The sequence below is a fragment of the Bacillus sp. MUM 116 genome, assembly GCF_001866655.1.
In the GTDB taxonomy this organism is placed as follows: domain Bacteria; phylum Bacillota; class Bacilli; order Bacillales; family Cytobacillaceae; genus Neobacillus.
Map to the genome: position 1 here is coordinate 1 of NZ_MLYR01000074.1, position 57,671 is coordinate 57,671.

Below are 57,671 nucleotides of genomic sequence, written 5' to 3' on the forward strand. Positions count from 1 at the left end.
CTAGGAAAAAAGCAGTTCATTTTTTCCCTCGAGGGGCAGGACGCTTGCGCTAGACAATTCTAAAAGACGAAATTTTTTCTTTACTTTTAAGAAAAATACCGCCAAAACTGGCGGTATTTTTTAATAAATGGATGTTGTAGATCTCGAAGTATTTTCTAGTATTTCTTTTACTCTTTGTAAGAAACGGCCACAAATAAGACCGTCTAAGACTCTATGGTCAAGAGACATACATACATTCACCATATCACGTACGGCAATCATCCCATTATTCATAACGACCGGACGCTTCACAATCGATTCAACCTGCAGAATCGCTGCCTGCGGATAATTAATGATTCCCATTGATTGAACCGAGCCAAATGAACCGGTATTGTTCACGGTAAATGTACCGCCCTGCATATCCTCAGACTTCAGCTTTCCTGCTCTTACTTTTACAGCAAGTTCGGAGATTTCACGGGCAATCCCTTTAATCGTTTTTTCATCGGCCTGCTTAATAACCGGAACGTAGAGAGCATCATCCGTTGCAACCGCAATCGAAATATTAATATCCTTTTTTTGAATAATCTTATCCCCTGCCCACATCGAATTGATCTGCGGGAATTCCTTTAGTGCTTGAGCAACTGCTTTTACAAAGAAAGCAAAGAAAGTTAAATTGAAGCCTTCCTTTTTCTTAAACTCGTCTTTAATAGAGTTACGATACTCTACCAAATTAGTCGCATCAACCTCTATCATCGTCCAGGCATGAGGGGCTTCGTGCTTGCTGCGCAGCATGTTGGCGGCAATTGCTTTGCGTACACCTGTAACCGGAATTTCAATGTCCCCAGTCTCAACCGGCACATTTACAGACGGTGCAGCTGTTTTTAGTGCAACTGTCTGCTGACTTGCTACAGGCTGTTCGGTTTTCTTTACATCTGAAGGCTGAATAACAGACTGTTTGGCTGGTTCAGTTTTCGTTCCAGCTACTGGAATATTCCCGGACTCAATCAACTTTAGCAAATCTTTTCTTGTAATTCTTCCACCTGCACCTGTTCCCTGCACTTTAGCCAAGTCAATTCCGTGCTCTTGTGAGAGTTTTAAAACTGCTGGGGAATATCTGCCAATATTTCCATTTGATGCAGCTGGAATGACTGTATCTGTTGCTTTACCTTGTATAGGAGCTGCTTCTGTTGTTGCACCTTCATTTTCGCCGCCCTCTATCTCAATCATACAAATGATTTCGCCCACAGCTAATGTATCCCCTTCTGCGGCAATCAGTTCTTTTATTACTCCTGTAAATGAAGACGGAACCTCTGCATTTACCTTATCCGTCATGACCTCTGCAAGCGGGTCATATTTATTTACCTTATCCCCAACAGAAACTAGCCATTTACTAATGGTACCCTCTGTAACGCTTTCCCCTAGTTGAGGCATTTTTATTTGTTCAAATACCAAAGCATGAAACCTCCTTTAGTGCATTTACTACCGCGGATTATTTTTCATCCCTAGCTCACCTTTAAAAATCTGCTAATTCACGCATTGCTTTTTCAACTTTGTCCGGGTTTACCATAAAATATTTTTCCATTGTAGGTGCATACGGCATAGCCGGTACATCTGGTCCTGCTAAACGTTTAATTGGCGCATCCAATTCAAATAAACAATTTTCGGCAATTATCGCAGATACTTCACTCATGATACTGCCTTCTTTATTGTCCTCCGTAACGAGCAGTACCTTCCCAGTTTTAGAAGCAGCTTCAATAATTGCTTCTTTATCCAACGGGTAAACAGTTCTTAAATCAAGAATATGGGTTGAAATTCCGTCCTTAGCTAATTTTTCAGCTGCTTGAAGGGCAAAATGAACACATAGACCATAAGTAATGACCGTAATGTCATCACCTTCACGTTTCACGTCAGCTTTACCAATTGGGAGAGTGTAATCATCAGTCGGAACTTCCCCTTTAATCAACCGATAGGCTCGTTTATGTTCAAAGAAGAGAACTGGATCATTGTCGCGAATCGCTGCTTTTAATAATCCTTTCACATCATAAGGAGTTGATGGCATAACGATTTTTAAACCTGGTTGATTCGCAAACACTGCTTCAACCGATTGGGAATGGTACAGAGCCCCATGTACACCACCGCCATATGGCGCCCGGATGACAATCGGGCAATTCCAATCATTATTTGAACGGTAGCGAATTTTCGCTGCTTCTGAAATAATTTGGTTTACAGCAGGCATGATAAAATCAGCAAACTGCATTTCTGCAATCGGCCGCATCCCATACATGGCTGCACCGATTCCTACACCAGCAATGGCTGATTCAGCAAGCGGTGTATCAATCACCCGCTCTTCTCCAAATTGTTCATATAATCCTTGTGTGGCCTTAAATACGCCACCCTTTTTCCCTACATCTTCCCCAAGAACAAATACCTTAGGGTCTCTTTCCATTTCTTCACGAATGGCCATTGTTACCGCGTCGATATAAGAAATTACCGCCATGTTACGTCCCCCTTACATATCCCCATAAACGAATTTCATTGCATCTTCAGGTGCAGCATACGGGGCATTTTCCGCATAGTCAGTTGCCTCATTCACTAAATTCATTACTCGATCATTGATTTCTTTTTCCAAGTCATCATTCAGGACACCTGTTTCCTTAAGGTAAGCACCAAATGTAATAATCGGATCCTCGGTTTTTGCTTTTGCCACTTCATCTTGTGCACGATAAGATCGATCATCATCATCAGAAGAGTGTGGTGTCAAACGGTAAGAAACCGTTTCAATTAAAGTCGGACCCTCGCCACGACGGCCGCGGTCAGCAGCCTCTTTCACAACTTTATAAACTTCTAACGGGTCATTCCCATTCACTGTGAATCCAGGCATTCCATAGCCTATTGCACGATCTGAAACCTTCTCGCACGCTAATTGTTTTTCAATTGGTACGGAAATGGCATACTTATTATTTTCACACATAAAAATGACAGGAAGCTTGTGGACACCGGCAAAATTTGCCCCTTCATGGAAATCACCTTGATTGGAAGACCCTTCCCCAAATGTCACAAACGTTACTAAATCCTTTCCTTCCATTTTTCCGGCCAATGCAACACCTACTGCATGTGGGACCTGAGTTGTTACGGGTGAAGAACCTGTTACAATACGATTTTTCTTTTGGCCAAAGTGTCCTGGCATTTGCCTTCCGCCTGAATTAGGATCTTCGGCTTTTGCAAATCCCGAAAGCATTAGATCCTTTGTCGTCATTCCAAATGTTAAAACAACTCCCATATCCCGGTAATACGGGAGTACATAGTCTTTTTCCAGATCAAGTGCAAATGCCGCTCCGACTTGAGCTGCTTCCTGGCCCTGGCATGAAACAACAAATGGGATTTTCCCTGCGCGGTTTAATAACCACATCCGCTCATCAATACGGCGGGCTAAGACCATTGTTTCATACATTTCTAATACTTTTTCATCACTTAAACCTAATGCATCATGTCGCTTTTCAGCCATTAATTTATTCCTCCCTTTTGATTCGCTTAAAAAATGTAAATGGAGTAAGTTTATCCGTGTAATGCTCTGCCATCTACAGCTAGTGCAGCTTCCCCAATTGCTTCTGATAGAGTAGGGTGAGGATGGATGGTGTGAGCCACTTCCCAAGGTGTTGCATTTAATACCATTGCAAGCCCAGCTTCTGAAATCATATCGGTTACATGGGGACCAATCATGTGTACCCCTAAAATATCATTGGATTCTTCATCGGCAATAATTTTCACAAATCCATCCGATTCACCAAAAACGAGCGCTTTACCGATGGCACGGAATGAAAATTTGCCCACTTTTACTTTATGCCCAGAATTAAGCGCTTGCTCCTCAGTAATACCGACACTAGAAACCTCAGGATTACTATAAATACATTTTGAGATTAATTTATAATCTACTGGTAAAGGATCTCCTCCCGCTATATGCTCAACTGCAACGATACCTTCATGTGATGCAACATGCGCAAGCTGCATTCCGCCAATCACATCTCCGATTGCATAGATATGGGATTCCTTTGTTTGATAAAATTCATTTGTGACAATATTCCCTTTTTCAAGCTGTATTTCGGTATTATCAAGTCCTATTCCTTCGGTATTCGTTTGACGCCCGACGGAAACAAGGAGCTTTTCAGCCTTAAATTCTTTTAAACTGCCTTTTACTTCTGCAGAGATTGCCACTTCTTCACCTTTTAAAATAGTTTCCGGAAGGACCTTTGCACCCGTTACAATCTTTATCCCTTTTTTCTTCATTAACCGTTGCATTTCTTTTGAAATATCTCTATCTTCTGTAGGGATGACACGGTCTGCATACTCAATTACCGTAACGTCAACCCCAAAATCAGATAGCATTGAGGCCCATTCAATACCAATTACTCCCCCGCCAACAATGATGATGGAAGATGGTAAGTTTTCCAGCTCTAACGCTTCATCCGATGATATTACTTGGTTTCCATCAATCTCAAGTCCTGGAAGGGTTTTTGGTCTTGAACCGGTCGCAATTATTACATTTTTGGGGATGAGCATTTCATTTTCTTCACCGTTATTCATTTCCACAGAGATGGTACCAGGCATTGGCGAAAAGATGGAAGGACCTAAAATTCGGCCCAATCCCTCATATACATCGATTTTCCCTTGTTTCATCAAATGCTGTACTCCTTTATGAAGAGTATCGATGATTTTTGTTTTTCTTTCTTGAACTTTAGTAAAATTAAAAGTTACTTCGCCTGTGATTACACCAAAATCTTCACTATGTTTTGAAGTAGCATAGACCTCCGCACTTCTAAGCAGGGCTTTGCTTGGAATACAGCCTTTATGTAAGCATGTGCCACCTAGTTTTCCTTTTTCAACAATTGCTGTTTTTAAACCAAGCTGTGAGGCACGGATTGCAGCAACATAGCCGCCTGTTCCTCCTCCAAGAATGACCAAATCATACTCTTGTGCCATTATATTTCCTCCCCAAACTAATAAATTTTGCTACTTTACAAGAATCAGGATATATTTTTACCTCTTCTTCGCCACGCAAGACACGAAGGGCTCCTTCAGCCAACGCTTGAAGTTCATTTTCTCCAGGATGGACGATACAATCTGCAATCCAATTCACTCGATTAATAATGGATTGGACAAAATCCTTTCCATAAGCAAGACCGCCTGTTAAAACAATGGCATCCACTTTTCCAAATAGAACAGCACTTGCAGCACCAATTTCTTTTGCCACCTGATAAGCCATTGCATCATATACAAGCTTTGCGTCTTGATTTCCTGCTTCAATCATTTCTTCAACCTTAACTGCGTTATTTGTTCCAAGATACCCGACAAGACCTCCTTGGCCCACCAGCATTTTCATAATTTCTTCCCGGTAGTATTCTCCCGAAAACGCAAGGGCAATTAAATCTCCGGCCGGAACGGTTCCAGCACGTTCCGGGCTAAAAGGCCCGTCACCGTGAAGACCATTATTGACATCTACAACCTTTCCTTGGTTATGGACCCCAACGGTAATTCCACCACCCATATGGGTAACAATTAAATTTAAGTCTGAGTATTTTTTCCCCAGTTCTTTTGCCACTCTTCTTGCAACGGCCTTTTGGTTCAATGCATGAAAAATACTTTTTCGTTCAATTAACGAGAAACCGGATATTCTAGCAATTGGGTCGAGCTCATCGACAACAACTGGGTCCACAATATAGGACGGGATATTAAGACCAGATGCTATTTCATATGCTATTATACCACCTAAATTCGATGCGTGTTGCCCTGAATATCCATTTCGTAAATCTAACAACATTTTGTCATTAACTGCATAGGTTCCGCCTTCTACCGGACGCAGCAATCCTCCGCGTCCGCAAACCGCGGACAATTTGGAAATATTAATTCCTTCATGTTCTAATGTTTCCAGGATAGTGTTTTTTCTAAATTCGTATTGATCAATAATATTTAGGTAAGAATTAATCAAATCAGCGTCATGTCGAATCGTTTTTTCAAAAATGGAAGTTTCATTATCGAAAACCCCTATCTTGGTAGAAGTTGAGCCAGGGTTAATGATGAGTAATCGATATTTTTTATCTTTCACGGTTTGACCCCCAATTTGTGATCGATAGATTAAGACGCAAAGAAAATATATTTTCCGTCTATTTAGTGTGTATTTTTTCAATCGGTAATGTTTTACATTTGAGTGGTCACTAATAAAGTAATTTCTATAAATAGCAAATTTTAAACAGAGCGAAGTTTGTCTCTACCAAGGAAAGCGCTGAATTTTCATTCAGCGCTCTATTGTCGGGTATTATTTACTGTTTTTTATTTTCTGCGGCTTAAAATATGATGTCCGTTTTGGAGGAATTGACTGCGTGAATTGCGCATTCTTTCAATCCGTTCCTCTACCAGGCGATCTGCTGCAACGTATGTTGGGATACAATCCCGCTTTGAAATTTCAATAATTTTTTCAATACTCGTGTATAGCTGTTCAACCTTTTTCAAGGCACGATCGTGATTATATCCGTAAAGCTCGTCGGCTACATTGATTACTCCACCGGCATTGATTACATAATCAGGTGCGTAAACAATTCCCATTTCATGGATAACATCACCATGACGAGTATCTTTTAATTGATTGTTAGCTGATCCAGCAATTACTTTTGCTTTTAACTGAGGGATTGTATCATCGTTAATCGTAGCTCCAAGGGCACACGGAGCATAAATATCACATTCCACACCATATATATCATTAGGGTCTACGGGACGTGCCCCAAAGTCTTCTACAGCACGCAATACTGCTTCCTTGTTAATATCGGTAACAATCAATTGTGCTCCTTCTTCATGAAGGTGTTTGCAAAGTGTATAAGCAACATTACCAACGCCCTGAACAGCTACTACTTTTCCTTCGAGGGAATCTGTTCCAAAGGCTTCCTTGGCTGCAGCTTTCATGCCTAGGTAAACACCATAAGCCGTTACTGGTGAAGGATTTCCTGAGGACCCGAAAGCAGGGGAAATTCCAGTAACATAGTCAGTTTCTTCATGGATTAAATCCATATCGGCAACAGTTGTACCTACATCTTCAGCTGTAATATATCTGCCGTTTAAACCTTGAATGTAACGACCAAAAGCCCTGAACATTTCTTCGTTTTTATCTTTACGAGGGTCACCAATGATGACCGTTTTACCACCGCCAAGATTTAATCCGGCGGCTGCATTTTTATAGGTCATTCCTCTAGCCAATCTTAGTGCATCCTCAATTGCAGCTTCTTCTGATTCATATGTCCACATTCGAGTACCACCCAATGCCGGACCTAGTGTTGTATCATGGATTGCTATAATTGCTTTTAAACCTGAAGATTTATCCTGACAGAATACCAATTGTTCGTAATCGTATTTTTCTAAATATTTGAAAATTTCCATATTAAAATTCCTCCTCATTATTGAAAAAACTAGTTTGCCACAGAGCATATGGCTAGGGCAAGAGAATATAACTTGCTTTCAGCGGAGTCAGCCCTTGAGGTTAACACGATAGGCGCTTTTGCACCGGCAATCACAGCTCCTACTTTTGCATTTGCAAAATAAACCAATGATTTATATAATACGTTTCCAACCTCAATGGCAGGTACGACCAATATATCTGCATTGCCTGCTACTTCACTACTAATTGCTTTATGTTCCGCCGCTAAAACTGAAACGGCAATATCCAATGCCAACGGACCATCAATAATACATCCGGTAATTTGCTCACGCCTATTCATCACAGTTAATGCAGCAGCATCAACAGTTGCCTGCATGGAGGGATTTACCGTTTCAACAGCAGCAATTAAAGCTACTTTTGGTGTTTCAATTCCAATCCCATTTGCAATGGCAACTGCATTTTTAATGATTTGTGCCTTGTGTGTCAAATCCGGAGAAATGTTCATTGCAGAGTCCGTAACAATTGTAAAACGGTCATAATGTGGGATTTGAAAAACAGCAACATGTGAAAGGATATTGCCGGTCCTTAAACCATAATCCTTATTCAACACTGCCTTTAGGATAATATTGGTCGATATATTCCCTTTCATTAACACATCTGCTTCTTTATTTGAAACTGCTTTAACCGCTAATCCAGCAGCTTGTTCATTTGTGCCTGCATGAACAATCCGTATACTTTTATCTGACTTTATTTTGAGTTGCTTAGCCTCAATCATCTGATTAATTTTTTCCTGATTACCAAATAAAATAAAATTGGCAAGATTTCGTTCAACTGCATCCATTACCGCTTCAATAACGACGAAATCCTCTGCAACAGCCACTGCAACAGTATTTTTTTTTAGTTGGGTTGCTCTGTCAATTAATGAATCCAGCAACAAGTTGTCATCAACCCTTCCACTACAAAATCAATTCCAATTAAACAAATTGCAAGAATCATGCCAACCCAAAATATTGAAAGCGCTTTATTTATTTAACCTTTCAAATGCAATTTTCTTCATACTATGAAATTTATTGCATGCTATTATTTTCAAGTTTAAATTTATCAAGTTTGTAATATAAGTTTCGGACAGATAATCCAAGCGTTTTAGCTGTTAAGGTTTTATTTCCATTTAATCGGTTTAACGTGTCACGAATAATCCTTGCTTCATACTCCTCAACCATTGCTGATAAGGGCCGGTCCTGATCATCAGGATTTTGCAATATCCCTGATTCTCTATGAAAAGGGGGGATATTTTTAAGTTCAGGCAGGTGTTTTACGTCAATATAGGATTCATTAAATTTCATAAAAATAATAGCCCGCCCGAGAATATTTTCAAGTTCTCGGACATTTCCCGGCCAATCATACCCCAATAATACCGCCATGGCAGCATGAGTAACCCCTTCAACATTACGTCCATAGTCACGATTAATTTTTTGAATAAGCCGATCACATAATAAAGGAATTTCCTCTTTTCTCCTTTTTAGCGAGGGAATATGTATGGGCATTCGATTTAAACGATAGTATAAGTCTTCCCTAAAAGTACCCTTGGCAATTCCTTTTTCAAGGTTCACATTAGTTGCGGCAATGACTCGGACATTAATCGCTACTGGTTTTGTTCCACCAACACGGATAATTTCATTTTCCTGTAAAACCCGTAAAAGTTTTGCTTGAGTGTTTGCAGGAAGTTCACCAATTTCGTCAAGAAAAATACTCCCATTGTTCGCTTCCTCGAAAAGCCCGGTTTTTCCGCCTCTTCTCGCTCCGGAAAAAGCTCCCTCTTCATAACCGAACAATTCACTTTCCAACAATGATTCCGAAATTGCCGCACAATTGACACGAACAAATTTGTTATATTTTCTATCACTTGCATTATGAATCGCATGAGCAAAAAGTTCTTTTCCAGTTCCGGATTCGCCTCGAAGCAGGACGGTAGCAGGAGTTTTTGCACCAAGCTTCGCCTGTTCAATGGCCAACAGCATTTCCCCGGATTTTCCGATAATGTCTTCAAAGGTGTATTTTGCTTCAAGCGTTCGAATGATTTGTCGTGCTCGATGCAATTCCCTGCTCAACGATTTGATTTCTGACATATCATGGATAACTCCCACACTGCCATTTAGTTTTCCATTTACAATAATCGGTGCAACATTAACAATCACTTCTTTCTTGCTTGGCCCCACCCTCATTGCGACGCCTCGAACGGCTTTTCTTGTCTGTAAAACCTTCATATGCATACTTTCGCCTTCGGATATATCAGCCGTTGCAGGCTGCCCGATTACTTGTTCCTCTGTAAGCCCGGTTAAGCGGGTATAAGCCCGATTAATTAGGATTCCCCGGCCGTCTTCATCAACAACGGAAATAGCTTCATCGCTGGATTGGATAATGGCTTGCAGCATCGTTTGGATTTCTTTTAAATCAGTTATTTCTTCAGCCAAATCGACAATCTCTGTAATATCTTTAAAAACGGCAAAGGCCCCGATAAGTGTACCGTTTTCTTCAATAATCGGAATTCTTGTTGTTATGATTTTTCGGCCATTGCTCAAAATCATTTCTTGGTTTGCTTCAATTCTTCTCGTCTCTAATATATGAGGAAGCCTGCTTTCTGGTATCACTTCACAGACATAATTACCAATTGCATCCTCTTTTTTTACTCCCATCATTTCTTCTGCCCGGCGATTAAAAAGAATGATTATCCCACTTTTATCTATAACTGCCATTCCGTCATTCGTGGAATTAAAAATTAATTCCTGTTGGTATGACTCATGCTGATGCCTTTTGATAAGTTCTTCCTTTTCCTCCATCAATTTCGATATAAGGAATGCAACACTTCCGGGAATTAATATGGTTTTACTTGGTTTATTCCTTCTTATTTCCTGAAATATTTTCTCATCTCCAGTAACCTCGATAATGATGTCGATGTTTTCATATAAAAAGGAATGCCAGTCCACACCAGTTTTGATGCCTTCTTTTTGTGCCAACAAAATTCCAGGTGCATCTGTATTACGGTCTACCACTGCATAAACATCTAATACTTCTGTTTCTTTTAAAATTTTTAATATCGCTGTTCCACCTTTTCCGGCCCCGACAATCATTACATTTTGCATTTTGTAGCCTCCATTCATTAAAACAGGAAACTTTTTTCATAATAAGCAGCAAAATTCATGCAATTTTTTTCATATTTATTGTATATCGAAAGGTTTAGCTTGACAAATATATTCGTTGTACTATTATTTTCGTGAGAAGCTTTTTCTTAATATTAGAATTTATAAATTGCCTTGAGAATGGTCCAGCTCCCGCCTAGCCCCTCGATGTCACAAGCCAAACCGTCCAAAAGGTTAAAGAACATCCTTTCGGCCCGCTTGTTTTGTGCTATGCCTGAGGCTGACCAAGGCGCCTGCGCTTTTCTTATTTTAATTAATATCTGGAAGGAATTTTTTATGCAGCGAATTATTGCACTGATTATATTATTGATACCGGGTTTCTTGGCTGCATTTGGCATTAAATTAATGCGTGATATGACCTTTGGAATTCTGCAGCCGCCCATTCCCTATTTAACCCTTCAATTTCTAATTGGACTCATACTCTTTCTTGGCGGCTTAGGATTTGTTGCAGGATTTATTTTACATCGTGATCGAAAAAGAAACAAAGTTCAAGCGCGCTTTAGAAGTCAAGGAAATCCACGTTCTAACAGGAATCAAAAATAATAAAAAAACTCCAGCATCCGTTTCTTGGGGCTGGAGATTGTGATAAAAGAGGGCTATCACCTCTTTTCAAACTGTTTTCTTATTCGCAATGCCTTTACTGGGTCATCTGTAATAACGGAAGTACAGTTAATTTTAAATAGCCGATGAAGATCAATATCATTATTAACCGTATAAGGCCTTACGGCAATTTCATTTTCCATTGTTCTGATAATGATATCGTCGCTGACTGTTGAATACTTCGGATGGATTCCTTTTGCTCTAATCGATTGGGCGTAGACCCATGGCATAAATAATCCTTCTAAAAATAGCGGGGCTGTTTCAATTTCCGGCGCCAGCCTGTAACAATGAACAATACTATAATGATTAAAAGAGGAAATAATGATTCTGTCTGATAAACCGTAATTTCGGACAAGTTCGATTACTTTTTCCTCCATACCTTCATAAGCGAGAAGCCCATTTTTTAATTCAATATTACATAGCAACGTATTTGTCTTCAACCAATCAAAAACTTCGATTAGGGATGGGATTGTCTCTTTTTTTATGCCCTTTATATTGGCATTCAGTTTGCGAATATCTTTAAATAAAAAATCTTTTACAAACCCGCTTCCACTTGTGGTTCTGTTCACCTTTTCATCATGGATTACAACGATTTCGCCATCTTTTGTCAATTGTACATCCAGTTCTAATCCATCAGCTCCAGCCTTTTCCGCTTCATGAAAGGCACTCATGGTATTTTCAGCAAATAAAGAGGAATAACCACGGTGAGCAAAAATTTCTGTCATGCCTTCACTTCCTAACTACTTATTTAATTGGAGGAATTTTAATGAAACCTTTACAAATTACGCCTGAAACAGCGATGAAATTATCGGAAAAAATAAACCTTCCCATCGAGCAAATTATGCATATGCCACAGCATATTTTAATTCAAAAATTAATGGAACTGGAAAAGGACCAAAAAAAGTAATTTTAATCTACAGTCCTATCATATGCATCAAAATTTTTAGTAACCACAGAATAGGAACGAAAAAAGCCCTCATTTTCATAAAATGAAGGCTCTTTATTATTGTTTTGATTCATTTCATGAAGCCATATGTTCTAATCTCAACTTATCTGCAACCATAGCGATAAATTCAGAATTGGTCGGCTTAGCTTTTGACATGCTCACAGTATAACCAAATAGTGATGATATGGAGTCTATATTTCCACGGCTCCAAGCCACTTCAATGGCATGGCGAATCGCACGCTCAACACGGCTGGCAGTTGTGTTATATTTTTTCGCTATATCAGGATACAATACCTTTGTAATCGATCCTAATAGTTCAATATCATTATAAACCATGGAAATAGCCTCACGTAAATACAAATACCCTTTAATATGGGCTGGAACTCCTATTTCATGGATGATGCTTGTAATACTGGCATCCAGGTTTTTTGGCTTCTGTTCTGCTGCCGATACACGGTAAGCTTGAGCAGCAGGTGCTTTTCTTGTTATTGCAGCACTTCTGCCGCTGACCTGACGAATATGATTCCCCAGGTTTTCCATATCAAATGGCTTTAAAATAAAATAAGATGCCCCCAGTTCTACAGCCTTTTTGGTAACATCCTCCTGACCGAATGCAGTTAACATAATTACGTTTGGCAAGGTGCCTTTCTTCAAATTGCGAAGGCGTTCCAACACAGCTAATCCATCCAAATGGGGCATAATAATATCTAATACAAGGACATCAGGATCTGTTGATGCAAGTAAATCTAAACATTCTTGACCATTATGTGCAATCCCTGCAACTTCCATATCTTCTTGGGATGAAATATATTCCTCTAATAAGCCTACTAATTCCCTATTATCATCAACGACGCACACCTTTATTTTCTTCAACACCGAATTCCTCCTCAAATCCAATTGGTTAAGTTCCATCTGTATTCTCTATTTTCTATTGTAAATAAGAAATTCGACAATGCAACTAAAATTCCTTTCATTTTTTTAACATTTCTTAAAATAGTGATAAAATCTTAGTTTATCTTTACTTTTCTCTTATTTTCGACGTTTTTCGCTTTTTTTGTCGAAAAATCTTTAAATTCAGTAAAAAACAAATAGGCTTAAACCGCCTATTTGTTTTGATAAATTTTTAACTAGCCTTGTCCTGCGGTGTATCATATATGTTAATTCCTGCTTCATCCAGCATCCATTCAATATGCACTCCGTAGCCAGATGTAGGGTCATTCACAAAAACATGGGTTACAGCACCGACAAGCTTACCGTTTTGAATGATTGGACTTCCGCTCATTCCTTGAACAATACCGCCTGTTTTTTCGAGAAGCTTGGGATCGGTTACTTTGATGACCATGCCTTTTGTTGCCGGAAACTTTTGCGGAATGGTGTTCACAATTTTAATATCAAATTCTTCCACCTGATCGTTGTTTACCACCGTCAATATTTTAGCTGGCCCTTCTTTTACTTGATTGGATAAAGCTATCGGTAACGGCTTATCCATTATACCATTTTTCAATGGTTTGTTTAACTTACCAAAAATTCCAAACGGACTATTTTTTTGTATATTCCCTACAATTTCATGATCGGAAGAAAAACGCGCAAGCTTTTCACCTGGGTCTCCATTGCTTCCTTTTTCAATTGCTGTAACCGTAGACCGGACAATTTGGCCATCTTCTACCACAATTGGTTTTTTCGTATCCATATCTGAAATTACATGTCCTAATGCACCATATTTTTTTGAATCAGGATGAACAAATGTCATTGTTCCAATTCCTGCAGCTGAATCCCTAATATATAATCCCAATTTATAACTGTTCTCCCCCGTGTCCTTTAAAGGAGTAAGTTTCGTTGTGAATTTACCGCTTTCACGGCTAATTACAATAGTTAAAGACTTACCGTTTTCTCCTGCTTCCCGAACAAATGGTGCAACATCTGTCATTTTTTCAATTTTGGTTCCATTTATTTTTGTAATAATATCTCCAACTTTAATTCCTGCCATTTCACCAGGTGATTTTTTTCCATTTAACGTATTGACTAAATGGTGCCCGACCACTAAAACACCGACTGTATTTAGTTTCACGCCGATGGACTGACCTCCCGGAATTACTCGAAAATCTTTTAAAACTCTAACATCGACCTTTTTAATGGGGATTCCTGCAAATTCTAAAAGCATTTCATTACTGCCTTTTTCTTTTGCCTTTAAAGAGACTGAATGTTTATCCTGTGCAAGTGTAATACTTGAATTGTGAGAAATCAAAGCGGCTGACACCGGAGCAGCCTTTTGAAAGTTATAATTTTGTCCTTCAAAGACAGTGATTGTCTTTGGTATTTCGAGGTATTGTTTAAGTGGTTGATTAAACATAAAGCTGATTAATGAAACAAGGAGAATTCCACCAATGATTTTTCTAATTATTTCTAATTTCAAACTTTTCACTCTCCTCGCTTCTTTTCCACTTCGAAATGGCTACATCTATAATTTTGCCTCGTTGACAAGCATTTATAACCGTCCTTCAATATAAAAAAGCTCCCCCTATTGGGAAGCTTTTCAATTTTTCTTATTTTCTGCAGCCATTAACAATAATTCCTCAGCATGCTTCTTTGTAAGATCAGTAATTTCAACACCAGAAATCATTCTGCCAATTTCTTTTATTTTTTCTTCTGCCTTTAGAGGTGTAACGGATGTTTTGGTTCTCCCACCTTTGGTAACCTTCGAAATAAACAAATGAGTGTCAGCCATGGCAGCGACCTGCGGAAGATGGGAGATACATAATACCTGAGACGAATGAGCCACTTTATAAATTTTTTCAGCAATTGATTGGGCAACTCTCCCGCTTACTCCTGTATCGACTTCATCAAAGATAATCGATGTAACTCCTTGATGTTTCGAAAAAATGCTTTTTAAAGCAAGCATAATTCTTGATAGTTCTCCCCCTGAAGCGATTTTCGATAAAGGTTTAAGCGGTTCTCCAGGATTGGTTGAAAGGTAAAACTCGATATGGTCGACTCCGTTTTTTGCGAAATGGGTTATATCTTTTTCAAAGCGGATTTCAAAAATCGTTTTAGCCATATATAAATCCTTTAATTCTTTATGTATAAGCTTTGTTAGCTTATCGGCATATTTTTTACGAAGTTCTGTTAATTGCTTTGCTTCAAGAAGTAAATCTTTTTGGATTGAGACTAATTCTTTTTCTAACTGGTTAATATGTGTTTCCTTATTTTGCAGTGTTTCAATTTCTTCTTCAATTTTCGCCGCATATTCTAAAATTTCTTGAATCGTTTTTCCATACTTTCGTTTTAACTGATTGATTTCATTCAGCCTGTCTTCAATTTCGTTTAATCGCTGCGGATCATATTCTAGTACATCCAATTCATTTCTTAGTGTACTTGCCGCATCCTCCAGTTGATAAAAGCTGTTCGAAACCGCTTCAAATAAATCCTTATATTCTTCGTCAAGCCCTGCCGCATCTTCCAAATGTCCCATTACCATACTAATCCAATCCAAGCCCTTTTGTTCACCACTTAAGGCTGCATAACTCGATTGAATCGCTTCAAAAACTCGTTCAAAATTTCCGAACTTCCTTTTTTCCTCGAATAGCTCATCATCTTCATTGAGCTTTAAATTGGCATTTTGAATTTCGTTAAATTGAAATTGAATTAAATCGAGGCGATGAGCGGCCTGCTGTTCATTTTCACTTAACGCTTTTAACCTTTGCAATGTATGTTCATAACGATGGAAAACTACCTGATATTCTCTTAGTGAAGATGATATTTCTTCACCGCCGAATTGATCAAGTAAGGAAAGATGTTTTGTTTCATCCATTAATTCTTGATGCTCATGCTGACCATGAATATCAATCAATGTCGAACCTATTTCCCTTAACGTGGAAATAGTCACAAGTTTCCCATTAATCCGGCAAACACTTTTCCCGGATCGGGAAATATCTCGTCGTAAAATGATCATCCCTTCTTCAATATCAATCCCGAATTCCAATGCCTTTAAGAAGCATGGATGCCTTTCATGATCCAATTGAAAAAGCCCTTCAATCTCAGCCTTTTCTTCACCATGCCGTACGAATTCAGCAGAGCCTCTCCCGCCAACCAATAGATGAATCGCATCAATAATGATGGATTTGCCTGCTCCTGTCTCACCAGTTAACACCGTCAAGCCTTTTTCAAAAGAAATAGATAGGCCTTCGATAATGGCGAAGTTTTTTATCGATAATTCAGATAGCAAGGAACATTCCCCCAATTAAAGCATATCAAGAAACCGGTTTGTAATGATTTCAGTCTGTTCCGGTGTTCGGCAAATAATTAGAATCGTATCATCTCCACAAATGGTCCCCAGGACCTCATCCCAATCAAGATTATCTAAAAGTGCTCCGATTGCCATGGCATTTCCAGGCAAGCATTTCATTACAAGCAAATGGCCCGCTGAATCAATCCGGATAAATGCATCCATTAAGGATCTTTTTAATTTTTGCAACGGATTAAAACGTTGATCCGCAGGGAGGCTATATTTATAACGGCCATCGAGCAAAGGGACCTTTACAAGATGTAACTCTTTTATATCACGCGAAACAGTTGCCTGTGTCACATTGACACCTGCATTTCTTAGTTCATCAACCAAATCATCTTGGGTTTCAATATCGTTATTGGCAATAATTTCTCTTATTTTAATATGGCGCTGACCTTTATTCATAATTTTTCACCCCATGAACAGTAAAAACCATTTAAATATTATGTTCAAATATGTCGCTTCTACCCTTATGTTAGCCGATTTTGCGAGACTTGTCATTTATTTTCCCAAAACAGAAGGATAAGCCCAGAGCCTATCCTTCATTAGTTTGTTTCATATGGAATTCCTGATGTGCACTTTTTACAACTTCTAACGGGTCTACTACAGGTAAAAGATTTGTACCTTTGTTTTCTCCTTCCGGCCAAGAAAGGTGAAGCAAGAATTCAATGTTCCCGTCTCCACCGGTAATCGGTGAGAAGGATAGATTATTCACTTGATATCCTTGCCCAAGTGAAAAATCAATTATTTTTTTTACAACCTGCAAATGGACCTTTTCATCACGAACAATTCCTTTTTTGCCGACTTGCTCCCGGCCAGCCTCAAATTGTGGTTTAACAAGTGCAACAATATCACTTTCGGGTATTAAAAGCGTTTTTAATACCGGCAAGATTAAGGTTAAGGAAATAAATGATACATCAATTGTTGCAAAATTCGGCATTCCTGATATTAAATCTGCAGGGGTTACATAACGGAAATTTGTCCTCTCCATTACAACTACACGTTCATCCTGGCGGAGCTTCCAAGCCAGCTGGTTGTAGCCGACATCCAAGGCATAGGACATTTTTGCTCCATTTTGTAAGGCACAATCGGTAAACCCACCTGTTGATGCACCAATATCTAATACAATCTTATCTGCGACCGACACATCAAATACCTTCAGGGCTTTTTCAAGCTTTAATCCTCCACGGCTGACATAAGGAATGACGTTCCCTTTTACCGTAAGAGGAATGTCAGTTTTTACTTTTTCCCCGGGTTTATCCAATCGTTCTTCATTTGTATAAACAAGTCCGGCCATAATCGCTCTTTTGGCTTTTTCGCGTGTCTCAATAAGTCCTCTTTCGACGAGTAAAATATCTATTCGTTCTTTATTTTTCATGATTTAAGCCCTTTGTTGTTTTTTTCGTGCAAGAATCGTTAATCTTTTTACGACTTCCTTAGTAGTCATACCAATTTCTTCTAATAGTGAACTAACATCACCATGTTCAATAAATTGATCTGGAATTCCAATCCTGTCAATTACTTGATTGTAATAGCCATGATCATGCGCAAATTCAAGTACGGCACTGCCAAAGCCTCCTTGAAGGATTGCTTCTTCTATTGTCAACAAGGGAATATTTTGATCTAATAAACCCGTCAGCATTTTTTCATCCAGTGGTTTGATAAATCTTGCATTTACCACTTTAACTGAAATCCCCTGTTTATTGAGAATTTCTGCTGCCTCCATCGCCATAGGGATTGTCGTGCCAAAAGTTAAAATGGCAGCATCATCGCCTCTCCTTAGGACCTCCCAGGTTCCAATCGGGATATTCTTTAATTGTTCGTCCATCGGTACACCGAGTCCATTTCCACGCGGGAACCTCATGGCTATTGGCCCATTATCATAGTTTAGTGCTGTATATACCATGTGCTGGCCTTCATTTTCATCCTTCGGCATCATTAAAACTATATTTGGAACATGTCTTAAAAAGGCTATATCAAAAACACCTTGATGAGTTTCCCCATCTGCGCCTACAAGCCCGGCACGGTCAATTCCGATAAAAACATTTAAGTTTTGGCGGCAAATATCATGGACCACCTGATCATAAGCACGTTGCAAAAAGGTCGAATAAATGGCCAAAAATGGTTTCATATTTTGAGTGGCCAATCCAGCAGCAACCGTGGCCGCGTGCTGCTCAGCAATTCCCACATCAAACATCCGATCCGGGAATTCACTTGCAAAGCCTTCAAGTTTGGACCCGACTGGCATGGCCGGAGTAATGGCAACAATTCTTTTATCTTCGCGGGCAAGTTTGCGGACCGTTTCACTTACCAGGCTGCTCCAAGCCGGTGGTGCTTTCTCGGGTTTAACAAACGCTCCCGTATCCATTTTATATGGACCGGTTCCATGCCAAGTTCCTTTTGTATCGCGTTCTGCCGGGGTATAGCCCTTCCCTTTTTTAGTGATAACATGAAGAAGGACAGGTCCCTCAGTTTTTTTTGCATAACTTAAATTTTCAAATAAGCCTTCGAAGCTATGGCCATCCACCGGACCCAGATAGGTAAAACCAAGCTCCTCAAAAAACATTCCGGATACTAGTAAATATTTTAAACTGTCTTTAATCCTTTCAGCAGTTGCCGCAAGAACACCGCCAACAGCAGGAATTTTTTTCAATAAACCTTCAAGCTCATCTTTGGCCCATTGATATTTTCCCGCGGTCCGTAATTGTCCAAGAATATTGTGAAGCGCACCAACGTTCGGAGCAATGGACATTTCATTATCATTTAAAATAACAATCATGTCTTTCTTTTCATGACCAATATGATTTAACGCCTCTAACGCCATTCCGCCTGTTAAAGCACCATCTCCTATCACTGGTACTACAAACGATTTTTCCTTATTTAAATCACGTGCAATGGCCATACCCATGGCAGCAGAAAGAGAAGTCGAACTGTGCCCTGTTTCCCAAACATCGTGTTCACTTTCGATCCGCTTTGGGAATCCGCATAATCCTTTAAATTGTCTTAATGAATCAAAATCACATGCCCTGCCGGTTAAAATTTTATGGACATAGGACTGATGTCCGACGTCCCAAATAATTTTATCCTTCGGACTATTGAAGCATTTGTGTAAAGCAATCGTTAATTCAACTACACCTAAATTCGGTCCAATATGGCCTCCCGTAACAGACAGCTTTTCAATCAAGAATTGGCGAATTTCTTGACTTAAAACCTCCAATTCTTTATTTGACATCCCTTTTAAAAAGGAAGGGTCTTTAATTGATAACAGATCCATTTGGGACCACTCACTTTCATCCTTTTTCTATTTAGAAAAGCGCAAGCGCCTTGGTCAGCCTCAGGCATAGCATAAGACAAGCCGGCGAGAAGGCTGTTCTTTAACCTTCTTGACGGATTGGCTGTAGACCATCGAGGGGCAGGACGCTTACGCTGGACAATTCTCAAAGTCCTTATTTAAAAATAGCCGCTAACACACAAGTGATAACGGCATTGTCAACGTTTTCTCATTAAAAAACATTATATCATAACAAAATGAATGCCTCAAATGCCTTTAACGACTCACAATGTTAATCTTGCACCAACCTTATTAATGGTCTCTTGACGCCACTAAATCAGTTAATTCCAAAAGAAGAGTTGTACTCAAGCCTGTTCTTTCCAAGTAATGCTTCGACTCATCAATATGATGTTGTAATGCTTTTTTAGCCCCATCCATTGTAAGTAATTGCGGATAGGTGCATTTATGATTAGAGGTATCACTTCCAACTGGTTTTCCTAATAATTCCGGGTTCCCCACTAAGTCAAGAATATCGTCCTGGATTTGAAACGCCAAACCAAGGTGATGCGCAAACCCTCGTAAATCCTCCAATTGCTGCTCATTAGCCCCGGAAATGATTGCACCAGCTTGAACGCTGAATCCTAAAAGCTTGCCTGTTTTATGAATATGTATATACTCAAGTTCTTCAAGAGAAAGTTCTTTATTTTCCCCTTCCATATCAGCCACTTGTCCGCCTACCATGCCTTCCGCCCCTGCTGCTTTGGCAAATTCCGTTACTAATTTCAATTTTGCATCTGAACTGGCAGCATCATTCGGTATCATCCCTATCACTTCAAAGCTATAGGTTAAAAGGGCATCTCCTGCTAATATTGCAGTAGCTTCACCAAAAACTTTATGATTGGTAAGTTTCCCGCGCCTGTAATCATCATCATCCATACTAGGCAGGTCATCATGGATTAATGAATAGGTATGAACCATTTCGACAGCTGAAGCAGCGAGGAGCCCTTTTTTCGGGTCAAGACCAAATGCAGCGATGGTAGCAAATAGTAATAACGGGCGAATTCGCTTTCCTCCAGCCTCAAGGGAATAGTGCATCGCTTTTTTTATGATAGGAGGTGCTTCAAGCCGGTCAACCAATTTACGCAACTCTGCTTCAAGCAGATGTTTATATTCAAATGCAAATGCATCGAGTAACCGATTTCCCAAAATTATTCCTCCTCTTTGATTGAAAAGCCTTCCGTCCGACCATCCTCGGTGATGATTTGCGTTAATTGTTCTTCGACATTTTTTAATTTATCGTGGCATAACTTAGAAAGTTCCATCCCTTCTTTATAAATAAGAATGGCTTCTTCCAATGGGACATCCCCTTCTTCAAGCCTATCCACAATTTGCTCTAATTTATTCATTGCTTCCTCAAAGGAAATTTGTTTTTCATCCGTCACTTTTTTCACTCTCCTTTTTATCCTCAACCTTGCAAACTAAGCTTCCGTCCGTTAATTGGATTTGAATCGATTCATCCTTTTGAACATGATGGACACTTTTTATCAGCCGGTTGTCATCCGTGTAGGCAAGACTGTAACCCCGCTCCATTATTTTCAAAGGACTTAAAGCATTTAACGTGGAAATCATTCGATCAAATTCTGTCTGCTTTTTCATTAAAATTTGCATGATTGCCCGATTCATTTCTTTTTGTGTAAGGTTAAATTGTTTTTCCGCCTCTAGTAATAATACTTTCGGAGATTTTAACTGCAGTCTCTTATAAAGCGTTTCGTATTGTCCTGCTTTTAAAGCTTCGAGACGAGAAAGGCCACGTTCAAGTGAATCCGTTAATTTATCCACTTGTTCAAGTTTTTGTTCATAAAGCCGAAGTGGATACCGAAAAGCATAGGATTTTTGCACCCGGTTAAAACGCTGCTTTTCTGATCTGAATTTTTCATTCATCGCTCTTAAAAGCCGTGTTTGACGCTGCAGGACCCTCTCCATTAGCTCCTCGATATGCGGGACTGCTAATTCTGCAGCAGCTGTTGGCGTGGGCGCACGCAGGTCAGCAACAAAATCGGCAATGGTAAAATCCGTTTCATGGCCTACAGCAGAGATAATGGGGATCGCTGAAGTATAAATAGCCCGGGCTACTAATTCTTCGTTAAACGCCCACAACTCCTCAATCGAACCCCCGCCGCGTCCGACAATGAGCACATCTATTCCCTTAATTTTATTTGCTTTTTCAATCGCGCTGGCAATCGATGATGCAGCATTTTCACCTTGAACAAGCGCAGGGAGAACAAGGATTTTGACAATTGGATAGCGTCTTTTAATGGTGGTAATAATATCCCTGATGGCCGCTCCAGTTTGGGAAGTGATGACTCCAACTGTTTTAGGGTAGGCGGGAATCGGTCTTTTTTTCTCTAGGGAAAATAACCCTTCCGATTCAAGTCTTTTCTTCAGCTGCTCATAGGCTAAAAAAAGTTCCCCGATTCCGTCCGGACGCATTTCCTTAATATATATTTGATATTGTCCACTTGGTTCGTAGACAGTAATGTCCCCTTTTACAATTACTTTCATCCCATTTTCTGGTGAAAATTTCATTATCCTGGAATGGCTAGAAAACATTACAGCAAGTATCCGCGCCTTTTCGTCCTTTAAGGTAAGGTACATGTGCCCGCTTGAATGCTGTTTGAAATTCGAAATTTCCCCGCGAACATGAATATCCTGCAAATGGGGATCGGCATCAAATTTTCTTTTTATGTATTTGGTTAAGGCATTAACAGATAAAAACCTTTGCTCCTGCATATGCTAACTCCTTTAGAGTTTATTACATAATAATAAAACTGTCCTTATCCATTATATATATTGTTCTCCATTTTGTCCGCAATCCGGTAAATGGAGATAAATATACTTTAAGATAAGGACCATCATGTAAATTCTCTAATTTCTTTTGTATACTTATTCTTTCGGCAGCTTTTCTTTTACTTTTGAAAGAACCCCATTAATAAATTTGCTCGATTGTTCATCACCGTAAATTTTTGAAATTTCAATTGCTTCATCTAAAATAACATTTTCCGGAACCTCATTTCGAGTGAAGCATAATTCAAATACAGCGATTCTTAAAAGATTACGGTCGACAATAGCCAAACGGTCTAGCGTCCATTTTTCTAAATTATCCGTTATCAACTGATCAATCATATTTTTTTGTTCAACGACTCCTAAAACAAGTCTATTTAAATAGTCGTCAGAAGCTTCCCCGTCCAAAACATGTTCGATAGCTGTTGCCGGGTCCACATTGCTTACATCAATTTGAAAAAGGGCTTGCAAAGCCTTTTCTCTTGCTGTTCTTCTCTTCATTATTCAGTTAACTCCTTTTAGAGACATTTATCATAGTTTTTGATTTATGTTCCATATCATTAGTTTGTCAATCACATAAAAATTATAATAGCATAACTAAAAATGATTTTCACATAAAGAATAAAAAAAACCAAAGGATTTTCTCCTTTGGTTTAAGCTCTTACAATTCTTGTTCGATTTCAGGTTCAGTTTTTAGATTTTCAAATTGGATGCCGACGACATGAATATTGATTTCTTCTGCATCCAAAGCGGTCATATTTAGCAAAGCTTGGCGGATATTGTCCTGAATCTTTTGGGCTACGGCAGGAATGGAGACACCAAATTTCATTACGCAATATACATCTACTTTGATTCCAGATTCGGTTAAATCGACTTTAACACCTTTTCCATGATTCTTTTTCCCTAACCGCTCCACGACCCCTGCAGCAAAGTTTCCTCTCATGGATGCTACGCCTTCTACTTCTGAAGCAGCAATCCCAGCAATTACTTCAATGACCTCCGGTGCAATTTCCACTTTACCAAGTCCGTGGTTCCCTTGCTCCATTTCCAAGATACTAAACTCACTCATTTAAGAACACCTCCAGATTTTAGACAGACTTCATCACATCGTGCAATTCTAAAAACTTCGTATTGAACTGTCCTTCTACAAATTTCTCATGTTCCAGAAGTTTTAGATGAAACGGTATCGTCGTATGAATTCCTTCAACAACAAATTCACTTAATGCCCGTTTCATTCTCGCAATTGCCTCTTCCCTGGTGTTTCCATATGTGATGACTTTCGCAATCATGGAATCGTAGTATGGAGGGATTGAATATCCCGGATAGGCTGCAGAATCTACCCGAACCCCTAAGCCTCCAGGAGGTAAATACATATGGATTTTTCCTGGAGATGGCATAAAGTTCTTCTCCGGATTTTCTGCATTGATACGACATTCAATAGCCCAACCCGTAAAGGTAACATCCTGTTGTTTTAAAGATAATTTTTCTCCGGAAGCTACTCGAATTTGTTCTTTAATGAGATCTGTTCCAGTGACCAATTCGGTTACAGGATGTTCTACCTGTATTCTTGTATTCATTTCCATAAAATAAAATTTTCGATTGCGGTAGTCATATATAAATTCTACCGTGCCTGCACCGGAATAATCAACTGCTTTCGCTGCTTTTACTGCTGCGTTACCCATTTCGTCACGAATTTCCCCATCCAAGGCCGGTGATGGGGTCTCTTCAAGCAATTTTTGCAATCTCCGTTGGATGGAACAATCTCTTTCCCCCAAATGGATGGTATTTCCATAATTATCGGCAAGTACTTGGATTTCCACATGACGGAAATCCTCAATATATTTTTCAATATACACACCAGGATTCCCAAATGCTGTTAACGCTTCTTGTTGAGTGATATTAATGCCTTTGATTAATTCCTGCTCGTTCTTGGCGATTCGTATCCCTTTACCGCCGCCTCCAGCAGTCGCTTTAATAATGACAGGGTAGTGAATTTTTTCTACTAATTCTAAAGCATCATCGATATCCTGAATGATTCCAGTTGAACCGGGAACGATTGGAACTCCGGCTTCCCGCATGGTTTCTCTTGCGATGTCCTTCGTTCCCATTTTGGTAATTGCTTCAGGGCTTGGGCCGACAAAAGTGATATTGCAATCGCGGCATAGCTCTGCAAATGCTGCATTTTCTGCGAGAAAACCATATCCTGGGTGAATTGAATCACAGCCGGTTAATTTTGCTACACTAATAATATTTGTAAAGTTTAAATAACTATCTTTTGATGAGGTTGGTCCAATACAATAGGCCTCATCTGCTAATTGTACATGCAGTGCTTCACGGTCTGCTTCGGAAAAAACGGCTACTGTTTCAATCCCCATTTCACGGCAGGCACGTATAATTCTGACTGCAATTTCTCCTCTGTTTGCAATTAACAGCTTCTTTATCATCCTGTTATCGCTCCTTACTCAGGCTTTACTAAAAATAACGGCTGTCCATATTCAACTAATTGTCCATTTTTTGCAAGGACTTCGACAATTTCTCCGTTTACTTCTGCTTCAATCTCATTAAATAATTTCATCGCCTCAACGATACAAACGATGGAATCCTTTGAAACCTTTGAACCAGCCTTAACATAGACATCAGTATCAGGTGATGGAGAGGCATAAAATGTCCCTACCATTGGAGATGTAATTTTGTGAAGGTTGGAAGTATCTGCTTGAACAGGAGCTTCAGTTACAGGTTCTTGTTTGGTTTCTTGAACCGTTGCAACTGGTGCTGCTTGAACAGCCTGGATTGCTGGTACTGTAGGAACTTCAGTATGTACAACTGATTGAACAGCCCCAATTACGGGAGCAACACTTTTCTTCATTTGGATTTTTGAACCTTCATTTTCATAAACAAATTCATCAATACTGGACTGGTCCACTAATTTAATTAATTCACGAATTTCTTGTACTTTTAACATTGAGTAACACTCCTTGTACCACTAAATTAAGACTAGCTACTAATACTATACGATACTATCTTATAAAAGTTCAACAATCTATATCGTATCTCCTTCATCAATTGCCATTCTTGTTCATTTTAATCTTTTTTTAAATAAAAGTAAAAAAAGGGCGAGTGACAGGCACTGCCCGTGGACACTTTAACAAATTGTCCTTTATGGGTGGACACTTGAATTACAAAAGAAGGAAAGCTATGAACTTTCCTTCGCGTTGGTTTGACTACTTATTTTGAAGGCTGGAATTCAACGGCAACGTAGTTGGTATCGTTAATTGTCTTTTTGACCTCTTGAATAATATCATTAGCAGCGGTAGCAGATGGTTTATTCTTTGATTTTACAATTACACGGACATTGCTGCCTTCCGCTCTAACAAGGGCATCCTCATAGCCCTTCGATTTGATTAAGGTTTCAAGAATTTCTTCTTTTTGAGCTGTTTCATTTAGTTCTTTCATTTGATCCATAGCTTTGCTTCTTTCATCGGCAGGTAGATTTGTACTAGCCATTTCAGTTGTTAACTCTTCCTTCATTTGGCTGCGCTTATCTTCCAAATCTAACCGAAGTGCTTCAAATTCATCATCGCCGGCAACTTGGGAGATAATCGTCTTTTCACCCTTAGCATTTGTTTTAGTAGTTGCTTTTGTATTCGTATCTTTTTGATTGATTTGATCTTTAGCCTTCTGTTCTACGGCAGCAAGGTCATTACTCTTTTTCTGCTCTGGTGAAGTAATATAATACACCGATAATACAACCACTAAACTTAACATTGTTAACAACCAAACTGTTTGTTTTTTCAAAAGCATGAATAAATCCCCCTCTTATTTTTTGGGCATAACAGCAACACGGTGACTTGGTACCCCTAGTGCTCTTGTTACTGCTTCCACTATCCATTTTTTTACTTGAATATTTTCTGCACCGCGGGCGACGACAAGGACACCGCGGATTGCAGGTTTTTTTGTCTCCACTACAATTGGAGTCTCTTTTTGACCATCACGGATAATGACGAGCTGCTCATCTGTTGAAGAATCCTGAACTTTCCGCTGACCGCCATCGCGGTCGGTTTCTTCGGTCGTTTGTGATTTTGTCACCCGATTCTTTTCAAGCACACTTTGATCCGTTGAGTCAATATTCACTACCACAGTGACATCTTTGACCCCAAGCATATTCTCTAACGCCTTTTTCAACTGATCTTCATAAGCTTGTTCATATTCATGGATGGTTTTGTTTCCGGCTGATTTCCCTAATCCAAAGGCCGGTACATCACTCGCTGGCTGATTGGTATTTTTCATTGCCGCAATATCCGGTGCGGCTGAGTCCGTTTTAAACAAGACATTCCCGACAAGCATGAAGGCTGCCCCGATACAGAGTACAAGAATCATATATTGATATTTGCCTGCTTTTTTACCAGAACCTCCATCTTTTTTGAGCAAATTTTTTAACCATGATAATGGCCCTTGGTTTTTATCCATTTTTGTTATTAATCCCCCCTTCAATCGAAACTTCTAGCGTTTTCTTGGCAACATCCCATTTCTGAGAAAGAAAGGCAGCAACCTTTGCAGTGTCTTCTGCCGGTACATTGGAAGAGAGAGGTGTTTCTGTATTGATGACCACTGGTTTTATCACTTCAACAGCCATATTGGACGTTTCCGGATGCTTCAGAAGAACCTTTATCTTTTGGATGTTTTCAGGGAAGGCTTGGACACTTTCCGTGTTCATTGCGATATCTATGTCTGCAATTTCTAATCCGTAGTTTTTCATCAACTCCTCCTTAACGTCCTTTTTTAATTGGACACGCATTTGTTCTAAAATATATGCATGCTCAGTGTCTTGTATTTCCTTTTTCTTTGAATCTATTAAATTTTTTATATTTTTTTCTCCCGGGTTTTGATTTGAAGGGATTGATACGAGTGTTGTTTCAAAATCCCTGGAGATTAATTTATAAATTGGAGTAAGGATTATGGCGATTAAAAGCAGCCCCGTTACCATCTTTGTGTATTTTTGCATGCTGGAATTCGGGAGAAGCATATCAATTACAGTTGCTAAGAGGACAAATAGAATAATATTCGTGACCCACTCTTTTATAAACTCCATCTTACTTCCCCCTATCGCATCATCATGGTTAGATTACCTGCCGCCACAATCACCGTGATACTTAAAAAGAACATAAGTGAGACTATTCCTAAAGCAGCAAAAACATAGATGACACTCTTGCTAATAATATCTAGACAGCTGATCACTGGGCCGCCGCCTAAAGGCTGCAGTATGGCAGCAGCAAATTTATAAATGAATGCAATCATTAAGATTTTAAAAGCCGGGAATGCAACAATAATTAAAAGGATGGCAACCCCGGCGATTCCAACCGAATTTTTTAAAAGAGACGATGCGCTAATGATCGTATCTGAAGCATCGGTAAAGATTCGACCGATGACAGGAATAAAGTTCCCGGTTATAAATTTAGCTGTTCGAATAGCCACTCCATCTGTTACTGCAGCAGAGGCCCCCTGCACGGATATAACTCCCAGAAAAACCGTCAGGAAAAGTCCCATTAACCCAATACTCCAATTGCGGAGCAGCTGCGCAAGCTGTGTCACTTTATATTGATCAGACATGGTGCTGACAATACTGAGCAATGTCGCTAAGAATAGAAGCGGTAGAATGATATACTGCATAAACATCCCGCTGGTATTCATTAAAAAAAGGATGACCGGATGAAAAAATGCAGCGGACACAACTCCTCCAGTCGCAGCAATTATTGCCAAGAGCAATGGGATAAGAGCAAGCACAAACGAAATCATGGTCCCTATCGCTTCATTCGTATAGTCTATGGCAACATGGAAGCTGTTCAATGCAAGAATCACCAGGACCATATAAACGACTGCATACGCCACTTTACTGATGGCACTTTTCTCAAAAGCATTCTGCATGGATTGTAGAAACATGCTGAAAACCGTAAGCATGATTAAAGATCCAAGGAGTTTTCCATTAGCGACAAATTCATGGAAGACAAATTTTAAAATTCCCTGCCCCCATTGGGAAAATGAAAACTTTTTCTCCCCCTTGATAAAGTCATACAGACTTCCTTTTTGACTTTCCGGGAGGAAACCGCCATATTTCGTCTGAATATCTTCCCAAAATTGCTTGAGCTCTGTTAAATCCATTGTTTTCAACTGGGAATCTACCAATTCTTGAGGTGTAAGAGGCGAAGAAGTTTCATTTGCACTTTGTGTAGTATCTTGTGAGGCTTGGACATTTGGAACGTTTAAAAAAAAGACAAAGAGAATAATAATAGGAATAATCTGCCACCATTGCTTCATTTAAAATTTCACCTCAATTTAATGGCATCTTTAGCTGGGAATCAGTTTGATAATGGTTTCAATCATGACAGTTAGAATCGGTATGGCCATGGCAAGGATTAATATTTTTCCTGCTAATTCAATTTTTGAAGCGATGGCTCCTTGGCCGGCATCCCTTGTAATTTGGGAAGCAAATTCAGCAATATAGGCAATTCCAATGATTTTTAGAATTGTTTCCACATAGACCAAATTCACATTTGCATTCACGGCCAGCTTTTCAAGCATATGAATAATTTCGTAAATTTTATCAACTAAAAATAAAAAAATGGTGCATCCGACAAATACGATTAAGAGAAAAGCAAAATTGGGTTTCTGCTCTTTAAGGATTAACGCTAAAAAGGTTGCCACCAGAGCCAACCCGATTATTTTTACGATTTCAATGGCAGAGCCCCCCTTTCTATTGGAACAAAAATACAGATTTTATTTTTTGGAAAAGGTCATCTACGATGGTTGCAACTTGAAATAAAATATAGATAAAACCAAATAATGTCACCCACTGGGCATATTCTTTTTTGCCGACTTGATCAAGGACTGTATGCAAAAAAGCAACTACAATCCCCACCCCCGCTATTTTAAAAATAATATCCACTTCTAACCCCATTGCAGTTCCCCCTAGAATAATAAAATGATCAATAACAATCCTGACAGGAATCCCAGACTTTTAACCATTTTTTCGTATTTTGACTGTTTATCAAGTGCGTCTGCTTCTTCCCTCTCCAAATGAGAAAGAGTAAGCATAATATGTTTTTGCTGGGAATAGCGGTCATGGCGGCCAAGAGTTTCCCCAAATTGCTTCATAATTTCGAATTCGCCCTGCTTTAACGCAGTGGATCTCCAAACCTCTTTCAAACTGGATTCCCACGCCTCTTTGACGGTCGTCTCTGTATCGGTAAGTTTCTTTGCAAAGGATTCGAAAAAAACGGATAAAGGTTTTGAGAGTTGATCTGCAAGCCTTCTTGCGGCTTCATGCAATGGCGTGTGACCATACATGATTTCTGCTTCGAGCGATTGCAGGCTTGAGCGCAGCATTCGAAGTTGCCTTGGCCGTTCACTAAAATTTCGTGATGCTTCAAAACCTGTCCAAGTGGTTGCAACAATAATGAAAATGGCACCGATAATTTTAATCATTTTAGGTCACTCTCACTTTATAGATCACTTCTTTTCCATCTCCATCCAAGAGATGTGTAACCGTTCCCGGCCCATCATCCCTGCTTAAGACAATGAAGCGATGAAAAATTTTTTGCTCAAGAATCCCCCTCAATGAAGGCCTATTCTTTATTTCTTCCAGATTTGTTCCGTGGGTGGTCATCATAAGATTTATTCCTGCATGGACAGCCTCTTGTATAGCCTCTGCATCTTCCTTTCGGCCGATTTCATCCACGATTAAAACATCCGGACTCATGGAGCGAATCATCATCATCATTCCTTCTGCTTTCGGACAGGCATCCAATACATCCACACGGTGTCCAAATGTCAGCTGTGGAACGCCGTTAACACATCCAGCAATTTCACTTCGTTCATCAACGATTCCTACCTTGTTTGCCTGAATCCCTTTTGCAGGAAACCCGGTGGAAATGATTCGGGCAAAATCACGCAGCAAAGTGGTTTTCCCTGTCTGCGGGGCCCCAATCACCATCGTATTCATCCAAGAATTCTGATAAATATAGGAAATGAATGGCTCAGCAATCCCCACCTTCTCTTTGGCAATCCGTATATTAAAAGAAGAAATATCTCTAATCGCCTTGACCCTTCCCTCCTCGAGAATAACCTTGCCGGCTAAACCAATCCGATGTCCGCCGGAAACCGTTATATATCCCCGTTTAAGCTCTTCTTCAAGCGTATAAATGGAGAAATGGCTTATTTTATTCATTAAATGGAAGGCATCATCCGGTTGAATCCGATACGATAGGAATCGGGGAGCCCCTTTTGTCGTAATTTCAATCGGCCGATTGATGCGAATGCGAATTTCTTCGAGCTCTTCTTTTTGATCAGGAGGGAGTTTACTGATTAGATCTGCAATATTTTTTGGTAAAAAGTGAAGAATGGTTTCCACAATGTATCCTCCTTGCTGTTGCTTGTCTCATTATTTAAAATGTATGCCTTTTAAGGAGCAATATGACTTTCAATGTAGGCAATTCTTTCAAAATTTTCTTTCATTCTATTTTTTTCAATCTAAATGATAGAAACGTTTAGGAATACTTCCTATTTTTCAGCCGTATTTTATAAAAGGCTGTTTTCGTAAACTTTGTCTTGAAGAAGGAGAATGGTTGATTTTCACTTCAGGATGCTTGCTTTCCGGGGGGCGGTCAGTGAGCATCCTTGGAGCCACAGCTCCTGCGGGGTCTCACCTGTCCCGCTGCTCCCGCAAGAGTCTCGCACCTTCCGTTCCAATCAACCTGTTTATCAACAGCTTGTGTTCTCAAGACTTATTTCAATAACAACAATCTTTTAGAAAAGAGCCTTATATAAAGAGGTAGAGGGGGAATTTACAAATGTATCGGTACATGCAACCGGAACGAGTAGGTAAAAATCACGTAATTAAAGTTACCGGTGAAGGGGAGCTGGCAATCCCGCCCGATTTGGCCTCAGTGAATTTGGGAGTTATGACGGAAAATAAAGTACTGGAGGAGGGGCAGCAGCAAAATTCGGAGAACGTAAACAGACTGATTCAAACTCTTTTATCTTTAGGAATCCCCAGGAACAATCTGCAAACCTTTGATTATCGGATTGATTCTGAATATGACTTTGAACAGGGGAAACAAATTTTCCGTGCATATAAAGTCACTTATATACTTCAAGTGAAATTAGAAGATTTAACAGCGATTGGCAGGGTCATTGATACCGCCGTTCAAAATGGGGCTAACTATGTGGCTAATGTCCAGTTTTCATTAAAAAATAAAGAGGGATATTACCAAAAAGCATTGACAATCGCCTTAAACAACGCAATTGAAAAAGCAAATACCATCGCTGCCACTTTAAGAGTTTCATTAAATCCAACTCCCATTTCGGTTACGGAAGGCGGGACACTCCCACCACCGGTTTTGAATCCACAAATGACCTATGTGAAAGGGATTAGCTCTACACAATTTGAACCAGGAGAACTTAAAATTAAAGCAACACTTACTGCAGTATTTGAGTATTAAAAAAAGGATTGTACCGGTTAGTATGCCGATTCAATCCTTTTTCATTTTGCGCTATCGTTTTCGAAAATTAATTATGCTCTTGATACATAAGAAGCTTCTGCTGTATTGATGATTAATTTATCACCTTGGTTAATAAAGAATGGCACTTGAACAATCAGACCTGTTTCAAGTGTAGCCGGTTTTGTTCCGCCTGAAGCTGTATCACCCTTAATACCTGGTTCAGTTTCGGTAACTTCAAGCACAACTGTGTTTGGTAATTCCACACCAAGGGTTTCATGATTGAACATCATAATGTGAACTTCCATATTTTCCTTTAAGAACTTTAATTCGTACTCAATGCTCGATGCTGGAAGTTCAACTTGTTCGTAAGAATCCATATCCATAAATACATGTTGATCTCCGCTTGCATATAGGTATTGCATTTTGCGGTTATCAATTTGGGCCTTCTCAACTTTTTCCCCAGCACGGAATGTTTTTTCTTGAATGGCCCCGTTACGAAGATTACGCAATTTAGAACGAACAAAAGCTGCACCCTTACCCGGTTTTACGTGTTGGAAATCAATGACGCGCCAAATACCGCCGTCCACTTCAATTGTTAAGCCTGTTTTAAAATCGTTAACAGAAATCATGCATTAAGTCCTCCTATATCCTTTACAAAATAATTAGATCCTTAGTTGAGTGTGTAAGAGCCTCGTTACTATCCTTCGTAACCAGTGTGTCATCTTCAATACGTACTCCGCCAAGTCCAGGAATATAAATTCCTGGTTCACATGTAACAACCATACCAGGTTCTAAAACAAGGTCAGAGCGGAATGAAAGAGCAGGACCTTCATGAACTTCAAGACCAATTCCGTGACCAGTTGAATGTCCAAAATATTCACCGTAACCTTTTTCCGTTATGTAATCCCTCGTTAATGAATCAGCCTCTTTACCAGTAATTCCAGGCTTAATTCCTTCCATCCCTTTTAGCTGTGCATCAAGAACAATCTCATAAATCTCCTTAAGCTTTTCATCCGGCTGTCCGACTGCTACTGTTCTTGTGATATCGGATACATACCCTTTATAATAGGCACCATAATCAAGCGTAACAAAATCCCCTGCTTCAATTACTTTATCACTTGCTACACCGTGTGGAAGTGCGGAGCGGTACCCTGATGCTACAATCGTATCAAATGACGATGATGTTGCTCCAGCTCTTCTCATAAAGAACTCTAATTCATTCGCTACCTCAAGCTCAGTTTTCCCGGGGCGAATAAAATCCAAAATATGCTTAAACGCAGCATCAGCAATATCTGCTGCTTCCTTTAATATCTTAATCTCTGCATCAGTCTTAATCAAGCGTAATTTTTCAATTAATCCTGAAACCGGCAGCAGTTCCCCTTCAACTACCTTTTCATAAGATTTAAATTCTGAAAAAGTTAAATAGTCTGCTTCAAAACCAAGCTTATTAATTCCAAGTTGTTTGGCCTGTTTTGCCACTTCTTCAGGAATCGTACTTGAAAATTTAATAATTTCGTACCCTTCACATTGTTTAGAAGCCTGTTCGATATAGCGGAAATCTGTAATAAATAATGCTTTTTCAGAACTAATCAAAACCACACCTGCAGTGCCTGTGAAATTTGAAACATATCTACGGTTGTATGGACTTGTTATCAAAACTCCATCAATACCGCTTCCTGCAAAGCTCTCTCTTAATTTCTCTAATTTCATCATGGGTTTCTTCTCTCCTTTAAAAGGCAGTTTCAGAACTATGTACTTGTATTGGCACAACAAAATTATTTTATCATAATACATGGAATACGCATAATCATGATGATTAGCTAGATGTTTCTTTTGCCATCATTTCGGTATTTTGGTACTCATAATTTATGGAATATCCTATGAAAATTCCATATACGATATATAAACAAATCGATGTAATCAAGGTATCCCTGCTTAAATCCACAATAGGATCGATACTTGGAAAAAGTGGATTTAAGACAACGAACACCAATAAAAATAAGACAATCCCGTAACCGAACCCGACCCAAAAACCGGTAAATTTCCTTAATGCTGCATAATAAATAAATGCGGCCACAACTGATATGACACCAAATATGATAATCGAAATCAGCGTTCCAACCCATCCATACTTCCAGTTACCAAGGGCCCATGGCTCCAGAATGACATTTGGGCGTATCTCGGTAAAATTAAAGTAATATCCTAACCAGCCAATTGCACTCCAAAAAAGGCCTCCAAAAAGCCCTGTCCAAAAAACCAGTGCCCGGATTGGCATTGGTTTTGGATATGTTTTTGCCTTGTGGTCGTTTGCCATGGAATAGACCTCCTTTTTTTCTTTTTTTAATGAGTAAACTAAATTTCTTTTGTGCATGCTTCCATAATGTTCTTGCCAATATTATGTCCTTAGGATTACATTCCCTTGCATATAAAAAATTTTTTTAAATTAAATGGAAAAATTATTACATTCATAGAGGTTTTTTCTTTTTTCTAGTAGAATAAATTTAAGTACATACAGATTTACTTTTCTGCTAATGTGCAACTTTTTTAAGGTTGGTGTAATGTACATGTCTAATACTCAAAAACCAGTTTACGGCGGTCAGGCGGTTGTCGAAGGTGTTATGTTTGGCGGCAAGCATCATTATGTGACTGCAATTCGCAGAAAGGACCATTCTGTTGATTATTTTCGCTTACCGCGGGAAGGAAACCCCACACTCGCAAAACTTAAAAAAATCCCTTTTCTCCGTGGAATCATTGCGATCGTTGAAGCAAGTGCAAATGGCTCCAAACATTTAAATTTCTCCACGGAAAGATTCGATGTAGATCCAAAGGATGACCATACATTAAAAGAGAAAGAAGTTTCAAAGCTTACCATGTATTTGGGGGCCGCTGTTATTGGGGTCATTTCTTTCTTATTCGGTAAATTTGCTTTTACCTTAATACCAGTATTCCTTGCCGAATTGACCAGGAGTATATTCCCATCCGATTTTGCACAGGTGCTGGTGGAAGGCTTTTTTAAGCTAATCCTTTTACTCTGTTACATTTATTTTGTCTCACTCATCCCTTTAATAAAAAGGGTGTTTCAATATCATGGTGCTGAGCATAAAGTAATCAATACCTTCGAATCCGGTGTCGAGCTTACAGTTGAAAATGTTCAAGCACATTCACGGCTTCATTACCGCTGTGGCAGCAGTTTTATCTTGTTCACCGTAATTGTCGGAGTATTTGTCTATATGGCTGTTCCGACCACACCATTATGGTTACGCATTGTGGACCGACTTGCATTAATTCCTGTTGTACTTGGAATTGCCTTTGAGATCTTGCAGCTTACCAACAAGCTTAGGGATATTCCAGTATTAAAATACTTAGGTCTGCCTGGATTATGGCTTCAATTGTTAACAACAAAAGAACCAAATGATGACCAAGTGGAAGTAGCGATTTTATCCTTTCAGGAATTGTTAAAAATGGAAAAGGTATCAGAGAAGCAAATAGAGATAGAAGAAATTGTCTAATCTTTGCCTTTCCCGTGTTTAAAAGATAAAAAAAATGCTTAAGATGCTCATAGGGAGGTGGCTTTCTTGAAAAATCGGACACCCGTTTTCATTGTTGGCGGGCTTATCATTCTTGCTTTATTGGGGATTTTTGCTACATTTACTAATAATCCTACTGCTTTTCTTCAAAATATACTTGTCATCGTATTGGTTGGTCTCGTGATCTTTTTCCTTGTTCGCAGGTTTTCAACTTCGAGCCCTCAGAAAAAAGAGCAGCGGGCATTTCTTAAAGCAGCGAAAAAATCAAAAAAACGTTTGCAGCAAAAAGGGAAAGACTTTGGACTTAAGACCTCTTCCCTTGGGACCCTATCATCTTTAAAGAAAAGCAATCGAATCAAAAAGAAATCTCCTGCTCACTTAACGGTGATTGACGGAAAAAAAGGAAAAAAGAAAAATCGAGCGTCCTTATAACGCTCGTTTTTTTTTGCTTAATAAGTCCAAACTTTTAAAAATTTTTCTGCATGCGCCCTCCCAATTTCAACGATTTTTTGTTTTTTTTCATCTTTTAAGTTAAATTCAATTAAGCTTACTCCTTCGGCAGGGATAAAAATAATATTCTTTGCATGCTTTTTTGAAATATATCTGGCATCATGGGCATCTTTCATTGTTTCAAATAGGGCACCAAATAACTGAATCCCATTTAGGATTTTATGTTTTTGGTGTTCATACTCACTAGGGCTAAGTTTGATTCCAATAACAGGTCTTATTTTTCTGCCGTCATCTGTATCAAACAGCCACATTGGAAAATTGCTGAGTACGCCGCCATCAACAATGACGTTTATCCCCTCGATAGACCGTAATTTAACCGGTTCAAAAAAATAGGGAATGCTGCAACTCATTCGAATCGCTTTTGCAATGGGAAAGGAATCAGGGGTGATACCGTATTTCTCTAAGTCATCCGGAAGGACAATTAACTGACCGTTTGAAAGATCTGAGGCAACAACTCTGAGTTTTTTTTGTGGTAAATCGGAGAATGTTTTGATTCCTTTTGCCTCCAGTTTTTCAGTCATCCATTTTTCAAATGCATTTCCTTTATAAAGCCCAAGTTTGAAATAAACCAGCAGCCATTTTGCAAAGGAAAAAGGAATGAAGGTTTTTCGTGGATCCAGCATCGTGGTAATATCCAGTTCTTCAAGGAGTTGATAAACTTCCTTACTTGTATACCCTGCCGCAATTAGGGCTGCTACAATTGAGCCTGCACTCGTGCCTGCGACTCTTTCAAATTCAAAGCCTTGATTCTCAATTTCTTGACATGCTCCTATTAAAGCAAAGCCTTTAATACCCCCTCCAGAAAAAACGCCGTCTATTTTCATGGCAGCCACTCCTAAAGTTGATATACTCATTGTTACATCTTTAAGCGTGAGGTTGAAAAAATAGTACGGTGGACAGGGAGAAAATTTACAGAGTAAATTGGCTGTGCTTTTACCTCGGGACATTATCCACTTTTGTAAAGCAACTTTCTTTACGCAAGAAGGAACATCGTGGCGTCCCCGATGTTCCTTCTTTTTAATTATATACGTTTTGCTCCTATGTATTTTGGCTTCCAATATCGATTGCTTGTATAAGTAATTGAAACACCACTTGATGTGACAGATTGAATCATTTTTCCATTGCCAATGTAGATTGCCACATGTGTTGGCCGGCTTGCTTTATTTGGAGCAAAGAACATCAAATCGCCAACTTTTAAAGCTGATTTTACTTGTGTTCCTTTTGTGTAAAACATTTGAGCAGCTGAATGTGGTAAACTCTTTCCTGCTACACGATACGAATAACTTACAAGTCCAGAGCAATCGAACCCTCTTGGGGTCATACCACCCCATTGATATGGAACTCCAAGATTTGCTTTCGCTACTGAGATTGCTTTCGTATGATAGTATGCTGCTTCCGCTCTATCCCCCATAGGTGTAAACAATGAACTTATTGTAATAGCCATAACGAGAACTGCGACAAGTTTTTTCATCATATTATTCGATCCCCCTGTGAGGTAATTTGTTACTTTTACTATATAAGAAAGAGATAACGGTTACATCACAGGTAGATTACAGTTATATTACAAATTTCGACCTTACCTGTAAAAATGTCACAGAAAAGGATGTCTGGTTTGTTAAAAAGTAGGGAGTTTTGTCATTTTTTATTGATATATAGGAATTTTCGACTAAATAAAAGGAAAGGGATGCCTCAATTAGAGACATCCCTTTGTATGATTCTATAAACCGCATTTTAATTGTGCACCACAATTTGTGCAGGTGTTACAGCCGCCAATTTCTTTTACTTTTCCTTTACGGCAAACTGGACAGGTGTTTCCTACTTCTGAACCAATTGTTACATCCGTTGAACGTAGGTCACTGATAGTGTCTACTAAGACAACATGCTGCTTTGGTTTTTCATCAAACATTGATAATTGTTCATCTGTGTTTTCTTCTGCTTTTAATGTTAGCACTTGAGAATCACGGGAACCATCGACGTAGACGGTACCACCTTTGGCACCACCGCGGTATAAGCGCTCATAAACTTTTTCAACCTGCTCAACACTGTAACCTTTAGGTGCATTTACCGTTTTACTGATAGAGCTATCGATCCAGCGTTGGATGACACACTGAACATCTGCATGTGCTTCCGGCGCAAGTTCCATTGCAGTAACAAACCAGTTCGGTAGATTGTTTGCATCTGCTTCCGGATGCTGCTCAAGGTATTCTTGAACGATATCCGCATTTACTTCAATAAATTTACCAAGGCGTCCACTTCTGAAGTATGAGAATGAGAAGTAAGGCTCGAGTCCTGTAGAAACCCCAATCATGGTCCCAGTGGACCCAGTAGGAGCAACAGTTAGTAAATGTGAATTTCTAATTCCATTTTCTAAAATGGATTGTCTTATATCTTCAGGCATTTTTTTCATGTACCCTGTTTCGATAAATGACTGTCTTAAACGATTTGTTTCTTCAGATGTTTCACCAGTTAAGAATGGGAAACTTCCTTTTTCTTTTGCCAGTTCAACAGATGTTCTGTAAGCTGTAGTAGCAATCATTTCAAAAACTTGATCAACAAGCTGATTCCCTTTTTCGGAACCATACTCAGTTTCACAATAGATGAGTAAATCATGCAAGCCCATTACACCTAAACCAACGCGGCGTTCACCTAGCGCTTGTGTTTTATTTTCTTCCAGGAAGTAAGGAGTAGCGTTAATTACGTTGTCTTGCATTCTTACTCCGACTGCGACTGTTTTCTTAAGTTTTTCAAAATCAACCGTTTTTGTTTCCTTGTTAGCCATTTCCGCAAGGTTCACAGCAGCAAGGTTACAAACTGAAAACGGTGCGAGGGGTTGTTCCCCACACGGATTTGTTGCTACAACACTCTGACCATATGCTTTTGCATTTGTCATGTCGTTGGCATTATCAATAAAGAAAATTCCTGGCTCTGCTGAATAGGTTGCACAGATGTTGATTAAGTTCCATAGTTCTTTTGCCTTAATCTTCTTGTAGGTCCGTATTTTATGTCCAAGTTTTTCCCATTCACGAACGTCTCCAACTTTATGCCATTCCTCGTTGTAAACTTTCATTTCTTCTAGATCATAGTGTTCAACATATGGGAAACGAAGTTCATAGTCTCCATCATTTTCAACTGCTTCCATGAATTCCTTCGTTAAACATACAGAAATATTTGCACCAGTTAAAAACTCGGGATTATGAACAGCAAAAGTACCGCCAACTTGTAATTTTTCTTCCGCATCAGCAAAGATAGCTTCGCTGAATCCGCCCATTCCAGGGATGTTTTTATAATTTACGATTCCTTGATACATTGCAGTTTCTTGTAGTGTTAACGGAATAAACTTCAATTTATCTTTGGCATGTTTTTTGATGGTTTCATCATTTGTATTTTCAATTAAGAATCGTAGAATTCTTGGATTTTGCATTTTTGAAATAATAAATTCAATGATGTCTGGATGCCAGTCGGCTAACATGATCATTTGGGCACCCCTGCGCGACCCGCCTTGTTCCACTAAATGAGTCAATTTCGCTATATCATCCAACCATGATACTGATCCTGATGATTTACCATTTACGCCTCTAGCCAAGGTATTTCGCGGTCTTAGAGTTGAACCATTTGTACCGACACCGCCACCGCGGCTCATGATTTCCATTACCTGCTTTCGGTGATCCGAAATTCCTTCACGAGAATCGGCAACGAAAGGCATTACGTAGCAGTTAAAAAACGTTACATCCGTATTTGCCCCTGCACCGTAAAGAACACGTCCAGCAGGAACAAAATTCATGTTTACGAGCTCATTATAAAACCGCTCAAACCACTCTCTCTTTTTTTCCTCTGTGGTTTCAACGGCAGCAAGTCCTGTTGCATTACGTTTCGCAATTTGCTCATAAAAAATTTCCAAAGGCTTCTCAATTACATCAAGTGAGCGGTTAATGATACCCGTGCTCGCCTCTTCCGGATCATCTAAAACTCCTCTGAATTCCTCTTCTACTAAAACCTTTGCCCTTTTGTTCTCCCAGTTTATTTCCTGGATGTATCCAAGTCCGCGTGCCGGAAATTTTGGATCCTCTTTAATTGTAAGAACGACAAAGTCACCATTTTTTAGGGTAATTTTTTCAGTGTCTTTAAAGGTGTAACGGTCCAACATGACCAAGCGTGAAACACCCTTGTGAGTAATTTTCATATCAGGGGTAACCGGGTGTACCTGGGGGAATAAGCGGATCTCCTCATTCAACCTTTCGAAATCAATATTCATTTTTTGTCTAAACACAACCGACATGAGAACAACTCCTTCAAATAATAAAACAATCTATTGTGCTAGTTCTAGTAGTTTCTGCTAGACCTAGTTGTTTTTAATACATTTAAGGTACCATATCGACACACAAAAAATCAACATATAGTGTTCGTAATATTTTCGACACTACTACATATTGAAAAAGACGCAAAAAATATTTATTTTGTCAAACTTAAAATCAACTAGAATTAGAAGAAAATAAAAGTTTTTATTTAGAATTCGGCATAAAACGATATATTTTAACAAAATTTGCAGGTTGCCCTGAAATTACCGACATTATTTTTCGCAAAAAAGAAAAAGCGACGTATCGCCGCCTTTTAACCGGTTTATCTCTTAAAGTTCCATTCGTCACTTTCATACCGTTCTTTTGCCAATTTATGAACATATGCAAGCTCTTCTTCAGTTAATTGGTATGGTTCAAGTTCAATATTCAGGCCTTCAGCAAAGCCTTTATAAAATGCCTCTTTTGCTTCCTCCAACGTAATTCTTCTCGGACTAATTTCATTGATGGCAACGGCTTTATTCTTGAATGCTTTTTGCATCCGCTCTTTTAATCTTTCACTTGGATATTTAAATAAGCTAAATAATTTATCTTCCTCTAAATCCAATAAAATCGATCCATGCTGTAAAATAACGCCCTTTTGTCTGGTCTGTGCACTCCCAGCCACCTTACGGCCTTCAACAACAAGTTCATACCAACTAGGGGCATCAAAACAAACTGCTGAACGTGGATTTTTTAATGCCTCCCGTTCCTCTGCCGTTTTTGGAACAGCAAAATAGGCTTCTAATCCTAAATGATGAAATCCCTTCAAAATACCCTCGGAGATAACCCGATAAGCTTCTGTAACGGATTGTGGCATTTCAGGATGGTTTTCAGAAACAATAACACTATAGGTAAGTTCATGCTCGTGAAGAACACCGCGTCCGCCAGTAGGTCTTCTGACAAAACCAAGTTGATGTTTTTTAACTTCCTCCATATCAATTTCTTTTTCTACTTTTTGAAAGTAACCAATGGATAAGGTTGCGGGATTCCAGCCATAAAACCGAATAACAGGCGGAATTTTTCCTTCACTATGCCAATCAAGCAAGGCTTCATCAAGTGCCATATTGAATGATGGCGAACCATTCCCGGAATCAATAAAACGCCATACTTCTTTTTCCATTTTCAAGACCTCTTTTATATGTAAAATAATTTACTTCGGCGATTCCTAGTCTACCAAAATCTGATATGAATTCAAAATGAAATATTTCTGCTATAATATTTTTTGCAGACAAATTAAAGATTTTCACTCATGCATCTTTACTGTTGCAAGGGTTGACTTATATAATAAAAGTTAGTGCAGCAAGCTTGAAAGGAGCTTTTCAATTGAATTCACTTATTTCTCTACTAATCATTATCGTCGCGGTTGCAATCTACGCTGTATTTACCTATTTTTATCAAAAGAAGATTGCCAAAACCGTTTCTGAAGAAGAATTTCGTGCGGGCTATCGTAAAGCACAATTGATTGATGTGCGCGAACCAAATGAATTCGATGCCGGCCATATTTTAGGTGCACGCAATATTCCAATGTCTCAAATGAGAATGCGTATGAAAGAAATCCGCCCAGATATGCCTGTGTATCTATATTGCCAAAGCGGAATGCGCAGCGGCCGTGCGGCACAGTTTTTGTATCGTAAAGGGTACAAAGACCTTACCCAACTACAAGGCGGCTTTAAAAAATGGACAGGTAAAGTAAAAGCAAAATAATACGAAATCCCCAGAGACCATTGTTTGCAAAAGCAGTGGTCTTTTTCATTATATAGTCCAGTCATCACCTGATTTTGAATACCTTAAAAAGAGGAAGGTGGATTCTTTTCACTAGAATCCACCTCCAAAATGAATTAATCCTTTTTAAATCTTAAAACAGGTTTACGTGCCGCTTTCGTTTCGTCCATACGACCAACAATAGTTGTATGTGGTGCTTCTTGAACGATTTCCGGATTCTCCTCTGCTTCCTTGGCAATTTGAATCATCACGTCACAGAAAGCATCGAGTGTTTCTTTTGCTTCCGTTTCAGTTGGCTCAATCATCAAACATTCTTCCACAATCAACGGGAAGTAAATGGTTGGTGGATGATAGCCGAAATCAAGCAGACGTTTTGCGATATCCAATGTACGGACACCCAATTTTTTCTGGTGTCTGCCGCTTAAGACAAATTCATGCTTACAATGTTTATCAAAAGGAAGATCGTAATAAGCTGCAAGTCTTCTCATCATATAATTTGCATTCAACACAGCATTTTCAGTAACAGCTTTTAAGCCGTCAGGACCCATAGAACGGATGTAAGTGTAAGCACGAACATTTATCCCAAAGTTTCCGTAGAATGGCTTCACGCGTCCAATTGACAATGGACGTTCATAATCTAGCACATATTCTTCACCGCTTTTTGCGACTACTGGTTTTGGAAGGAATGGAATAAGGTCAGATTTTACACCGACAGGACCTGAACCAGGGCCACCGCCTCCGTGAGGACCAGTAAATGTTTTATGAAGATTTAAGTGAACAACGTCAAATCCCATGTCCCCTGGTCTTGCTTTTGAAAGTACGGCATTAAGGTTTGCACCATCATAATAAAGCTTACCGCCCGCTTCATGGACAATTTCGGCCAATTCCACAATATTTTCTTCAAAAAGTCCAAGTGTATTTGGATTTGTCAACATTAATGCCGCTGTATCTTCGCCAACCACTCTTTTTAAATCTTCAAGGTCAACAAGACCATTTTCGTTAGATTTAACCGTTACTGTTTCAAAGCCTGCAATCGTGGCAGAAGCAGGGTTTGTTCCATGGGCTGAATCCGGAACAATCACCTTTGTCCGTTTAAAATCACCATTTGCTTCATGATAAGCACGGATTAGCATTAAACCGGTCCATTCTCCGTGAGCTCCTGCAGCAGATTGCAGGGTCACTTCGTCCATTCCTGTGATTTCAATTAAATGCTGCTGCAAGTCGTACATTAATTCCAATGCACCTTGCACAGAGCTTTCATCCTGAAGCGGATGAATATGAGCAAAACCATTATAGCGGGCAACATTTTCATTGATTTTTGGATTGTATTTCATCGTACATGATCCAAGCGGATAAAATCCTGAATCAAGTCCATGGTTTCTTTTCGAAAGTGCTGTATAATGGCGCATGATATCAAGCTCAGAAACTTCAGGAAGCTCAGGCTCATCTGCGCGTAAATATCCTTCAGGAAGAAGGTCATTTAAATCTAATTCCGTAACATCCATCTCTGGGAGGCTGTATCCGACACGGCCAGGTGTACTAAGTTCAAAAATGAGCGCCTGATCTTGATTAAGCATGCAAATCCCCCAATTCTTTCACAAAAGTATCAATTTCTTCCTTCGTTCTTTGTTCCGTTACAGCAATCAGCATATGATTAGCAAGCTCTGGGTAGTCACGGCCCAAATCATAACCGCCAATGATTCCTTTTTGCAGAAGCTGTTTATTCATTTCTTTTACATGTTGGTTTAATTTAATAACGAATTCATTAAATGAAAAACCATCATTTACAATTTCGAAGCCTGCTGCCTTAAAGGCATTCTTGGCATAATGAGTTTTTTGTAAATTGGCTGCTGCCATTTCGCGGACACCTTTTTTCCCAAGTGCAGTCATGGCAACTGATGCAGCAAGTGCATTCAATGCTTGGTTGGAACAAATATTAGAAGTCGCTTTTTCACGACGGATATGCTGTTCACGAGCCTGCAATGTTAAAACAAACCCACGGCGATCTTCGTCATCCGATGTCTGACCGACAAGACGGCCCGGAACTTTTCTCATTAACTTTTCAGTAACAGCAAAATATCCGCAGTGTGGGCCGCCAAATGCTGAAGGAATACCAAAAGGTTGTGCATCCCCAATGACAATATCGGCCCCAAATTTCCCAGGAGGTGTTAATACACCAAGGGATAATGGATTACTTGATACGACAAACAATGATTTATTGGCGTGAATTACTTCTTCTAATTCCTTTAATGGTTCAATTCTGCCAAAGAAGTTTGGATATTGGACGATAACCGCTGCAACTTCCGCATTTACTAAACCTTTTAATTGATCTACATCTGTTAAGCCATCTTTAACTGGAACTTCCACCACATTTAAGTTCTGACCCTTTGCATAAGTTTTTAGAACTTCACGATATTCTGGATGAACAGCATTTGAAACCAGGATTACTTTCCTCTTCGTATGACCGGCGCTAAGCATTGCAGCTTCAGCAAGGGCTGTTCCTCCGTCATACATCGAAGAGTTGGCAACGTCCATTCCAGTCAATTCGCAAATCATCGTTTGAAATTCAAAAATTGCTTGAAGCTCCCCTTGAGAAATTTCCGGCTGGTATGGTGTATAAGCTGTATAGAACTCTGAACGGGAAATGACATGGTCTACAATGACAGGCATATAATGGTCATACACTCCTGCGCCTAAAAAGGAAACATTTCTTTTTAAGTCTGCATTACGGTCAGCCAGCTTTAATAATTCTTTCATTAAAGCTGGCTCTGATTTTGCTGCTTTAATGTTGTATTCACCCTTAAATCGAACTTGCTCCGGGATATCGCTAAACAGTTCATCAACGGAGGAAACGCCGATCGTTTCAAGCATTACTCTCTTATCTTCTTCAGTCATAGGTAAATAACGATGTTTCATAAACCTGACTCCCTTCCGTTATTTCTTTTCTCTTTTATAAAAAGGTGTTGGAATTACTTTTGCTTTTAAACGTTTGCCGCGAATTTCAACCTCAACTTCAGTGTCTAATTCGGCATATTGAGTTGGGATTAGCACAAGTCCGATATTTTTCTTTAAGGTTGGAGACTGCGTACCCGTTGTAACCTCACCGATTAGCTCTTCCCCTTTATAAACTGGATAACCATGGCGTGGAATTCCACGGTCAATCATGTCGATTCCAACTGTTTTTCTTGGAAGCCCATTCTCTTTTTGCGCTTTTAATGCCTCTTTGCCGATAAAATCTGCTTCCTTATTTAATTTAACAGCGAACCCAATTCCTGCTTCAAGTGGTGAAATTTCAGGAGAAAGTTCTTGACCATAAAGTGGTAAAACGGACTCAAAGCGTAAGGTATCGCGGGCACCCAATCCACAAGGAAGAACGCCTTCTTCTTTACCTGCTTCCAGGATAGCATTCCATAGATCAACTGCGTCTTCGGATTTACAATAAATTTCAAAACCATCTTCACCAGTGTAACCAGTTCTGGAGACAAGGGCCTTTTTGTCAGTTATTATTACTTCCTGCTGAAATTTGAAAAAGCCAATTTGACTGAGGTCAGTTTCATTAACTAACTTTTGCAACACCTTTTCAGCAATTGGTCCTTGTATGGCTAATTGTGCTGTTTGTTCAGACAAGTTTTTAATGGCAACATCACCTTCAAGATGATCCTCGAGCCACTTATAATCTTTTTTGATATTGGATGCATTTACCACTAATAGAAAATGATGGTCTTCAATTTTATAAACAAGCAAATCATCCACTGTACCGCCGTTTTCGTAACACATTGCCGTGTATTGAGCACCGCCGTCTTTCACTTTGGAAACGTCATTAGTCATCATTTTTTGCAAATAGGATAAGCTATCAGGTCCTTTAACTTCAATTTCACCCATATGGGATACATCAAATAAACCTGCTTTAGTACGTACGGCTTCATGTTCTTCCTTAATGCTGGAAAATTGGACTGGCAGTTCCCAGCCGCCGAAATCGATTGTCTTGCCTCCGTACTGCTTGTAGGTTTCAAATAACGGAGTGCGTTTTAATTCAGCCATATTGAATTCCCCTTTTTCAGAAAAATTTTATTAGAAAAATAACAAGGCGGTGCGTAAACAAAAAGCTTAACTTTTTACTACACTATTTTTCCCAAGAAAAAAAGACAGAGTCCCCCCTTTTTAAATGAAAGAAGGTCTCTGTCCTTGCACCTGAAAGTTTACCGGTAATGGCTTTCCCCTTTGGTGGCTTCATTTACCTGAAGCACTCTCCAGAGCTGCGTCCAACAAGTGTTCTTTTGCCTGAGAGATTCACATTTCTGTTTGCTCCTTCGGCGCTACAATGGGTAGTCTCTCCCCTTGTTATCATCCGCATTTATAATATTTTCCATATAGGTAATACTAAAGTTAATACAAATTCAAAATCACTTTATTACAAAAATTTAAAACTTTCTAAGCTACTAACATCCTACCCTAAAATGTTATTTTGAGCAATAGGTTATTAAAGAAAAGTGTAAGCGCATAGTTCAGGGTCGCAGGGTTAGATAATTAAGAAAAGGGGCTGAAAACCATGTCTGTTCAAGTAGAATTCGATTCCTCCTGGCAGGATGATTTTTTACATAGGATTGAACATGATGGTCCATGGGGAAACTGGGACCTTTTTAAACTCGCCGTAGAGGTTGAAAGGCATCTCGTAATTCCAGAATTTGAGGGACTGCAGGCGCCAAGCCACCTGCCGCACTTAACTCCGCTTCCCCATCAGCTCGAAACAGCTAAACAAGTTATTGAAAACATGAATGGAAAAGCAATACTTGCCGATGAAGTTGGACTTGGTAAAACCATTGAAGCGGGTCTTATTTTAAAAGAGTACATGATTCGCGGTTTGGTAAAAAAAGTATTGATCCTAGTTCCTGCATCCCTTGTTACCCAATGGGCATCAGAACTAAACAGCAAATTTTTTATTCCAGCGGTTTCTCAAAGAAAAAGCTATGCCTGGGAACAATGTGATGTAATTGTATCTTCCATTGATACAGCAAAACGAAATCCGCATCGCGATATCATTTACAATCAAAACTATGACCTTATTATCATTGATGAAGCCCATAAGTTAAAAAATAATAAAACAAAAAACTACGAGTTTGTTCAAAATTTAAAAAAGAAATTTTGTTTATTGTTAACCGCTACTCCGATTCAAAACAGAATTGAAGAGATCTTCAACCTTGTATCCCTTTTAAAACCGGGGCATCTGGGAAGTGAAACAGCTTTTTATGAAAAGTATAAACGGGATTCCCGTTCTCTAAATGATGATGAACACTTAAAAGAATTAGTTAATAAAGTAATGATTCGAAACCGGCGGAGTGACACAGGAATTGAATGGACAAAAAGACATGTTGAAACCATTCCAATTGAATTTTCACCATCAGAAAAAGCACTTTATGAAGCCATTACCGATTTAAGGAGTGAAGGAGACTGGGTTCAAACCAGTGCCTTTTCGGTCATGACCTTACAAAGAGAAGCATGCAGCAGCCGCGAAGCAGTTTTTTATACCCTTAAAAACATGCTGCAAAAAAAGGAAAACCCATCACCTGCCTTTGAGGAACAGATTAATTATTTGATAAAAAAGGTCGAATCAGTTCAGCAGAACTCAAAAGCAGAAAAAGCGCTGGGGTTAATTCAAAAAGTAAATGATAAGGTGATTATTTTTACCGAATATCGTGCTACACAACTATATTTACAGTGGTATTTAAAGCAGCATGGAATTTCTTCCGTACCCTTCAGGGGAGGTTTTAAGCGCGGTAAAAAAGACTGGATGCGGGAGCTTTTCCAAAAACATGTACAGGTCTTAATTGCAACTGAAGCAGGTGGAGAAGGGATTAACCTGCAATTTTGTAACCATATTATAAATTTTGATTTACCATGGAATCCAATGAGACTTGAACAACGCATTGGGAGGATCCATCGTCTCGGTCAAGAAAAAGACGTCATGATTTATAATTTTGCCATCAAAAATACGGTTGAAGAACATATTTTAAAGCTATTATATGAAAAAATTGAATTATTTGAGAAAGTTATTGGCGAATTGGATGATATTTTAACAAAACTTGAATTTGGCAATATTGAGGACCATTTAATCGATATATTTGGGCAATCTTGTTCCGAAGGGGAAATGAGAATAAAAATGGAAAATCTTTCATCCATGATTGAGCTAGCACGGAACATAAAGGAAGGAGATTCACATGCAGCAGCAGGAAATTCATAACTTTTTAATAAAGTATTTTCAAGCCAATGAATGTGAAATTATCGAAAACCAACCTGGATTTTTAACTGTACAATTAACCATTGAGTTAGATAAAGAATTAATGAATCGGCCCTTTTATTGGCATTATCTCGAGAAAACAGGCGGAATTCCAAATCCGATGAAGCTTACGTTTATTACAAACCAACAACTGGCGCCTGACAATGTTAATGGTGAAGCGATTTACTTTGGATCACCCAGATTGCACCAAATATTTAATTCCACGAAGAACCTTGCCGGTTATATTCGACTTTATGAAAATCATAGCTTGCACAACAGACAAACGCCGTTACTACCCTGGTTGTGTATGAATGTGAAAATTTCGTACCAGTGTGATCGAAAGCGGGATATTTTTAAATCGATTGGTTTACAGCTTATAAATGGGCAAATGGTCGAAGATTTCCATGGACGGTTGTCACAAATGCGACTTACACCTAAAATCCCGGATTACTCTTATACTTTATCGCCATTAGTAAAACCGAAAAGCGGCATGACCAGAATTGAAAATTACCTGCGAAAAATCATTGAAGAAGACGATCATTCATGGGCAGAAGAGGCCCTAAAACGCTGGGAAAAGGACAGAAATCTATTAGACCACTTTTATGAGGATATTGAAGAAGAAAACGAGAGCTATGAAACAGAAAATAAAGCACTGCAAGAACAATACGAGCCGAAAATTAATATCTCATTTATCAATGGCGGACTGTTTTATTTAACCGAAAAGGCCATCTAAAAAGGTAAAGAAGCACTGCTTCTTTACCTTTTTCTTCTTCGTTTCATTTCTGAATAAAAAATATAAGGCAGAATTCCGAACCAACGGAACCAAAAAGAGGCTTGTGCTGCTTTTCGTTCGGTTCGAATCCTTTTTCGTTCATCCTTTGGCTGATCCGCATATTTTACAATGGTTTGCGTCATATATTTTACATAATCATTTGTTTTCATCGACACACCTGCCTTAATCCTTCATTTCAAGTATGTCCATATTTTTTAAAATCAAACAGCTTTATTCCTCATGATTTTCCCATCCATTTTACAATCCTTTTTAATTTTGTATCAAAGTATCCACTTCCGATAACCGTTATTCCTGAATCGAACCGGAGTGTGAAATTAACTTTTTGAACACTATTTATTGGTACCTCAGCCTGATAATCCATTGTCCCATTTACATACTTAAAGGATCCTTTTGTCCGAATGGTCCCATTGGATTTATACATACTTTCGACCTTTTTGATGGAACTAAGGAAATAATACTCTTCTTGTAAAAGTATGGCGGTTTGATTTGCAACCTTTCTCCCTGTCAATAGCTGCTCCACACGGATGGAAAAAAACAATAAAAATACAAGTAAAACACATAGGGTAAGGGGATACGTAAATCCATTCTGATTTTTTCTCATGGGCTTGCATTCCAATTAATAAAGGAGTATATAAAAATAGAATATTCTTTGCCCCAAATATCCATAACATTAACCTTTACGGCATTGTTTAAGAGAACAAAAGCAGCATCAGAAACATTTTGTAATACAATTTCATTCCCGGAATTATTCACCCTTCTGCGAAGGTTATTACCAAATCGCTCATATAAAACCGTTTCTGTGTCATTTGTTAAAATCAACTTTCCTGAAACGACCTCCGCATGATTGTACATCCGAATTTCTTTTTTTAATTGACTACAAAAAACCTCCCACTCCAATGGCTGATGCTCCCCTTGTGTGGCTTTATCATTCAAGATTATTTGCATTAGCGGCACCATGAAAAAGACCAGCATTGAAAAAATAGCCAAGGCAAAAAGGGCTTCAATCAATGTAAAAGCCTGCTCATTCTTGCATACCGCAAATTTCTGTTTTGGAAACAAAGGCGTTTTCCTCAACATTTACACACACCTCTTTAACTCCAGAAATTGCAGAATCTCTCCAACTAATTTTGTATTTTATTCCAGCCTGAACCACTGAATAATTATTTTCTAATTTTCCCTCGATTATTTTAGCTTCAAGTTCTTGAAACAGCAGCTGTTTAGCCATTTTATCTATTTCAAGTTTTTTCGATTGGCTGTTTAAATCAACGATAATTGGGATAAAAAAGAGACACATCATGAACCAGGCCGAGAGCGAAAGCAACAGTTCTAGTAAAAAGAAGCCATTATAGCCATTATTCTTCTTTAACATAAAACCTTCCCTTTCCAAGCAAAAAGGTAATACGAAATTGCTTGTCCTTCGTTACAACAGTGAACGAACCGAATTTACTGACGTTTCCATCAGGCAGAAATCGAAAATATAATGGAAGTGTTCCTGGATTTACGTGAATGTCTCTTGAATAATATCGTTCAACCAACCTTGGGATATCATTACTTTCAAAAATATAATAGTTATATTCGTTTTCCATAAAGCTCACCGTGACCTCATGTTGATGAGAAATGGCATATTGTTGTGCATAAATTAAGTCGGCTTTAAGCTGGGATATAAAGACTTCGTCCTCAATCCGATTCGATTGTGGTTTTATGGAAAAGACTGTAATCGAGGAAATAATTAAAAAGATGGTGAGGACAAGTAATGATTCAATTAAGGTAAATCCTGCTTGACTCCTTTTCATTGAGAGGTGCTGGCAACTTCTACAACGGTTCCGTCGGATTCTATTTTTACCTGTGTTGTGCCATTTGGACAGCCTTTTGCATCACTTCTTATATACCCGGCTGAAACTAACTCATCAACAGATGAAGGCAGTTTTTTCTTTTCCATTTCATAGGCTTGAACTTGAGCCTGTACCATTTTTACAAACGCTTGACACCCCTTATCATTGATATTGGAATTATGTTTTGTAATGTTTGGTATTGTAATAATTAATAAAACAGAAATAATTAACATAACAATCATCATTTCAATGAGTGTAAAACCCTTTTGAATTTTCAGTTTTTTCAACAGTTCTCATCCTCCATTTTTATATTCCGTCCATTAAATGAAACATTGGCAATAGTATTGCTAAATACATTGAAACAACAAGAAATCCGATAAAAAGATATAAAATCGGCTGAATCATTTTGAAGCTTTTCTCGATTAATTCTTCCATCGCGGTAACACAATGCCGGCTGAAAAATTGCAGCTCTTGTTCAAGTTTCCCATTTTCTTGTCCATGTTTAACGATCATCGGAAATTCTTTTTCAAAGAAGGAAAAAGAGGCTAAAATAGAATCGAATTTTTCACCGGTTACCAGCTTTTGTTTAATTTCCTTTCCGAGCTGACTGTAAAACGGCTGCCTGAGGTTCCTTTCAAAAAGCAGCAAAGCTTCGGAGACCGAAATTCCACCTGCCAGTAAAAAGCTAAGCTGAATCGAAAAATAGTGGGTAAATAACAATCTTAGAATTCTTCCTGCGAATGGAATACGAACGATATGAGAACGCTGCAAAAGAATGGACATTTTTCTAAAAATAAAGTAGTAATACATTGCTGTGAGCAGAAAAATGAAGAGTATGCCGATGATGATCTTGGGGAAATATTGGTCAAATACATAAATTACTTTTGTGAAAAAATTAGCCTGAAGCCCCATTGATTTAAAGAGGGTCGTAAACCTTGGCAACAGTGTATTCTCAACAAAGACAAACAAGATTCCGGTAATAAATATTAGCAGCATCGGATACTGCAGCATTTTTAACATCTTCTGCACATCTTTATCCTTTACCAATGCCATTCTGCTTCCTTCTAAAAGCGCTTCAGCAAAGTTGCCGTGTTGTTCAGCAAAATAAACAAAGCCAATTAAATCTTTGTGAAAACCAAGTTTGTCTAATACCTCGTGAAATGGTAAGCCATTTTTTAAACCGATTAAACATTCACTTAATTCCTCCTTCCGATTTTCACTGAGGTGTAAGGAAATGGACTCAAGTGCCTCGGAAATCGGGTATCCTCTTGCCAATAATTCACCCGTTCTTTTTAAAAGGGTTGCTTGTTCATTTACCGTCCATTTACGACGTTTCATAATTGTATACCAAGCGTTCGTATTCAGACTCTTTTATATACCCCAGGGCAATACCTTTATTAATTACTTGATTGATTGTCCTATAACGTGTATCAATGTTTTCCCCCTTTGCAGCCCGCATGACTGTATTTAAATTTCTTCCTGATAATAGTTCAAACACACTTGCTCTTTTCCACCTTCCGTATGAATGGCAAAAAGGGGAACAGTCTCCCTTGCAAAATGGACAGGTCAATTCAACAAGGCGTTGTGCCGTTACAGCAATTAAGGTTTGCTCTACCTCCAGCCAATTTACACCGAATTCATGAAGTCTGTAAACTGCTCCCTTCGCATCTCTTGTATGCATTGTGGAAAGTACTAAGTGTCCAGTAAGTGCAGCCCGAACAGCAATTTTCGCAGTTTCACTATCTCTTATCTCTCCAACCATAATGATATCCGGGTCATGCCGCAAAATAGCCTTTAATCCGGTAGCATAGGTGACCCCCGCTTTTTCATTTACTTGGACCTGCAAAACGGAATCATAATTTTTTTCGATCGGGTCTTCCAATGTAATAACATTGCGGTGAAATAAATGTGCAGTTTCATTAAGAAGCGAGTAAAGGGTTGTAGTCTTTCCAGATCCAGTTGGCCCGGTAAAAATTATTAATCCGTGAGCGTGTTTAAGAAGGGCAAGTAATTTTCTCGTCATTGAAGGGAATAAGGAAAGCTGGTGAAATGGAATCTGTTCTTGTTGAGGCAAAAGCCGGATGACAAGGCTTTCTCGATTGTTTGAAGGCAGGGTGGATAATCTTAGTCCCATCAATTGACCATCGACATCGCAAAAAATTGAACCACTTTGCGGACGTCTTCTTTCCCCAATATCCATATTTGCGGTAAATTTAAAATGTGAAATTAATTTGTCGCACTCTTCTTTTGGAAGGGATAATCGAGGAATTAGTTTGTTCGTTAAGCGGATTTGAACAAGTGTATCATTCTTTCGCGGAATGATATGAATATCTGTTGCTTGATTTCTCACGGCGTCTTTAATAATCCGATTCGCTAATATTTCAATTGCACTTTCAATGAGAATTACCTCCTTTACATTTTGTCTATAATATTACAGATTTCTATGTTATTCCCCCTTCTTTTTAATTGGTTGACCATTAATAGAATAACCCAAATGTCGTCTTACAGGTATATGAATTTTCATTTAAATTTGACAAATTATTGACGAAAAATGTGAACATTTTCTAAACATATAGTGTTAATGTTGTTTACCTTATTCCCGTGTTAGATTGACTGTATTATAATGAGTGTAAATTTTTGGGGTTCGAGGTGAAACCAGATGGAACAAACATTAAAAATAACAAATGTTTTATCAGATCCAACGCGTTATTATATTTATCAATACATTATTAAAAGGCATCAAGAGGTGACTGTACAAGAGGTTGCCGAAAATTTTAATATCCATCCCAATGTGGCAAGATTGCATCTCTCAAAACTTGAGGATGTCAACATGTTAATTTCCGAATCAAAGAAAACAGGTAAAGGCGGCCGCCCAAGCCGTTTGTATAGTCTATCTGATGACCTAATACAGCTTCACTTTCCATTCCGAGACTATATGTTATTATCCAAAGTGGCGGTTCAAACAATGCTTACACTTGGAGAGGAAGGAAAAAAAGCCCTATATTTAACAGGAAAACGGTTTGGTACTGAAATAATCGAACAAGAAATGGCAAAAAGATCTCTCGGGGATGAATTAGATTTTGAAGAAAAGCTAAATATATTAAAAAGCGCTTCAACACTTGCAGGTTTTTATCCAGAATTTGAAGCAAACGGGGATCAATCAAAAATCTATTTTCAGATTTATAATTGTCCATTTAAGGAAGTAGCAGAAGAACACGAAACCGTTTGCAGTATGCACCATGAATTTCTAAAGGGTATGTTTGAGGTCTTATTCTCTACCGTTGAGTTGGTTGAAAAAGAGAATATGTTAAATGGCTGTGAAACATGTTCCTATCAAGCATTCATAACAAACTAATACGAAACCATTATTTACATTACCCTAACTTTTACCTTATAATATTGTAATGATGGTATTCGTAGGGTAAAAGGAGGGATACATATGGATCGCATGTTCAGAGTATTAGGGTTCTGGACGGGTATTTTTACAGTTATGTTTTATCTCGGTGGTATGGATAAAACTGCATTGTTATTCTTGGCCCAAACTGGATTCTTCGTTCTGCTCAGCTATCTAAAACTATCCGAACGTATGTATATGTATGTTTTCGGAGCATATTTAACTATTTTCTTTGCCGGTTTCACTTATTGGACAACATTCATGATGCCTCTAGGTGCAGCAGAATAAGAAAAAAAACACTGGTGCCTAGCGTTCCAGTGTTTTTTATTTTAGGCTGTGTTAAAGGACATTGTTGATTTTTCAACCCTGTTTATTGGAGCGGAAGGCCCGAAGACTCCTACGGGAGTACGGGGCAGGGGAGACCCTGCAGGATAGAAAGCGACGAGGAGGCTCCCCGGACCGCCCTAGGGTACTCGAAGTGCCTGGAGCGGAAATCAACAGGCAAGTTTAACACAGCCTTATTTTAAAATACATTTGCTGCATCCGCGTTTAGACCTTTTTCCTGAATGATAATATGAAAATAGGAACTTATTCCGGAGGGCATAATTAAACTTCTTATCGCTCGATTGCGTTTACTCTGCTCTGAAAACGGGTTCGGATCAAAATGGTTTTCTAATTCTTCAAGGATGCCTGCTTTTAGCAAAAATTCATCCTGCCTTAGCTTCAATACGAAATTTAGCCCAACTTGTTCCCCCTGATGAATGAGCTGATCAAAATGGATATGTGTCGTAATATCGACCTCGCCTGGATGCTGTAAAATATTATCTATCATTCGATGCTGATAATATCCCCGTAAACTTCCCTTCAATCTTTGAGGCTGCATCCATTCCTCATCCGTATACCCATAATCAGCACTTACCACAAAACCCTTTGTAATCGATATCGAAATATCTTGAAGCATTTTTCCCATCGTGAGCGGGACTTCCATCCGCTGGTTCTCCTTTAATCCCAGATTATGCTCTGATAAAAATTGAATAATTTCCGAATTTGCTAACGGTACCAGCTTCTCAAACAACTCATTACTTTCGATTCCAATCATCACTTCAAAAATCTTTCCATTCTGTTTTTCGATGACATGGACTGGCAGTGCATCAAAAAGCTCATTGGAAAAAATCATTCCCTCAAGGCCATTGATTTCATCAAGCGATTCCAACTGGATAACTGGATAAACGGACCCAATCAGCTCAATTTGTAATTTCCTATGAAAAGGACTGCTCTCGACTATAATATACTCAATCGGGATTTGAACCGATTCATACCACTCCTTTAGAAAAGCATATGCGAAGCGTCCATTACCTGCACCTATTTCACAAAATACCGGGGGTAATTCAAATTCCCGGCATATTTTTGAAAACCATTTTGCAATAAGTCTGCCATAAACATCTGAAATATTGCTGGTGGTAATAAAATCGCCATTACGCCCAATTTTCACTTTTTCTTTCATGTAGTAGCCAAAGTCGGGATGATAAAGTGCGGCAGCAATGAAGTCTGCATAGGAAATATACCGATTAGGCGATTCCGAAATGATTTTTTTTAAATGGGTGATCATCTTTTGCTCCTTTTCGTTTTTCCACTATTGACATAGTGGTTACTATATATTATTGTTAAATTAGTAGCTTAACTATATCCCCTCCCATTATATGAATAGAACATCCCCCGAAAAGCCCTTCTCCTTTTGAGAAGGGCTTTTCTATTCGAGCAAATCAGAATCCGTTTAAAAAAGGATTGCTATCCATTTCTTCAATAATAGTAGTCTCAGGACCATGCCCAGATAAGACGACTGTTTCCTCCGGTAAAAATAACAACTTATCATGGATACTTTTTAAAAGTTGAGCGTGATTTCCTTTTGGCAAATCAGTCCGGCCAATACTTCCCTTAAATAAGGCATCACCGGAAACGACGAATCCTTCATCGGCAAAATAATAAGAAACACTGCCAGGCGAATGCCCCGGAGTTTCAAAAAGCTTAAACTCAAAACCGGCAATCTTAATATCCTCTTCTTTTTTCAAAATAAAATCAGCAGGTCTCGCATTAATACTTTCCTTTATCATAAAAAATTGTGAACCGTTTAATTTAGGATCACTTAACCACTCTTCTTCCTCCTCATGAACATAAACAGGAATATTAAAATAATCTCTTACTACATCAACGGCTCCAATATGGTCAAAATGGGCATGCGTTAAAAAAATGGCTGCCGGTTTTAAATTCCGTTTGGTCAGCCAATTAATCAGCTTTTTTCCTTCGCTGCCCGGATCAAAAATTAAACATGTTTGATCCGTATTTTCAACAATATAACAATTTGTTTGTAAAACCCCTAAAGGGATTTGCGACCATTTCATCGATTATTCCTCCAATTTTAAAAATAACAATAATAACATTTTACACTATTCTTAAAGTGGATTTAAAGAAAGAACAAATTTTAGAAATAAGGGATTTTGTTTTTGAAGCAGAACATAAAGTTGTCCTTTTTTTGCGCTCGACAAACGAAAGAAAAACCTATAAAATAGGAAATGAATGTATATAATATTCTTACATAACTATTTTAAATGTTAGGCATATGCCTGGTAAATAACCAGTAAAGGGGGACTTGTTCATGGGTTTAGTTATTATCTTTGCTTTAGTAACCATCCTTGCTTTATTTTCAGCATTTCGTGCACTAAAAAATAAGAATTTATTAGCTGCATTTTGGGGAGCTGCTTCATTCTTGGTATTTGGCTGGTTTGTTGTTATGACCATCATTCATCATGGAGTTCCTACTGGATCACACTAATATTCATAAAAAAGACTGCCTATGAGGCAGTCTTTTTTATTTAAGGACAATTTCAAGAAAGTTTTTTATGAATGAAGCAGGGAAGCTAAAAAAATCGCCTCAGCACGTGAGTAAATTTCTTTATATTTTGAAAGAGGCAGCGGGTTTATTCCCCTTCCAAGCTCAATTGTAAAGCCAGGGCGTTTAAATTCCTGTATATACCAATCCTTATATCCGGCATGACTATCGACATACTGAATGGCCTTATACCCGCTTAACCTTTCCATTTCTTGGGCAATCTTCTCAGCCTTAGGAGGTTCATAACCTTCATATCCCCAATAAAATTCCTCTCCCTGAGTATGAAAGGCAATCACACAGTCGAAAGGTGTGCTCTTTGCTAACTCTGCCATGGCTATGGCCTCAGGTTCAGTCAACGGATTCTTTCC

62 protein-coding genes and 2 riboswitches (1 of these 64 running past the window's edge) are annotated in these 57,671 nt (G+C 38.9%); of the genes, 11 read left to right on the plus strand and 51 right to left on the minus strand.

Going from position 1 to position 57,671, the window contains the following annotated elements; translation table 11 throughout:
• Positions 1 to 120: 120 nt before the first annotated feature.
• From BIV60_RS17495 to BIV60_RS17530, 8 genes are all read right to left on the minus strand, one after another.
• The gene (locus BIV60_RS17495; protein ID WP_071357048.1) at positions 121 to 1,410 is read right to left on the minus strand and encodes a dihydrolipoamide acetyltransferase family protein; all 1,290 of its coding nucleotides are present in this window, start codon (positions 1,408 to 1,410) and stop codon (positions 121 to 123) included.
• An 82-nt stretch (positions 1,411 to 1,492) separates the two neighbouring features.
• Entirely contained in the window at positions 1,493 to 2,476 is a 984-nt protein-coding gene (locus BIV60_RS17500) for an alpha-ketoacid dehydrogenase subunit beta (RefSeq protein ID WP_071356990.1), read from the minus strand.
• 12 nt (positions 2,477 to 2,488) lie between these two features.
• A complete protein-coding gene (locus BIV60_RS17505) occupies positions 2,489 to 3,484 on the minus strand; it encodes a thiamine pyrophosphate-dependent dehydrogenase E1 component subunit alpha (protein ID WP_071356991.1) in 996 nt (331 codons plus the stop codon).
• A gap of 50 nt (positions 3,485 to 3,534) precedes the next feature.
• A complete protein-coding gene (gene lpdA / locus BIV60_RS17510) occupies positions 3,535 to 4,956 on the minus strand; it encodes a dihydrolipoyl dehydrogenase (protein WP_071356992.1) in 1,422 nt (473 codons plus the stop codon).
• Positions 4,940 to 6,079 carry a butyrate kinase gene (gene buk, locus BIV60_RS17515; protein ID WP_071356993.1) on the minus strand — a complete coding sequence of 380 codons (1,140 nt, stop codon included), beginning with the start codon at positions 6,077 to 6,079 and terminating at the stop codon, positions 4,940 to 4,942. The genes lpdA and buk overlap by 17 nt, the downstream gene beginning before the upstream one ends.
• Positions 6,080 to 6,303: 224 nt before the next feature.
• On the minus strand, positions 6,304 to 7,401 hold the full coding sequence (bcd, locus tag BIV60_RS17520; RefSeq protein WP_071356994.1) for a branched-chain amino acid dehydrogenase: 1,098 nt from the start codon (positions 7,399 to 7,401) through the stop codon (positions 6,304 to 6,306).
• A gap of 29 nt (positions 7,402 to 7,430) precedes the next feature.
• The gene (yqiS, locus tag BIV60_RS17525; protein WP_071356995.1) at positions 7,431 to 8,336 is read right to left on the minus strand and encodes a phosphate butyryltransferase; all 906 of its coding nucleotides are present in this window, start codon (positions 8,334 to 8,336) and stop codon (positions 7,431 to 7,433) included.
• Between the two features lie 130 nt (positions 8,337 to 8,466).
• The gene (locus BIV60_RS17530; protein WP_071356996.1) at positions 8,467 to 10,539 is read right to left on the minus strand and encodes a sigma-54 interaction domain-containing protein; all 2,073 of its coding nucleotides are present in this window, start codon (positions 10,537 to 10,539) and stop codon (positions 8,467 to 8,469) included.
• Positions 10,540 to 10,872: 333 nt separating this feature from the next.
• Here BIV60_RS17530 and BIV60_RS17535 point away from each other — a divergent pair, with 333 nt between their 5' ends.
• Entirely contained in the window at positions 10,873 to 11,139 is a 267-nt protein-coding gene (locus tag BIV60_RS17535) for a DUF2627 domain-containing protein (protein ID WP_071357049.1), read from the plus strand.
• 56 nt (positions 11,140 to 11,195) lie between these two features.
• Here the strand turns inward: BIV60_RS17535 and BIV60_RS17540 are convergent, their stop codons facing one another.
• Entirely contained in the window at positions 11,196 to 11,921 is a 726-nt protein-coding gene (locus tag BIV60_RS17540; protein ID WP_071356997.1) for a glycerophosphodiester phosphodiesterase, read from the minus strand.
• A gap of 41 nt (positions 11,922 to 11,962) precedes the next feature.
• Between BIV60_RS17540 and BIV60_RS17545 the strand changes: the two genes are divergently transcribed.
• Positions 11,963 to 12,103, plus strand: coding sequence for a YycC family protein (locus BIV60_RS17545; protein WP_071356998.1), 141 nt, complete (start codon positions 11,963 to 11,965; stop codon positions 12,101 to 12,103).
• A gap of 114 nt (positions 12,104 to 12,217) precedes the next feature.
• Here BIV60_RS17545 and spo0A read toward each other — a convergent pair whose 3' ends face one another.
• The 21 genes from spo0A to spoIIIAA all read right to left on the minus strand — a co-directional run bounded on the left by spo0A (position 12,218) and on the right by spoIIIAA (position 30,940).
• Complete coding sequence (spo0A, locus tag BIV60_RS17550; RefSeq protein ID WP_071356999.1) at positions 12,218 to 13,015, minus strand: sporulation transcription factor Spo0A; 798 nt, start codon at positions 13,013 to 13,015, stop codon at positions 12,218 to 12,220.
• 250 nt (positions 13,016 to 13,265) lie between these two features.
• Entirely contained in the window at positions 13,266 to 14,555 is a 1,290-nt protein-coding gene (gene spoIVB, locus BIV60_RS17555) for a SpoIVB peptidase (protein ID WP_071357000.1), read from the minus strand.
• 120 nt (positions 14,556 to 14,675) lie between these two features.
• Positions 14,676 to 16,364, minus strand: coding sequence for a DNA repair protein RecN (gene recN / locus BIV60_RS17560; RefSeq protein WP_071357001.1), 1,689 nt, complete (start codon positions 16,362 to 16,364; stop codon positions 14,676 to 14,678).
• Between the two features lie 15 nt (positions 16,365 to 16,379).
• Positions 16,380 to 16,829 (minus strand): transcriptional regulator AhrC/ArgR, encoded by a 450-nt coding sequence (ahrC, locus tag BIV60_RS17565; RefSeq protein WP_071357002.1) that lies wholly within the window; start codon positions 16,827 to 16,829, stop codon positions 16,380 to 16,382.
• Positions 16,830 to 16,959: 130 nt separating this feature from the next.
• Positions 16,960 to 17,805 carry a TlyA family RNA methyltransferase gene (locus tag BIV60_RS17570; RefSeq protein WP_371261558.1) on the minus strand — a complete coding sequence of 282 codons (846 nt, stop codon included), beginning with the start codon at positions 17,803 to 17,805 and terminating at the stop codon, positions 16,960 to 16,962.
• Positions 17,806 to 19,698 carry a 1-deoxy-D-xylulose-5-phosphate synthase gene (gene dxs / locus BIV60_RS17575; protein WP_071357004.1) on the minus strand — a complete coding sequence of 631 codons (1,893 nt, stop codon included), beginning with the start codon at positions 19,696 to 19,698 and terminating at the stop codon, positions 17,806 to 17,808.
• Positions 19,699 to 20,007: 309 nt separating this feature from the next.
• Positions 20,008 to 20,901, minus strand: coding sequence for a polyprenyl synthetase family protein (locus BIV60_RS17580; RefSeq protein ID WP_141770486.1), 894 nt, complete (start codon positions 20,899 to 20,901; stop codon positions 20,008 to 20,010).
• Positions 20,902 to 20,903: 2 nt separating this feature from the next.
• Positions 20,904 to 21,137 (minus strand): exodeoxyribonuclease VII small subunit, encoded by a 234-nt coding sequence (locus tag BIV60_RS17585; protein WP_071357006.1) that lies wholly within the window; start codon positions 21,135 to 21,137, stop codon positions 20,904 to 20,906.
• On the minus strand, positions 21,127 to 22,485 hold the full coding sequence (gene xseA, locus BIV60_RS17590) for an exodeoxyribonuclease VII large subunit (RefSeq protein ID WP_071357007.1): 1,359 nt from the start codon (positions 22,483 to 22,485) through the stop codon (positions 21,127 to 21,129). Before xseA ends, BIV60_RS17585 begins: the two co-directional genes overlap by 11 nt.
• Before the next feature lie 153 nt (positions 22,486 to 22,638).
• Entirely contained in the window at positions 22,639 to 23,037 is a 399-nt protein-coding gene (gene nusB, locus BIV60_RS17595; RefSeq protein ID WP_071357008.1) for a transcription antitermination factor NusB, read from the minus strand.
• Positions 23,038 to 23,197: 160 nt separating this feature from the next.
• On the minus strand, positions 23,198 to 23,605 hold the full coding sequence (locus BIV60_RS17600; protein ID WP_071357009.1) for an Asp23/Gls24 family envelope stress response protein: 408 nt from the start codon (positions 23,603 to 23,605) through the stop codon (positions 23,198 to 23,200).
• Positions 23,606 to 23,624: 19 nt separating this feature from the next.
• Positions 23,625 to 24,980: an acetyl-CoA carboxylase biotin carboxylase subunit gene (accC, locus tag BIV60_RS17605; protein WP_071357010.1), complete on the minus strand. Its 1,356-nt coding sequence runs from the start codon at positions 24,978 to 24,980 to the stop codon at positions 23,625 to 23,627.
• A 14-nt stretch (positions 24,981 to 24,994) separates the two neighbouring features.
• Positions 24,995 to 25,498 (minus strand): acetyl-CoA carboxylase biotin carboxyl carrier protein, encoded by a 504-nt coding sequence (gene accB / locus BIV60_RS17610; protein WP_071357011.1) that lies wholly within the window; start codon positions 25,496 to 25,498, stop codon positions 24,995 to 24,997.
• Positions 25,499 to 25,761: 263 nt separating this feature from the next.
• Positions 25,762 to 26,337 (minus strand): SpoIIIAH-like family protein, encoded by a 576-nt coding sequence (locus BIV60_RS17615; RefSeq protein ID WP_071357012.1) that lies wholly within the window; start codon positions 26,335 to 26,337, stop codon positions 25,762 to 25,764.
• Positions 26,338 to 26,352: 15 nt separating this feature from the next.
• The gene (gene spoIIIAG / locus BIV60_RS17620; RefSeq protein WP_071357013.1) at positions 26,353 to 27,003 is read right to left on the minus strand and encodes a stage III sporulation protein AG; all 651 of its coding nucleotides are present in this window, start codon (positions 27,001 to 27,003) and stop codon (positions 26,353 to 26,355) included.
• On the minus strand, positions 26,996 to 27,625 hold the full coding sequence (spoIIIAF, locus tag BIV60_RS17625) for a stage III sporulation protein AF (RefSeq protein WP_071357014.1): 630 nt from the start codon (positions 27,623 to 27,625) through the stop codon (positions 26,996 to 26,998). The genes spoIIIAG and spoIIIAF overlap by 8 nt, the downstream gene beginning before the upstream one ends.
• A gap of 11 nt (positions 27,626 to 27,636) precedes the next feature.
• The gene (spoIIIAE, locus tag BIV60_RS17630) at positions 27,637 to 28,848 is read right to left on the minus strand and encodes a stage III sporulation protein AE (protein WP_071357015.1); all 1,212 of its coding nucleotides are present in this window, start codon (positions 28,846 to 28,848) and stop codon (positions 27,637 to 27,639) included.
• A 30-nt stretch (positions 28,849 to 28,878) separates the two neighbouring features.
• Positions 28,879 to 29,268 (minus strand): stage III sporulation protein AD, encoded by a 390-nt coding sequence (gene spoIIIAD / locus BIV60_RS17635; RefSeq protein ID WP_141770487.1) that lies wholly within the window; start codon positions 29,266 to 29,268, stop codon positions 28,879 to 28,881.
• 16 nt (positions 29,269 to 29,284) lie between these two features.
• Entirely contained in the window at positions 29,285 to 29,488 is a 204-nt protein-coding gene (gene spoIIIAC, locus BIV60_RS17640; RefSeq protein WP_026572556.1) for a stage III sporulation protein AC, read from the minus strand.
• Between the two features lie 11 nt (positions 29,489 to 29,499).
• Positions 29,500 to 30,015: a stage III sporulation protein SpoIIIAB gene (gene spoIIIAB / locus BIV60_RS17645; RefSeq protein ID WP_071357016.1), complete on the minus strand. Its 516-nt coding sequence runs from the start codon at positions 30,013 to 30,015 to the stop codon at positions 29,500 to 29,502.
• Between the two features lies 1 nt (position 30,016).
• Positions 30,017 to 30,940 carry a stage III sporulation protein AA gene (spoIIIAA, locus tag BIV60_RS17650; protein WP_071357017.1) on the minus strand — a complete coding sequence of 308 codons (924 nt, stop codon included), beginning with the start codon at positions 30,938 to 30,940 and terminating at the stop codon, positions 30,017 to 30,019.
• 439 nt (positions 30,941 to 31,379) lie between these two features.
• Here spoIIIAA and BIV60_RS17655 point away from each other — a divergent pair, with 439 nt between their 5' ends.
• Positions 31,380 to 32,030 (plus strand): SIMPL domain-containing protein, encoded by a 651-nt coding sequence (locus BIV60_RS17655; RefSeq protein ID WP_071357018.1) that lies wholly within the window; start codon positions 31,380 to 31,382, stop codon positions 32,028 to 32,030.
• 71 nt (positions 32,031 to 32,101) lie between these two features.
• On the opposite strand, the gene efp is transcribed toward BIV60_RS17655, so the two are convergent.
• The 3 genes from efp to BIV60_RS17670 form a co-directional block, all read right to left on the minus strand.
• Positions 32,102 to 32,659: an elongation factor P gene (gene efp, locus BIV60_RS17660; RefSeq protein ID WP_071357019.1), complete on the minus strand. Its 558-nt coding sequence runs from the start codon at positions 32,657 to 32,659 to the stop codon at positions 32,102 to 32,104.
• A gap of 22 nt (positions 32,660 to 32,681) precedes the next feature.
• A complete protein-coding gene (locus BIV60_RS17665; protein WP_071357020.1) occupies positions 32,682 to 33,743 on the minus strand; it encodes a M24 family metallopeptidase in 1,062 nt (353 codons plus the stop codon).
• Positions 33,744 to 33,846: 103 nt separating this feature from the next.
• Positions 33,847 to 34,344, minus strand: coding sequence for a YqhR family membrane protein (locus BIV60_RS17670; protein WP_071357021.1), 498 nt, complete (start codon positions 34,342 to 34,344; stop codon positions 33,847 to 33,849).
• Positions 34,345 to 34,594: 250 nt separating this feature from the next.
• Here BIV60_RS17670 and BIV60_RS17675 point away from each other — a divergent pair, with 250 nt between their 5' ends.
• Positions 34,595 to 35,539 (plus strand): DUF1385 domain-containing protein, encoded by a 945-nt coding sequence (locus BIV60_RS17675; RefSeq protein ID WP_071357022.1) that lies wholly within the window; start codon positions 34,595 to 34,597, stop codon positions 35,537 to 35,539.
• Positions 35,540 to 35,596: 57 nt separating this feature from the next.
• On the plus strand, positions 35,597 to 35,989 hold the full coding sequence (locus BIV60_RS17680; protein ID WP_371261557.1) for an SA1362 family protein: 393 nt from the start codon (positions 35,597 to 35,599) through the stop codon (positions 35,987 to 35,989).
• A 17-nt stretch (positions 35,990 to 36,006) separates the two neighbouring features.
• Here BIV60_RS17680 and BIV60_RS17685 read toward each other — a convergent pair whose 3' ends face one another.
• From BIV60_RS17685 to BIV60_RS17700, 4 genes are all read right to left on the minus strand, one after another.
• Positions 36,007 to 36,891: a patatin-like phospholipase family protein gene (locus tag BIV60_RS17685; protein ID WP_071357024.1), complete on the minus strand. Its 885-nt coding sequence runs from the start codon at positions 36,889 to 36,891 to the stop codon at positions 36,007 to 36,009.
• Positions 36,892 to 37,088: 197 nt separating this feature from the next.
• The gene (locus BIV60_RS17690) at positions 37,089 to 37,541 is read right to left on the minus strand and encodes a C40 family peptidase (protein ID WP_256218450.1); all 453 of its coding nucleotides are present in this window, start codon (positions 37,539 to 37,541) and stop codon (positions 37,089 to 37,091) included.
• Between the two features lie 243 nt (positions 37,542 to 37,784).
• Entirely contained in the window at positions 37,785 to 40,343 is a 2,559-nt protein-coding gene (locus tag BIV60_RS17695) for a vitamin B12-dependent ribonucleotide reductase (protein ID WP_071357025.1), read from the minus strand.
• A 341-nt stretch (positions 40,344 to 40,684) separates the two neighbouring features.
• Entirely contained in the window at positions 40,685 to 41,521 is an 837-nt protein-coding gene (locus BIV60_RS17700) for a lipoate--protein ligase family protein (RefSeq protein WP_071357026.1), read from the minus strand.
• Positions 41,522 to 41,724: 203 nt separating this feature from the next.
• Here BIV60_RS17700 and BIV60_RS17705 point away from each other — a divergent pair, with 203 nt between their 5' ends.
• A complete protein-coding gene (locus BIV60_RS17705) occupies positions 41,725 to 42,105 on the plus strand; it encodes a rhodanese-like domain-containing protein (RefSeq protein WP_071357027.1) in 381 nt (126 codons plus the stop codon).
• A gap of 134 nt (positions 42,106 to 42,239) precedes the next feature.
• Here BIV60_RS17705 and gcvPB read toward each other — a convergent pair whose 3' ends face one another.
• Genes gcvPB through gcvT form a run of 3 tightly spaced genes read right to left on the minus strand, consistent with a single transcriptional unit; the run spans position 42,240 to position 46,164 of the window.
• Positions 42,240 to 43,700: an aminomethyl-transferring glycine dehydrogenase subunit GcvPB gene (gene gcvPB, locus BIV60_RS17710; RefSeq protein WP_071357028.1), complete on the minus strand. Its 1,461-nt coding sequence runs from the start codon at positions 43,698 to 43,700 to the stop codon at positions 42,240 to 42,242.
• A complete protein-coding gene (gene gcvPA, locus BIV60_RS17715; protein WP_071357029.1) occupies positions 43,693 to 45,039 on the minus strand; it encodes an aminomethyl-transferring glycine dehydrogenase subunit GcvPA in 1,347 nt (448 codons plus the stop codon). The genes gcvPB and gcvPA overlap by 8 nt, the downstream gene beginning before the upstream one ends.
• A gap of 18 nt (positions 45,040 to 45,057) precedes the next feature.
• A complete protein-coding gene (gene gcvT / locus BIV60_RS17720) occupies positions 45,058 to 46,164 on the minus strand; it encodes a glycine cleavage system aminomethyltransferase GcvT (protein WP_071357030.1) in 1,107 nt (368 codons plus the stop codon).
• Between the two features lie 136 nt (positions 46,165 to 46,300).
• A riboswitch (glycine riboswitch) is annotated at positions 46,301 to 46,379 on the minus strand.
• A gap of 3 nt (positions 46,380 to 46,382) precedes the next feature.
• A riboswitch (glycine riboswitch) is annotated at positions 46,383 to 46,471 on the minus strand.
• Between the two features lie 201 nt (positions 46,472 to 46,672).
• Here gcvT and BIV60_RS17725 point away from each other — a divergent pair.
• Entirely contained in the window at positions 46,673 to 48,361 is a 1,689-nt protein-coding gene (locus BIV60_RS17725) for a DEAD/DEAH box helicase (RefSeq protein ID WP_071357031.1), read from the plus strand.
• On the plus strand, positions 48,339 to 49,130 hold the full coding sequence (locus BIV60_RS17730) for a YqhG family protein (protein ID WP_071357032.1): 792 nt from the start codon (positions 48,339 to 48,341) through the stop codon (positions 49,128 to 49,130). Before BIV60_RS17725 ends, BIV60_RS17730 begins: the two co-directional genes overlap by 23 nt.
• A 23-nt stretch (positions 49,131 to 49,153) precedes the next feature.
• On the opposite strand, the gene BIV60_RS17735 is transcribed toward BIV60_RS17730, so the two are convergent.
• The 8 genes from BIV60_RS17735 to comGA form a co-directional block, all read right to left on the minus strand.
• Positions 49,154 to 49,339 (minus strand): YqzE family protein, encoded by a 186-nt coding sequence (locus BIV60_RS17735; RefSeq protein ID WP_071357033.1) that lies wholly within the window; start codon positions 49,337 to 49,339, stop codon positions 49,154 to 49,156.
• 68 nt (positions 49,340 to 49,407) lie between these two features.
• Positions 49,408 to 49,791, minus strand: a complete 384-nt coding sequence (gene comGG / locus BIV60_RS17740) for a competence type IV pilus minor pilin ComGG (RefSeq protein ID WP_071357034.1) — start codon at positions 49,789 to 49,791, stop codon at positions 49,408 to 49,410.
• The gene (comGF, locus tag BIV60_RS17745; RefSeq protein ID WP_256218452.1) at positions 49,788 to 50,249 is read right to left on the minus strand and encodes a competence type IV pilus minor pilin ComGF; all 462 of its coding nucleotides are present in this window, start codon (positions 50,247 to 50,249) and stop codon (positions 49,788 to 49,790) included. Before comGF ends, comGG begins: the two co-directional genes overlap by 4 nt.
• Positions 50,212 to 50,559, minus strand: a complete 348-nt coding sequence (locus BIV60_RS17750) for a hypothetical protein (protein ID WP_071357035.1) — start codon at positions 50,557 to 50,559, stop codon at positions 50,212 to 50,214. The genes comGF and BIV60_RS17750 overlap by 38 nt, the downstream gene beginning before the upstream one ends.
• Entirely contained in the window at positions 50,543 to 50,983 is a 441-nt protein-coding gene (comGD, locus tag BIV60_RS17755; protein WP_071357036.1) for a competence type IV pilus minor pilin ComGD, read from the minus strand. The genes BIV60_RS17750 and comGD overlap by 17 nt, the downstream gene beginning before the upstream one ends.
• Positions 50,980 to 51,300 carry a competence type IV pilus major pilin ComGC gene (gene comGC, locus BIV60_RS17760; RefSeq protein ID WP_071357053.1) on the minus strand — a complete coding sequence of 107 codons (321 nt, stop codon included), beginning with the start codon at positions 51,298 to 51,300 and terminating at the stop codon, positions 50,980 to 50,982. The genes comGD and comGC overlap by 4 nt, the downstream gene beginning before the upstream one ends.
• Before the next feature lie 28 nt (positions 51,301 to 51,328).
• Positions 51,329 to 52,360, minus strand: a complete 1,032-nt coding sequence (comGB, locus tag BIV60_RS17765) for a competence type IV pilus assembly protein ComGB (protein WP_071357037.1) — start codon at positions 52,358 to 52,360, stop codon at positions 51,329 to 51,331.
• Positions 52,347 to 53,420, minus strand: a complete 1,074-nt coding sequence (gene comGA / locus BIV60_RS17770) for a competence type IV pilus ATPase ComGA (RefSeq protein ID WP_071357038.1) — start codon at positions 53,418 to 53,420, stop codon at positions 52,347 to 52,349. Before comGA ends, comGB begins: the two co-directional genes overlap by 14 nt.
• 261 nt (positions 53,421 to 53,681) lie before the next feature.
• Here comGA and BIV60_RS17775 point away from each other — a divergent pair, with 261 nt between their 5' ends.
• Together BIV60_RS17775 and BIV60_RS17780 are read left to right on the plus strand one after the other, a co-directional pair.
• Complete coding sequence (locus tag BIV60_RS17775; RefSeq protein WP_071357039.1) at positions 53,682 to 54,377, plus strand: helix-turn-helix transcriptional regulator; 696 nt, start codon at positions 53,682 to 53,684, stop codon at positions 54,375 to 54,377.
• An 84-nt stretch (positions 54,378 to 54,461) separates the two neighbouring features.
• Positions 54,462 to 54,704 carry a DUF2626 domain-containing protein gene (locus BIV60_RS17780; RefSeq protein WP_071357040.1) on the plus strand — a complete coding sequence of 81 codons (243 nt, stop codon included), beginning with the start codon at positions 54,462 to 54,464 and terminating at the stop codon, positions 54,702 to 54,704.
• Between the two features lie 235 nt (positions 54,705 to 54,939).
• Here the strand turns inward: BIV60_RS17780 and BIV60_RS17785 are convergent, their stop codons facing one another.
• Entirely contained in the window at positions 54,940 to 56,025 is a 1,086-nt protein-coding gene (locus BIV60_RS17785) for a class I SAM-dependent methyltransferase (RefSeq protein ID WP_071357041.1), read from the minus strand.
• A 154-nt stretch (positions 56,026 to 56,179) separates the two neighbouring features.
• Positions 56,180 to 56,815: an MBL fold metallo-hydrolase gene (locus BIV60_RS17790; RefSeq protein WP_071357042.1), complete on the minus strand. Its 636-nt coding sequence runs from the start codon at positions 56,813 to 56,815 to the stop codon at positions 56,180 to 56,182.
• A 254-nt stretch (positions 56,816 to 57,069) separates the two neighbouring features.
• On the opposite strand from BIV60_RS17790, the gene BIV60_RS17795 reads away from it, so the two are divergent.
• Complete coding sequence (locus tag BIV60_RS17795; protein ID WP_071357043.1) at positions 57,070 to 57,246, plus strand: DUF2759 domain-containing protein; 177 nt, start codon at positions 57,070 to 57,072, stop codon at positions 57,244 to 57,246.
• Between the two features lie 65 nt (positions 57,247 to 57,311).
• Here the strand turns inward: BIV60_RS17795 and BIV60_RS17800 are convergent, their stop codons facing one another.
• Positions 57,312 to 57,671 carry the 3' portion of a M14 family metallopeptidase gene (locus BIV60_RS17800; RefSeq protein ID WP_071357044.1) on the minus strand. 831 nt of this gene lie beyond the right edge of the window, so 360 of the gene's 1,191 nt are visible here — the last part of the coding sequence; the start codon falls outside the window, past its right edge — the gene reads right to left on this strand; the stop codon is at positions 57,312 to 57,314.

Bases quoted from the DNA above. Each gene is read 5' to 3' on its own strand.
- BIV60_RS17495 (WP_071357048.1), bottom strand. From the start codon at position 1,410: ATGCCTCAACTAGGGGAAAGCGTTACAGAGGGTACCATTAGTAAATGG.
- BIV60_RS17500 (WP_071356990.1), bottom strand. From the start codon at position 2,476: ATGGCGGTAATTTCTTATATCGACGCGGTAACAATGGCCATTCGTGAA.
- BIV60_RS17505 (WP_071356991.1), bottom strand. From the start codon at position 3,484: ATGGCTGAAAAGCGACATGATGCATTAGGTTTAAGTGATGAAAAAGTA.
- lpdA (WP_071356992.1), bottom strand. From the start codon at position 4,956: ATGGCACAAGAGTATGATTTGGTCATTCTTGGAGGAGGAACAGGCGGC.
- bcd (WP_071356994.1), bottom strand. From the start codon at position 7,401: ATGGAAATTTTCAAATATTTAGAAAAATACGATTACGAACAATTGGTA.
- BIV60_RS17530 (WP_071356996.1), bottom strand. From the start codon at position 10,539: ATGCAAAATGTAATGATTGTCGGGGCCGGAAAAGGTGGAACAGCGATA.
- BIV60_RS17535 (WP_071357049.1), top strand. From the start codon at position 10,873: ATGCAGCGAATTATTGCACTGATTATATTATTGATACCGGGTTTCTTG.
- BIV60_RS17540 (WP_071356997.1), bottom strand. From the start codon at position 11,921: ATGACAGAAATTTTTGCTCACCGTGGTTATTCCTCTTTATTTGCTGAA.
- BIV60_RS17545 (WP_071356998.1), top strand. From the start codon at position 11,963: ATGAAACCTTTACAAATTACGCCTGAAACAGCGATGAAATTATCGGAA.
- ahrC (WP_071357002.1), bottom strand. From the start codon at position 16,829: ATGAATAAAGGTCAGCGCCATATTAAAATAAGAGAAATTATTGCCAAT.
- dxs (WP_071357004.1), bottom strand. From the start codon at position 19,698: ATGGATCTGTTATCAATTAAAGACCCTTCCTTTTTAAAAGGGATGTCA.
- xseA (WP_071357007.1), bottom strand. From the start codon at position 22,485: ATGCAGGAGCAAAGGTTTTTATCTGTTAATGCCTTAACCAAATACATA.
- nusB (WP_071357008.1), bottom strand. From the start codon at position 23,037: ATGAAGAGAAGAACAGCAAGAGAAAAGGCTTTGCAAGCCCTTTTTCAA.
- BIV60_RS17600 (WP_071357009.1), bottom strand. From the start codon at position 23,605: ATGAGTGAGTTTAGTATCTTGGAAATGGAGCAAGGGAACCACGGACTT.
- accC (WP_071357010.1), bottom strand. From the start codon at position 24,980: ATGATAAAGAAGCTGTTAATTGCAAACAGAGGAGAAATTGCAGTCAGA.
- accB (WP_071357011.1), bottom strand. From the start codon at position 25,498: ATGTTAAAAGTACAAGAAATTCGTGAATTAATTAAATTAGTGGACCAG.
- BIV60_RS17615 (WP_071357012.1), bottom strand. From the start codon at position 26,337: ATGCTTTTGAAAAAACAAACAGTTTGGTTGTTAACAATGTTAAGTTTA.
- spoIIIAG (WP_071357013.1), bottom strand. From the start codon at position 27,003: ATGGATAAAAACCAAGGGCCATTATCATGGTTAAAAAATTTGCTCAAA.
- spoIIIAF (WP_071357014.1), bottom strand. From the start codon at position 27,625: ATGGAGTTTATAAAAGAGTGGGTCACGAATATTATTCTATTTGTCCTC.
- spoIIIAE (WP_071357015.1), bottom strand. From the start codon at position 28,848: ATGAAGCAATGGTGGCAGATTATTCCTATTATTATTCTCTTTGTCTTT.
- spoIIIAC (WP_026572556.1), bottom strand. From the start codon at position 29,488: ATGGGGTTAGAAGTGGATATTATTTTTAAAATAGCGGGGGTGGGGATT.
- spoIIIAB (WP_071357016.1), bottom strand. From the start codon at position 30,015: ATGATTAAAATTATCGGTGCCATTTTCATTATTGTTGCAACCACTTGG.
- BIV60_RS17655 (WP_071357018.1), top strand. From the start codon at position 31,380: ATGTATCGGTACATGCAACCGGAACGAGTAGGTAAAAATCACGTAATT.
- efp (WP_071357019.1), bottom strand. From the start codon at position 32,659: ATGATTTCTGTTAACGATTTTAAAACAGGCTTAACAATTGAAGTGGAC.
- BIV60_RS17665 (WP_071357020.1), bottom strand. From the start codon at position 33,743: ATGATGAAATTAGAGAAATTAAGAGAGAGCTTTGCAGGAAGCGGTATT.
- BIV60_RS17670 (WP_071357021.1), bottom strand. From the start codon at position 34,344: ATGGCAAACGACCACAAGGCAAAAACATATCCAAAACCAATGCCAATC.
- BIV60_RS17675 (WP_071357022.1), top strand. From the start codon at position 34,595: ATGTCTAATACTCAAAAACCAGTTTACGGCGGTCAGGCGGTTGTCGAA.
- BIV60_RS17685 (WP_071357024.1), bottom strand. From the start codon at position 36,891: ATGAAAATAGACGGCGTTTTTTCTGGAGGGGGTATTAAAGGCTTTGCT.
- BIV60_RS17690 (WP_256218450.1), bottom strand. From the start codon at position 37,541: ATGATGAAAAAACTTGTCGCAGTTCTCGTTATGGCTATTACAATAAGT.
- BIV60_RS17695 (WP_071357025.1), bottom strand. From the start codon at position 40,343: ATGTCGGTTGTGTTTAGACAAAAAATGAATATTGATTTCGAAAGGTTG.
- BIV60_RS17700 (WP_071357026.1), bottom strand. From the start codon at position 41,521: ATGGAAAAAGAAGTATGGCGTTTTATTGATTCCGGGAATGGTTCGCCA.
- gcvPB (WP_071357028.1), bottom strand. From the start codon at position 43,700: ATGCTTAATCAAGATCAGGCGCTCATTTTTGAACTTAGTACACCTGGC.
- gcvPA (WP_071357029.1), bottom strand. From the start codon at position 45,039: ATGAAACATCGTTATTTACCTATGACTGAAGAAGATAAGAGAGTAATG.
- gcvT (WP_071357030.1), bottom strand. From the start codon at position 46,164: ATGGCTGAATTAAAACGCACTCCGTTATTTGAAACCTACAAGCAGTAC.
- BIV60_RS17725 (WP_071357031.1), top strand. From the start codon at position 46,673: ATGTCTGTTCAAGTAGAATTCGATTCCTCCTGGCAGGATGATTTTTTA.
- BIV60_RS17730 (WP_071357032.1), top strand. From the start codon at position 48,339: ATGCAGCAGCAGGAAATTCATAACTTTTTAATAAAGTATTTTCAAGCC.
- BIV60_RS17735 (WP_071357033.1), bottom strand. From the start codon at position 49,339: ATGAAAACAAATGATTATGTAAAATATATGACGCAAACCATTGTAAAA.
- comGG (WP_071357034.1), bottom strand. From the start codon at position 49,791: ATGAGAAAAAATCAGAATGGATTTACGTATCCCCTTACCCTATGTGTT.
- BIV60_RS17750 (WP_071357035.1), bottom strand. From the start codon at position 50,559: ATGTTAAAGAAGAATAATGGCTATAATGGCTTCTTTTTACTAGAACTG.
- comGD (WP_071357036.1), bottom strand. From the start codon at position 50,983: ATGAAAAGGAGTCAAGCAGGATTTACCTTAATTGAATCATTACTTGTC.
- comGB (WP_071357037.1), bottom strand. From the start codon at position 52,360: ATGAAACGTCGTAAATGGACGGTAAATGAACAAGCAACCCTTTTAAAA.
- BIV60_RS17775 (WP_071357039.1), top strand. From the start codon at position 53,682: ATGGAACAAACATTAAAAATAACAAATGTTTTATCAGATCCAACGCGT.
- BIV60_RS17780 (WP_071357040.1), top strand. From the start codon at position 54,462: ATGGATCGCATGTTCAGAGTATTAGGGTTCTGGACGGGTATTTTTACA.
- BIV60_RS17785 (WP_071357041.1), bottom strand. From the start codon at position 56,025: ATGATCACCCATTTAAAAAAAATCATTTCGGAATCGCCTAATCGGTAT.
- BIV60_RS17790 (WP_071357042.1), bottom strand. From the start codon at position 56,815: ATGAAATGGTCGCAAATCCCTTTAGGGGTTTTACAAACAAATTGTTAT.
- BIV60_RS17795 (WP_071357043.1), top strand. From the start codon at position 57,070: ATGGGTTTAGTTATTATCTTTGCTTTAGTAACCATCCTTGCTTTATTT.